At 51.0% G+C, this 57,671-nt stretch carries 56 protein-coding genes and 1 pseudogene (1 of these 57 running past the window's edge); 17 read left to right on the forward strand and 40 right to left on the reverse strand.

The genetic code is table 11. The features are described from left to right. Window positions 1–447: 447 nt before the first annotated feature. The 9 genes and pseudogenes from W822_RS46200 to W822_RS42005 form a co-directional block, all read right to left on the reverse strand. Window positions 448–756 (reverse strand): annotated as a pseudogene (locus W822_RS46200) (IS3 family transposase); the annotation flags it as partial. A 25-nt stretch (window positions 757–781) separates the two neighbouring features. After that, a complete protein-coding gene (locus W822_RS41990) occupies window positions 782–1,789 on the reverse strand; it encodes a relaxase/mobilization nuclease domain-containing protein (protein ID WP_024006778.1) in 1,008 nt (335 codons plus the stop codon). After that, window positions 1,786–2,349: a plasmid mobilization protein gene (locus tag W822_RS46710; protein WP_024006779.1), complete on the reverse strand. Its 564-nt coding sequence runs from the start codon at window positions 2,347–2,349 to the stop codon at window positions 1,786–1,788. The genes W822_RS41990 and W822_RS46710 overlap by 4 nt, the downstream gene beginning before the upstream one ends. After that, window positions 2,346–3,551, reverse strand: coding sequence for an ArdC family protein (locus W822_RS41995; protein WP_024006780.1), 1,206 nt, complete (start codon window positions 3,549–3,551; stop codon window positions 2,346–2,348). Before W822_RS41995 ends, W822_RS46710 begins: the two co-directional genes overlap by 4 nt. 22 nt (window positions 3,552–3,573) lie before the next feature. After that, entirely contained in the window at window positions 3,574–3,738 is a 165-nt protein-coding gene (locus W822_RS46425; protein WP_024006781.1) for a hypothetical protein, read from the reverse strand. Between the two features lie 16 nt (window positions 3,739–3,754). Next, window positions 3,755–4,297, reverse strand: coding sequence for a thermonuclease family protein (locus tag W822_RS0124010; protein ID WP_024006782.1), 543 nt, complete (start codon window positions 4,295–4,297; stop codon window positions 3,755–3,757). A gap of 16 nt (window positions 4,298–4,313) precedes the next feature. After that, complete coding sequence (locus W822_RS45980) at window positions 4,314–6,476, reverse strand: LPD7 domain-containing protein (protein ID WP_051401836.1); 2,163 nt, start codon at window positions 6,474–6,476, stop codon at window positions 4,314–4,316. 84 nt (window positions 6,477–6,560) lie between these two features. Further along, window positions 6,561–8,495, reverse strand: a complete 1,935-nt coding sequence (locus W822_RS42000; RefSeq protein WP_024006784.1) for a type IV secretory system conjugative DNA transfer family protein — start codon at window positions 8,493–8,495, stop codon at window positions 6,561–6,563. A 38-nt stretch (window positions 8,496–8,533) separates the two neighbouring features. Continuing rightward, complete coding sequence (locus tag W822_RS42005) at window positions 8,534–8,980, reverse strand: single-stranded DNA-binding protein (protein ID WP_024006785.1); 447 nt, start codon at window positions 8,978–8,980, stop codon at window positions 8,534–8,536. Between the two features lie 180 nt (window positions 8,981–9,160). Here W822_RS42005 and W822_RS46715 point away from each other — a divergent pair, with 180 nt between their 5' ends. The 3 genes from W822_RS46715 (at window position 9,161) to W822_RS42020 (ending at window position 12,406) form a co-directional block, all read left to right on the forward strand. Next, window positions 9,161–9,403, forward strand: coding sequence for a type II toxin-antitoxin system RelE/ParE family toxin (locus W822_RS46715; RefSeq protein ID WP_253272346.1), 243 nt, complete (start codon window positions 9,161–9,163; stop codon window positions 9,401–9,403). A gap of 279 nt (window positions 9,404–9,682) precedes the next feature. Beyond that, window positions 9,683–10,723 carry a DUF4917 family protein gene (locus W822_RS42015; RefSeq protein WP_024006786.1) on the forward strand — a complete coding sequence of 347 codons (1,041 nt, stop codon included), beginning with the start codon at window positions 9,683–9,685 and terminating at the stop codon, window positions 10,721–10,723. Window positions 10,724–10,816: 93 nt separating this feature from the next. Further along, window positions 10,817–12,406, forward strand: a complete 1,590-nt coding sequence (locus tag W822_RS42020) for an RNA-directed DNA polymerase (protein ID WP_024006787.1) — start codon at window positions 10,817–10,819, stop codon at window positions 12,404–12,406. A gap of 150 nt (window positions 12,407–12,556) precedes the next feature. Here W822_RS42020 and W822_RS42025 read toward each other — a convergent pair whose 3' ends face one another. From W822_RS42025 to W822_RS42095, 18 genes are all read right to left on the reverse strand, one after another. Continuing rightward, entirely contained in the window at window positions 12,557–13,669 is a 1,113-nt protein-coding gene (locus W822_RS42025) for an ATPase, T2SS/T4P/T4SS family (RefSeq protein ID WP_024006788.1), read from the reverse strand. 9 nt (window positions 13,670–13,678) lie between these two features. Further along, window positions 13,679–14,908, reverse strand: a complete 1,230-nt coding sequence (gene virB10, locus W822_RS42030; RefSeq protein ID WP_024006789.1) for a type IV secretion system protein VirB10 — start codon at window positions 14,906–14,908, stop codon at window positions 13,679–13,681. Between the two features lie 10 nt (window positions 14,909–14,918). Continuing rightward, window positions 14,919–15,743 carry a P-type conjugative transfer protein VirB9 gene (gene virB9, locus W822_RS42035; RefSeq protein ID WP_024006790.1) on the reverse strand — a complete coding sequence of 275 codons (825 nt, stop codon included), beginning with the start codon at window positions 15,741–15,743 and terminating at the stop codon, window positions 14,919–14,921. A gap of 15 nt (window positions 15,744–15,758) precedes the next feature. Continuing rightward, window positions 15,759–16,478 (reverse strand): VirB8 family type IV secretion system protein, encoded by a 720-nt coding sequence (locus W822_RS42040; RefSeq protein ID WP_024006791.1) that lies wholly within the window; start codon window positions 16,476–16,478, stop codon window positions 15,759–15,761. Beyond that, window positions 16,468–16,611 carry a hypothetical protein gene (locus W822_RS46560; protein ID WP_024006792.1) on the reverse strand — a complete coding sequence of 48 codons (144 nt, stop codon included), beginning with the start codon at window positions 16,609–16,611 and terminating at the stop codon, window positions 16,468–16,470. Before W822_RS46560 ends, W822_RS42040 begins: the two co-directional genes overlap by 11 nt. A gap of 111 nt (window positions 16,612–16,722) precedes the next feature. Further along, window positions 16,723–17,016, reverse strand: coding sequence for a NadS family protein (gene nadS / locus W822_RS42045; RefSeq protein ID WP_024006793.1), 294 nt, complete (start codon window positions 17,014–17,016; stop codon window positions 16,723–16,725). Window positions 17,017–17,018: 2 nt separating this feature from the next. Then, complete coding sequence (locus tag W822_RS42050) at window positions 17,019–17,339, reverse strand: type II toxin-antitoxin system RelE/ParE family toxin (RefSeq protein ID WP_437177160.1); 321 nt, start codon at window positions 17,337–17,339, stop codon at window positions 17,019–17,021. 470 nt (window positions 17,340–17,809) lie between these two features. Next, window positions 17,810–18,751, reverse strand: coding sequence for a TrbL/VirB6 family protein (locus W822_RS42060; RefSeq protein ID WP_024006796.1), 942 nt, complete (start codon window positions 18,749–18,751; stop codon window positions 17,810–17,812). A 26-nt stretch (window positions 18,752–18,777) separates the two neighbouring features. Continuing rightward, window positions 18,778–19,062, reverse strand: coding sequence for a hypothetical protein (locus tag W822_RS46210; RefSeq protein WP_081724452.1), 285 nt, complete (start codon window positions 19,060–19,062; stop codon window positions 18,778–18,780). A gap of 87 nt (window positions 19,063–19,149) precedes the next feature. Next, complete coding sequence (locus W822_RS42065; RefSeq protein ID WP_051401838.1) at window positions 19,150–19,788, reverse strand: TrbJ/VirB5 family protein; 639 nt, start codon at window positions 19,786–19,788, stop codon at window positions 19,150–19,152. Between the two features lie 36 nt (window positions 19,789–19,824). Next, entirely contained in the window at window positions 19,825–22,239 is a 2,415-nt protein-coding gene (locus tag W822_RS42070) for a VirB4 family type IV secretion/conjugal transfer ATPase (RefSeq protein WP_024006799.1), read from the reverse strand. After that, window positions 22,148–22,579 carry a VirB3 family type IV secretion system protein gene (locus W822_RS0124025; RefSeq protein ID WP_024006800.1) on the reverse strand — a complete coding sequence of 144 codons (432 nt, stop codon included), beginning with the start codon at window positions 22,577–22,579 and terminating at the stop codon, window positions 22,148–22,150. The genes W822_RS42070 and W822_RS0124025 overlap by 92 nt, the downstream gene beginning before the upstream one ends. A gap of 14 nt (window positions 22,580–22,593) precedes the next feature. After that, on the reverse strand, window positions 22,594–22,929 hold the full coding sequence (locus W822_RS0124030; RefSeq protein WP_031243472.1) for a hypothetical protein: 336 nt from the start codon (window positions 22,927–22,929) through the stop codon (window positions 22,594–22,596). Window positions 22,930–23,531: 602 nt separating this feature from the next. After that, a complete protein-coding gene (gene trfA, locus W822_RS42075) occupies window positions 23,532–24,431 on the reverse strand; it encodes a plasmid replication initiator TrfA (RefSeq protein ID WP_024006803.1) in 900 nt (299 codons plus the stop codon). Between the two features lie 27 nt (window positions 24,432–24,458). Beyond that, window positions 24,459–25,214 (reverse strand): lytic transglycosylase domain-containing protein, encoded by a 756-nt coding sequence (locus tag W822_RS42080; protein WP_253272334.1) that lies wholly within the window; start codon window positions 25,212–25,214, stop codon window positions 24,459–24,461. After that, window positions 25,211–25,630, reverse strand: a complete 420-nt coding sequence (locus W822_RS42085) for a hypothetical protein (RefSeq protein WP_024006805.1) — start codon at window positions 25,628–25,630, stop codon at window positions 25,211–25,213. Before W822_RS42085 ends, W822_RS42080 begins: the two co-directional genes overlap by 4 nt. A gap of 43 nt (window positions 25,631–25,673) precedes the next feature. Then, window positions 25,674–26,267: a TrbM/KikA/MpfK family conjugal transfer protein gene (locus tag W822_RS42090; RefSeq protein WP_081724454.1), complete on the reverse strand. Its 594-nt coding sequence runs from the start codon at window positions 26,265–26,267 to the stop codon at window positions 25,674–25,676. Next, the gene (locus W822_RS42095) at window positions 26,230–26,997 is read right to left on the reverse strand and encodes a nucleotide-binding protein (protein ID WP_024006807.1); all 768 of its coding nucleotides are present in this window, start codon (window positions 26,995–26,997) and stop codon (window positions 26,230–26,232) included. Before W822_RS42095 ends, W822_RS42090 begins: the two co-directional genes overlap by 38 nt. 612 nt (window positions 26,998–27,609) lie before the next feature. On the opposite strand from W822_RS42095, the gene W822_RS42100 reads away from it, so the two are divergent. Continuing rightward, the gene (locus tag W822_RS42100; RefSeq protein ID WP_024006808.1) at window positions 27,610–28,059 is read left to right on the forward strand and encodes a tripartite tricarboxylate transporter TctB family protein; all 450 of its coding nucleotides are present in this window, start codon (window positions 27,610–27,612) and stop codon (window positions 28,057–28,059) included. Between the two features lie 12 nt (window positions 28,060–28,071). After that, window positions 28,072–29,589 carry a tripartite tricarboxylate transporter permease gene (locus tag W822_RS42105; protein WP_024006809.1) on the forward strand — a complete coding sequence of 506 codons (1,518 nt, stop codon included), beginning with the start codon at window positions 28,072–28,074 and terminating at the stop codon, window positions 29,587–29,589. Between the two features lie 22 nt (window positions 29,590–29,611). Here W822_RS42105 and W822_RS42110 read toward each other — a convergent pair whose 3' ends face one another. From W822_RS42110 to W822_RS42155, 10 genes are all read right to left on the reverse strand, one after another. Continuing rightward, window positions 29,612–30,982 (reverse strand): sensor histidine kinase, encoded by a 1,371-nt coding sequence (locus W822_RS42110; protein ID WP_024006810.1) that lies wholly within the window; start codon window positions 30,980–30,982, stop codon window positions 29,612–29,614. Beyond that, window positions 30,979–31,689, reverse strand: a complete 711-nt coding sequence (locus tag W822_RS42115) for a response regulator transcription factor (protein ID WP_024006811.1) — start codon at window positions 31,687–31,689, stop codon at window positions 30,979–30,981. Before W822_RS42115 ends, W822_RS42110 begins: the two co-directional genes overlap by 4 nt. A 463-nt stretch (window positions 31,690–32,152) precedes the next feature. Then, complete coding sequence (locus W822_RS42120) at window positions 32,153–33,133, reverse strand: Dyp-type peroxidase (protein ID WP_024006812.1); 981 nt, start codon at window positions 33,131–33,133, stop codon at window positions 32,153–32,155. 196 nt (window positions 33,134–33,329) lie between these two features. Beyond that, a complete protein-coding gene (locus tag W822_RS46435) occupies window positions 33,330–33,560 on the reverse strand; it encodes a hypothetical protein (protein WP_155848204.1) in 231 nt (76 codons plus the stop codon). Between the two features lie 163 nt (window positions 33,561–33,723). After that, window positions 33,724–33,900: a hypothetical protein gene (locus W822_RS42130; RefSeq protein WP_216593324.1), complete on the reverse strand. Its 177-nt coding sequence runs from the start codon at window positions 33,898–33,900 to the stop codon at window positions 33,724–33,726. Window positions 33,901–33,908: 8 nt separating this feature from the next. Next, the gene (locus W822_RS42135; RefSeq protein ID WP_024006815.1) at window positions 33,909–35,042 is read right to left on the reverse strand and encodes a PepSY-associated TM helix domain-containing protein; all 1,134 of its coding nucleotides are present in this window, start codon (window positions 35,040–35,042) and stop codon (window positions 33,909–33,911) included. Between the two features lie 14 nt (window positions 35,043–35,056). Continuing rightward, window positions 35,057–37,510 carry a TonB-dependent siderophore receptor gene (locus tag W822_RS42140; RefSeq protein ID WP_051401840.1) on the reverse strand — a complete coding sequence of 818 codons (2,454 nt, stop codon included), beginning with the start codon at window positions 37,508–37,510 and terminating at the stop codon, window positions 35,057–35,059. 99 nt (window positions 37,511–37,609) lie between these two features. Further along, window positions 37,610–38,587, reverse strand: a complete 978-nt coding sequence (locus tag W822_RS42145) for a FecR domain-containing protein (RefSeq protein WP_172642822.1) — start codon at window positions 38,585–38,587, stop codon at window positions 37,610–37,612. A gap of 25 nt (window positions 38,588–38,612) precedes the next feature. Continuing rightward, on the reverse strand, window positions 38,613–39,128 hold the full coding sequence (locus W822_RS42150) for a sigma-70 family RNA polymerase sigma factor (RefSeq protein ID WP_172642823.1): 516 nt from the start codon (window positions 39,126–39,128) through the stop codon (window positions 38,613–38,615). A gap of 95 nt (window positions 39,129–39,223) precedes the next feature. Next, window positions 39,224–39,862 (reverse strand): GntR family transcriptional regulator, encoded by a 639-nt coding sequence (locus W822_RS42155; RefSeq protein ID WP_024006819.1) that lies wholly within the window; start codon window positions 39,860–39,862, stop codon window positions 39,224–39,226. Window positions 39,863–40,059: 197 nt separating this feature from the next. Between W822_RS42155 and W822_RS42160 the strand changes: the two genes are divergently transcribed. Both W822_RS42160 and W822_RS42165 read left to right on the forward strand, forming a co-directional pair. Beyond that, window positions 40,060–41,100, forward strand: coding sequence for a mandelate racemase/muconate lactonizing enzyme family protein (locus tag W822_RS42160; RefSeq protein WP_301280281.1), 1,041 nt, complete (start codon window positions 40,060–40,062; stop codon window positions 41,098–41,100). Between the two features lie 19 nt (window positions 41,101–41,119). Next, entirely contained in the window at window positions 41,120–42,127 is a 1,008-nt protein-coding gene (locus tag W822_RS42165; RefSeq protein ID WP_051401842.1) for a Bug family tripartite tricarboxylate transporter substrate binding protein, read from the forward strand. Here W822_RS42165 and W822_RS42170 read toward each other — a convergent pair. After that, window positions 42,116–42,559 (reverse strand): amidohydrolase family protein, encoded by a 444-nt coding sequence (locus tag W822_RS42170; protein WP_172642824.1) that lies wholly within the window; start codon window positions 42,557–42,559, stop codon window positions 42,116–42,118. The genes W822_RS42165 and W822_RS42170 overlap by 12 nt on opposite strands. 163 nt (window positions 42,560–42,722) lie before the next feature. Between W822_RS42170 and W822_RS42175 the strand changes: the two genes are divergently transcribed. The 7 genes from W822_RS42175 to W822_RS42205 all read left to right on the forward strand — a co-directional run bounded on the left by W822_RS42175 (window position 42,723) and on the right by W822_RS42205 (window position 50,670). Continuing rightward, window positions 42,723–43,676: a LysR family transcriptional regulator gene (locus tag W822_RS42175; protein ID WP_051401843.1), complete on the forward strand. Its 954-nt coding sequence runs from the start codon at window positions 42,723–42,725 to the stop codon at window positions 43,674–43,676. Window positions 43,677–43,910: 234 nt separating this feature from the next. Continuing rightward, window positions 43,911–45,005 (forward strand): flavin reductase, encoded by a 1,095-nt coding sequence (locus W822_RS42180; RefSeq protein ID WP_024006824.1) that lies wholly within the window; start codon window positions 43,911–43,913, stop codon window positions 45,003–45,005. Window positions 45,006–45,101: 96 nt separating this feature from the next. Then, window positions 45,102–46,094, forward strand: coding sequence for a Bug family tripartite tricarboxylate transporter substrate binding protein (locus W822_RS42185; RefSeq protein ID WP_024006825.1), 993 nt, complete (start codon window positions 45,102–45,104; stop codon window positions 46,092–46,094). 41 nt (window positions 46,095–46,135) lie between these two features. Further along, window positions 46,136–47,509, forward strand: a complete 1,374-nt coding sequence (locus W822_RS42190) for an LLM class flavin-dependent oxidoreductase (RefSeq protein WP_024006826.1) — start codon at window positions 46,136–46,138, stop codon at window positions 47,507–47,509. After that, window positions 47,509–48,870 (forward strand): acyclic terpene utilization AtuA family protein, encoded by a 1,362-nt coding sequence (locus tag W822_RS42195; protein WP_024006827.1) that lies wholly within the window; start codon window positions 47,509–47,511, stop codon window positions 48,868–48,870. Before W822_RS42190 ends, W822_RS42195 begins: the two co-directional genes overlap by 1 nt. A gap of 1 nt (window position 48,871) precedes the next feature. Then, entirely contained in the window at window positions 48,872–49,192 is a 321-nt protein-coding gene (locus tag W822_RS42200) for a DUF4387 domain-containing protein (protein WP_031243495.1), read from the forward strand. 59 nt (window positions 49,193–49,251) lie between these two features. Beyond that, window positions 49,252–50,670, forward strand: coding sequence for an MmgE/PrpD family protein (locus W822_RS42205; protein ID WP_024006829.1), 1,419 nt, complete (start codon window positions 49,252–49,254; stop codon window positions 50,668–50,670). A 91-nt stretch (window positions 50,671–50,761) separates the two neighbouring features. Here the strand turns inward: W822_RS42205 and W822_RS42210 are convergent, their stop codons facing one another. Next, entirely contained in the window at window positions 50,762–51,658 is an 897-nt protein-coding gene (locus W822_RS42210; protein ID WP_024006830.1) for a LysR family transcriptional regulator, read from the reverse strand. Window positions 51,659–51,822: 164 nt separating this feature from the next. On the opposite strand from W822_RS42210, the gene W822_RS42215 reads away from it, so the two are divergent. From W822_RS42215 to W822_RS42225, 3 genes are all read left to right on the forward strand, one after another. Continuing rightward, window positions 51,823–52,800, forward strand: coding sequence for a Bug family tripartite tricarboxylate transporter substrate binding protein (locus W822_RS42215; protein WP_031243501.1), 978 nt, complete (start codon window positions 51,823–51,825; stop codon window positions 52,798–52,800). A gap of 1 nt (window position 52,801) precedes the next feature. Further along, the gene (locus tag W822_RS42220) at window positions 52,802–54,256 is read left to right on the forward strand and encodes a sulfatase family protein (RefSeq protein ID WP_034280894.1); all 1,455 of its coding nucleotides are present in this window, start codon (window positions 52,802–52,804) and stop codon (window positions 54,254–54,256) included. Between the two features lie 279 nt (window positions 54,257–54,535). Beyond that, window positions 54,536–55,183, forward strand: a complete 648-nt coding sequence (locus W822_RS42225) for a glutathione S-transferase family protein (protein WP_024006833.1) — start codon at window positions 54,536–54,538, stop codon at window positions 55,181–55,183. Window positions 55,184–55,237: 54 nt separating this feature from the next. Here the strand turns inward: W822_RS42225 and W822_RS42230 are convergent, their stop codons facing one another. Next, on the reverse strand, window positions 55,238–57,671 hold the 3' portion of the coding sequence (locus W822_RS42230; protein ID WP_024006834.1) for an ABC transporter ATP-binding protein/permease. The gene runs 1,121 nt beyond the window's last position; the window shows 2,434 of its 3,555 coding nt (coding positions 1,122–3,555); its start codon lies off the right edge, out of view — the gene reads right to left on this strand; it ends in the stop codon at window positions 55,238–55,240.

The following is a 57,671-nucleotide window of genomic DNA, read 5'->3' on the forward strand; positions in this document are numbered from 1 at the left end:
CCTTTTTTGTTTGGATACAGATTCGACACCTACATTCAAACGGGTAACTCTCCTTTTTTCAAGGACTTTGTCAGATCAGATCGAGACTAGTTCAGCTAAGCAACCAGATTCTCGATTCAAAGCCGACACCACGCTCATAGTCAACGAACGCACGTTCTTTGACTATGCTTTAAAATTAGAGCCCGCGATATGCGGGCTTTGCCGTACCGATTGAGGACGACCTCTATTAAAATCGCAAAAAAGGATACACCTCACTTGTAGCTCTTTTTCCGTTGGACATAGGAGATTTGCGGTTGTCTTTATAATTTAACGAAACCGTACACATCGTAGTTACAACAAACCCCACTCTGTGGCTGCCCATCTTACCGGAAAATGTTTCGCGTTATGTTATCGGCGAGATCTCGACGCCAGACTTCCTTCCCTCGAGGATTCGAATGGGCCAGATTTTTATAGACAGTTGGTAGCCTCAGAAAAGTATTGCTGTCCGTAGTTTAACGGTGATAGGTTGGCCGCATGACTATGGCGGCGGATAGGATTGTATAACATGTCGATATAGTCAAAGATATCTTGTCGTGCGTGCTCTCTGGTTTTGTATATATTGCATTTGATGCCTTCGCGTTTGTGCAATTGAAAGAAGCTTTCTGCGACAGCATTATCGTGGCGGTTCCCTCGGCGGCTCATGCTCGGTTGCAGATTATGGTTGGCTAGGAATGCCCCGTATTCGTAGCTTGTAAATTGACTGTCCTGATCTGAGTGATGCGATGTCTATGAATCAAACATTTTATATTTTCAAGGTATGAGAGTCGTTTTCAATCTCCGCTTGAATTTTACCCTTGAATTTGTCAAACCTCTGCTGCGCCAGCGTAATTGGTCCGTCATGCATAAGCTCTCTCGCAATGCTCGCAAGTGCGCGCGCTTCAGCCTTCGCCCCGATTTTATAAAGTTCCTTCGCAATCCGGCTATATTTTGTCGAAACAATATTGCGAGTTTCTATCTGTTCACGCAAAAACGGATTAACCGGGCGGGACGAGTTTTTGATTGATTGCATCAATTCGATAGCCTGTTGCCGATAAACATTGGGGACCTCACCTCTTTTTCGCATATGACGAAGCGTCGAACGCTCAGATTTTTGAGTTTTCCCGCGATGCACACGCCGTGTAGCCGCACACTCCACGCCCTGCTCCCGCATTTTCTCTGCAAAACGTAACCGCCATTCAAATAAATCTGCTTTACGGGGATCCATCCGCCGTCCAAACTCATTTTTCATCATTACGCATAAATGCACATGCGGATGCTTTTCGTCCAGGTGCTGCACAAACGCATATTGATGATCACCAAACTGATCACATGCAAATTCCCGTGCTGCCGTTTTTACGGCTGCAGCATTTGTGCCGGGTGGCATTGAGAGAACCAGATTAATGGCTTCTCTTTTTCTACTTTTTTCAGGCACGCCCAGCTCTCTCCAAGCATTGGCAATTCCTTCATGAATCTGTTTCTTTCCTGAATAAATAAAGCCGTCTTGATCCTCAATTGCTAATTTACCATTGCGACTAATATAATCCAAATGGTTACGTACGGCCCGAAGCCCACTAGTTTTCCCTTTACGCGGCGGAATCTTGACCATCACTTCGGGCCTTTTTGATGCTGCAGACTGGATATTTTTCAGACCTGTGCCCACTTTTAAAGGACGATGCGTTGTACCCCTCCCCAGCGTGCTCTTCTTTGATCGAGTAGATCGAGTTTTAAACTCCAGAAACCACTTATCAACCTGTTGGTTCAATTGTTTCATGGCAATTTCTCCTGATTAGCGGTGATCAAATCACGTACCTTTTCAGTGTGATCGTTGATGACGTCCATCACTTGCGTCATTTTCTGGCTGGAGATATTGACCGATTCTTGAGCATTACATGCTCTGGCTATCTGATTCAAATTACGGCCGATTCTTAACAATTGAAAGTTGGACTGATATAACGCCCGCACTTCTTCATTCGTTAGAATAGAGGTTTTGGTCAAATAGCTAAGCAATGTAAGCCGGATGAATGCACTGATAGACATATCGGCATAATCAGCAGCCTCCCGAAGAAATGCCGTTTCGACGGAGTTCAATTTCAACGAGGGCTTGATCCAATGCACCTCCGTCTCATTCTGCTCCTCTTGACTCTTGCTGATTTGGACCGCTGTTTGCACTGGGAGTGCGTCAAATGATGATACTTTAGTGTTCAAGGCTTGGGCTAAAACAAGTTTCGCGTATTCAGACACGCTCTCCAGACCCATATTCTCTGCCTGTGCTTTCAATCGGTCATACTGCTTAGCCGTCAATCCGTAAACTTGAATTCGCTTTGCTGTCATCGCTCAATCTCCACTTCTTCATCATGCTGACCCGCGTGCTCGATAGACTGAATTTGCTCTTGATAAAAAGACGCCAATGCCGTTCCACGGCTATCCGCCGGTAGATGTTTCAAAACATCATGCATCATGCTTTCCATTTTTTTGAATCGATTCTGTTCAGATTCGGGCAACGATGGCAGTTTTTTCTGAAAAATGTCCTGCGCAGTCTCCTGAACTGTCTCAGATCGCCCCGCAGTGACTAAATCCTGCTTCTCCGATGTCTGCTCCAGATACATAGACAAATAGTTATTGATTTTTTCCGCATCCTGACACGCCCTGATAATTTCAGCGGGATCCTCTTTCAGAATCTTCACCCAGGCATCCACATAGGCCATGTGCTGACCTGGGTCATGAGAGATCCCCAGACGCTGGCCGACTAGCATTGAACTGATTTCAGCTCGCAGCTCCTCGCGGGCGTATCCCTCAGATCCGAAAGCATTGACAAAGGGACGATTCAGCCTCGATTCGTGCCCCGTCCAGTGGCCCAGCTCATGCAAGGCAGTGCTGTAATAACGCTCAGGGTCCGAAAACTGTTCCTTTAGCGGCATAACAATCTTGTCAGGCCCCGGACTGTAATACGCCTTATTTCCAGATCGATGCTCGATGTGGGCGCCACTGGCGGCAAGTAGTTTGTCGATCTGCTGAATCCCATCCCATTGATGGGGAGTGAAAACCAGCGGCGGCAGCCCGGTGATTTGTTCTGCATTGAACACAACAAAGTTACGAATAATCGGCCTTGTTAGTTTGATCTGCTCAATAACAGGACTACCCTTCTCGTCCCTCACGAGTTCGCCCTTGAGATCACGCAATTGCTTGTCTTGATGCAAACGGAATGTCTGAATCAGAGCGCCTTTTTCGCCCTTTTTCACCTGATAGCCGCGTTCTTTGGCCTGGTTATAGGTCAGCCAACGCGGATCAGAATAACCAGCCAGCATGAGATTGAGCAAATTACCGCCCCGATAAGGCTTGCCTGTGGACTCATTGTGCGGCAAACTGATTGGCGGCGCATCCCACGGTCGTTGCCACGGCGCGGTCCCCGCTTCCAGCTGAGCAATGATTTTCTCGGCCAGTTGCTCATGAAATGCCGGTTTTTTCTCGGCCATAATATTTTCTCCCAAAACAAAAAGCCCAACCAATTTTTTTTGGCTGGGCTTCGTAAACATGTTTGCAGCAATACGCAAAGGGTTATTTCACAGGTTCCTCGGGACTCTGATAGTGACTTTGGGCCAACATATGGCGTTCTGCATGAGTCAAATGATCCTGTTCATAGCCATAGATTTCCGGCATTTCAAGCATGAAATCCAATAGCTGCTGCCTTGGGTCCAAGGCAATTGTCGATTTTTCATCCATTATGATTACTCCCATATCATTGATTTACTTGTGTTTTGCGCCATTGCCACGGCTCAATCGCATCCGAATCGACCCACAACCCACGCTTTTTCGCCCGAGCGTCGGCTTCCAAATCACCATAAGCGGAATACTGCACCTCGCCCTGATAACGATAGGCCCAGGCACGACCCGTACGAACTAAAAGTGCATTGACCGACATGTCACTTTGTTGATGAGATGTCGGATCCATTGTTGTCACAAAGACCTCTGCCAAGGATCGACCATATTTATCTTCATCCTCCAGAGCAACACGCACCGGTTGTCCTTCAATGAGACTGGCCAGAAACCGCTTTACGTCACGGCCATGAGATTGAGACAGTTCCGGCGCATCGATGCCAATCAGGCGCAGTCGCACCGGTTGATTATTGATCAATACATCAAGGGTATCCCCGTCAATGACGCGCTCGACCACTGCATCGAGCATTGGCGCCGTATTATTCGCACGATCGAGCCACATCGCTCCGATCAATATTGCAACCAGTAACGCGACCGAAACGAACTCGGCAAGACGGTTTTTCATTGTTTCCCCTGTTAAATTAACGCTCTAGCGTTCTATCTTGTTGATATTCTCGTTCCTGCTGCTGTGGCGCTTTCTCACTGGCCTGCTCAGCCCGCTCTCGCATTGGCGCAGGCACATTCAATGCTGACCCATTGATGGCCTTCTCCATATTGTCATTAAAATTGCGCTGCGCATCCTGCCCGCGATCCTGGCGCAGATAACCGATCACCGTATCCGCCATCGATTTCATATAACGAAATTTTCCCTGACTGGAGGGATTTAAACGACTGTAAAAATCGGGTTTGTCAGTCGGTATCGGTCCGGTTGGTCTGGCGGCACGCATTTGATCGGCTGCTATCTTAACCTCAGACGGGATGCTTTGGCTGCCAATATCGCCAATCCGAACATCAGGATCGACATCGGCTTTCGGTGAAGATTCTATTTGGCTCTTGGTTGGTAGCTCATTTTGTGAGGCAAACCGGTCGGCAGCAGACGTCGCTTGCGCGTCCTGTCTCGGGGTTGTTCCTTTATTTTGTCGGCGATTGTCATGCAAATCAGCCTGCACCTGGTTTAAACTGCGTTCCTCCTGACGCTTATTCACCATAGCCAGATCCTCGGCGGCAGGCTGATAACCCCGCGTTTTAATGCCTTGGCTCTCGGCCTCGATATACATCAATCGCTTAAATTCCGGCGTTCCCGATAATTTAAGACGCTCCCACCCCTTGGCCTTAGCAACCTCGACCATGTCATGCACCGTCTGGATATCTTCTTTGGCCGTAGCAAGATACTTGCCCTTGTCCTGGAAAATCGTTGTCACCCCATTACCAGCGTCCACATATTTTCCATCAACAAACAAATACCGAACCTCCAATCCATCAGGCGGCGCTTTATAGGCGAGATTCAAAATGGGCTTTTTTTGAGCGTGCTCCGAAGTATCGACATCCCCAGCCGCCGAAGCGGTCGTGATCGTTGGTTTTCTGCTGGGCTGCATAATGTCCGGATTTGGCCCAGCACTGGTGCGCACTTGATCCGACTTAGAAGGAATTGCCGATGGTTCCTTCTCCATCACCTGATCTAAATCCGGCTCAATCCGATTCTGCTCTTGCGGTCCAAATACAGATGCTGGCACTTCTTGCCTCGTCTGCTCCGCAAACTCGGGACTATTCTGCGAACCCATTGCCTGTGGAGCGACTGACTGCACCACCCCCTGCTTGACTGCGTCCAATCCTCGAACCTGAGCCAAATCATTAAAATCCGACGGTATGGCCTCGGGACCATGTTTTTGCCGAAATGCAGCAAAATCGGCATCCGTAAACTCAGGCATCATAGCTTGTGCCTTATCACCCACGATGCCAGCGGCCTGCTCAGCATATTTTATGCCCACCCCATTGGTATCATTATCGGCACAAAAGGTGACCGGAATATCCGGCATTCGCCCTTTTAATGTTTCTGCAACTGGTTTCATATTGTAGGCATGCACCGCCATCAATACGGGTTGACCCGTTGCCTGATGCAAACTAGCCGCTGTCGCAAACCCCTCTGCCACCAACACACCGCGCTCCGAAGTCGCCTCCTTGGGATGCCCGATCAAAAACGCGGATCCCTGCACTTGGCTACCTTGGGCAAAGGACTTAAAACCATTGGGGCCAATCGACTGCAAGGCCACCAATTCCTTGTTTTGCCGTAAAGGCACTAGAAGCTGATTGCCATCTTGTCGGATAGCACCGATAACAACCATATCCGTTATTCCCTTGGCAACCAAATATGGATGTTTAGGATCGGCCGCACCGGCTTTTTCCCAACGAGACTGCGCATCGGCCTTCGCCTGGGCGGCCTCAACAGCACGTTGCGCAAGGGCTTTTTCTTCAGCAATGCGTCTCTCCTGCTCTCTCGCCGCCTGCTCTTGGGGGCTTGGCGGTGTATAGGGAGATCCCGATACATACCCTGCCCGCTTGGCCTCAAAAAACACCGTACCAATATTGACGCGACCCGGTTTCAGGCTTTTCCAGGCCGATTTTGCCGATTTTGCATTGTAATTGCCTGCCTGCTGTGACCAGGCATCCCAAATCTCGAAACCGCCCTCACCCAGCTCCGATTTGATCCCTGCGCCCAAACGCAGCCACATTTCCCGATCACGAGAATCGACATGATTCAGGGCTTGCCGAATGTCGTGTTCACTTGTCGTATTGCCATTTGCCATCATATATTCCTTATTAAGTAGCCCGTTTCAGTGTTTCAATGAAACGGATCCATCAAGTACTTCCAGGTACAATCAAATGCTTCCTTAAGCGCCTCCCAGTACCCGTTCAAAAGCACGGGTGCCGCTGTCCTGCCACGCTTTGGTGACCGCCTTTTTCAGATCAGCCAGATATTGCGGTGGCGAATCCTGAGCGCATAGTCCTGCAATGACGGTCTGCATCAACTCATCCTTGTTCGCCACGGTCTCCAAAGGCATATCATCCAGGTCTTGCTCAGGAATCATCTCCAAAGACCCACCCTCGGCATTGCCCGATCCGGCCCATTTCGGGTTATTGCGCACAGTGCTGCCAATCCGTGGAATCTGTGGTTGGGCGTAACCAAGCCGAGGTAAAAACACCTTGTCCTTGTAATAAAAGACCTTGTCAGCATGGATGGTTTGCAACCCAGACAAATTAATGATGCACTCTTCGTGAGGCATGGTTTTGACCTCTTGTGGCAACATGACAGGACGGCGCTGATCGCTGTATGATTGGCTGTTGCTACTGCTTTTGCCGCTGCTACGGGAAGTGGAGCGGCTTTTGAAGGTTTCATAGCCGATAATCTCTGAGTACTCCTGTGCATCCTTATTGTCGCGGGGCGTAAAAATGATCTGACATTCAAAGTTCGTGGTAAGTGTTCTCGCCCCATCAACGCCATACAAGCCATTGAGCTGAGCCAGATTTTGAAAAATGGCCAATAGCCGCAGGTTGTAGCCCGCAATGTAAGCCACACCTGATTCGATAATATCCACTCGGCCAAGCGCAGCGAATTCGTCTAGAAGCAACAGACATTGGTATTTCAGAGCTGGATTTTGACTGGGCAACTGATCTGTATTCTCACTAATGAGCTGGCTGAAAAACAGATTGATCAGCCGGGAAAACCGTGAAATATCGTTAGGCAAGATCCCCACATAGATCGTCATGCGCTGGCGACGCACCTGACGCAGGTCAAAATCATCGCCGCTGGTGACTGCCGCGACCATCGGATCAGAAAACACGCTGAGCGGCGCCAAAAAGCTGGATACGATGCCCGAGGCCGTCGCGCCGGTATTGCTCGCATAGCTCAATAGATTGCTTTTACATTCCCGACTCAATGCAGGATCTTTTACTGCTTTCTTTATCCAGTCGGCTAACGGCTCTCCGGTAGCCGGCGTCGATAGCTGCAGCATGGCCGACAATGTTGGCGTAATCCCCGTATCATCCTGGGTCTCGATCAGGTAAAGGCATAGCCCCACGAAGAGCTTTTGCGCCATTTCATTAAAAAAACGGGTATTGCCTTCCATTTTTCCGGACGTCGGGTACAGGATGTTGGCAATGGAAAATGCCCCGCCTGGCGCAAAATGACGATCCCGCTTGATGTAGCTCAGGGGGTTCCACCGATGACTCGTGAAATCCTTAGTACTGGGGTTGAACAAAAATACCTGCTGGCCGTACGCCGCCCGGTATCCCGCCGTGATTTCAAAGTTTTCCAGTTTGGGATCAAACACCACCAGACTATCGCGGTAATGCAGGCAATTGGGAATCACAATACCCACACCCTTGCCCGAGCGCGTGGGGGCCGCCAGAAAGGCAAATTGTTTACCCGCCCAACGTAAATATCGGTTTTTGTATTTGCCGATTATCATATCCGGCTCTGTATGACTATCTTTTAAGAGGCCTGCTCTGGCGATCTCCCCAGCACGGGCAAAGCGAGCCGAACCATGTAATTCGCGCTTCGGACGAGAAAACAGTGTGGCAAAGCCCACTATGACAGGAGCCAGCGTAATCACGCCACTGATGCCGACAGCCACCTTGTACTGCAACAGTGCCCAAATACCACCATCTTGAGACTTGTTATATAGATTCCATAGGACAAAAATACCGGGATCCATCGACACTCTGGTAAAACGAATAAAAACCAGGCTGCCCACAAACTGGCCAATGACGGCAAAAACAAAAAAGCTGACAATGAATATTGCCAGCCAAATCAGGAATTTTTTCATCAAAACGCCTCCAAATCAATGTACTACTGGGCAAGCCATCAGCCGAACTGCTCAAGCGGGTTTGCTTGGACTTGACTGAGTTCGGCGTTTTCCTGAAGTGGTGCTGCCTGTTGCGATTTCTCGTCTGCCTTCTCCTCGTGTCGGATCTTGGTGTGGATCATTTTCATATCGTGAACTTTGACAAAGACTGATAAACGGTTCATGCCGATGCGGTCGTCCTCATAGATTCTGGTTTGCAGCGGGCCTCGGACCCAGATTTTGTCGCCTTTGTTCATGTACTTGGCAACAATCTCGGCTTGTTTACCCACCAAAGAGGCGGTGTGCCATTGCGTGCCTTCTTTAACTTCCCCCGTATCCTGGTCGGTCCATTGCTCTTGCGTCGCAATGGAAATACGCAAACTGGCCGTACCATTGGCAAAATAGCGTAGCTCTGGGTCTTTACCGAGGTTGCCCATGATGGTGATTTCGTTGATATATGCGGACATAGTGAGTTCTTCCCCTATTAAGGTATTAGTGGTATTAGTGGTATTGAATCTTGAGTTGGCTGTTTTCGTTTTTAAACGAAAACAGAAGATTGATATAGGCCACTACATTGACGTAAATGGTCATGACCCTTTTTCGGTGAGTGGCGCAACAAAGTACGAGACATCCAGGCAAGAATTGCCATTGATCGCCGTCTTATGAGAATGGAATTAGGTAACCTGCGGGACCATAAGCCGTCACGGGACAGAGTATGGGAATTGAAAATTGATGTTGGCTCTGAATACCGCGTTCACTACGCTGGAGCAGGTAAGAAAATGATTCTGCTACTTTTTTTACCGGTGATAAGCGCAAATAGGTGCCAATATAAAACTTGCCTGCGATTCTGGCACGACTGGCAATACATCAACAAACAGGAGAATACATAATGAAAGACATATCTCACGGAGATATCATGACAGCCATATTTCGCTAAGTAGATCGCTCCGCGCATTTTCATTTAAGCGTCGTGTAAACCGTTGTGACCCGGTACGATTAGAAAACGCTCTTCCCAGTAGAGGGCTCAAATACTGCAAAAGTAACAAAATTATTCAATTAATTTCTTTTTCAGACTATAATGTTTTTATTCAAAACGTATGATCGGGGTTGCTATATGTTTCTGGAGTTTGGCTCATTTGCCGTCCCTACTAACAGACCTGAGGGATGCAATGCATTACGACAACGTTGACGACGTATTAACTAAATTGGCAAAGCAAAAAAGGAAAGTGCACTTGCTTCTAGGCAACGGCTTCAGTGTTGCCTACGACAGTTCCATCTTCTCATACAACGCGCTCTTTAACTTTGTCGCAAGTCAGAATGATCCCCTACTGACTAAAGTGCTCGGTGCCATGAAAACAAAAAACTTTGAGTTAATGATGGCGCAGTTGGATGCGTTCTCTACTCTCTTGGAGGTTTTCGACGGTGATCAATCCCTAAAAACGAAGGTAACAGCCGCCCACGAGGGCCTGTGCAGAAGTCTGATTGATGCCATCAATTCACTACATCCCGAGCATGTTTTTAAAATGTCGGATGAACAAAGTGCTGCGTGCGCCAAATTCGTGAACCGATTCTTAGAAACTGGAGGATCTGTTTTCACATCCAACTACGACCTTCTCCTATATTGGGTCTTGATGCGTCAGAACATCCCCAACGCTTGCGATGGCTTTGGCCGAGAGCTCCTGAACCCTGTAGAAGTTGAAAATAATGTAGAAGAGACAAATTGGTCCGAGTTGCGATGGGGACCGAACAAATTGACGCAGAACGTGTTTTATGTTCATGGAGCATTACCACTCTTTGACACAGGCACTGAAGTAGAGAAGGAACAGTACGACTCGAACGGATATCTGCTGGAAAACATTAACGCTCGTATCGAGGCTCAACACTATCCAGTATTTGTAACAGCCGGATCTGGAGACGACAAAGTCGCGCAGATCCGTGCCAATCCTTACCTAGCCGATTGCTACGAGCATCTCAGTGGAGTTGATGGCTCTATTGTCACGTTCGGATTTGGATTTGGAGACAGTGATCTACACATTATCGAGGCTTTAAACCGAGCTACGCACTTCCCCTCCAAGAGCACCCCGAAACTCTGGAGCACCTATATCGGTGTTTTCACCGAGGCAGACATCGAGCGTGCCGCAACTCTAGAGAAATTGTTGCATTGTAAAGTCCATACATATGACGCAAAAACCGCAGAAATTTGGGGGTAATGGAAAATGCCCAGCAAGCCGTTAAATGAATTTAATGCATCGAGGCAGGCTATTCCGTGCGGCTCATATATCAAGCAAAGACTAGAGTAGGAAATGACATTAAAACTCTCAGAAGAAGCACTGAATTGGGCACTAAAACACGCAATTAATTATTCTGACACAGACATATTTCCCAAAGCATTTGAGTTCTCTGCAATTGCTGATGGTTGGGCTGATGTGAAAACTACCCTTCAAGAAACCGATATACTTAAATGGACAGTACGTGCGTATCGACGATGCTTAGTGCCCAAGAATAGCTTCGGATTTCGTATCTCTACCCAGCTTGATCCTCTTGATTTTATCGTTTTTACCGCACTTGTATGGGAAGTAGGGGGACGATTAGAGCGACAACGAATTCCAGCTATTGAAAATATTGTTCACGCGTATCGATTCTCGCCAGCAGACGACGGCCGAATGTACTCTACCGAGTACAGCTACCGTAGTTTTCAGGCTTCGACACAAGAGCTCTGTGAACGGGTAAAACCTGAATTTGTGGTTGTAGCAGACATTGCTGATTTTTTTCCTCGTATCTATGGACATAGAGTAGATAATGCCTTAGAAAGTGCATTAGGTGTTGGTCATATGCATGCGAAGGCATTGAAAAACCTCATATCTCATTGGGCCGTAACGTATTCGTATGGAATACCTGTGGGCTCCGCAGCATCTCGTTTAATAGCTGAGTTAACTATAGGTGACGTCGATCAAGTTTTACTTTCAGAAGGGATTCAGTACGTCCGCTACAGTGATGACTTCAGAATTTTTTCTAAGTCAAAAGGAGAAGCGTACCAAGCGTTAACCTTATTGGCACGAACACTTTACGACAACCATGGGCTAACACTTCAACAGAATAAAACAAAAATTCTTCCCGTCGAACATTTCAGGTACATATATCTCCGCGAAAATGAAAAAAAGGAGATTGAAACGCTGTCCGAACAGTTTTATGAGCTCCTCCGTGAAATCGGGATAGAAGATACCTACGATAGTATCGAATTCGACACCCTGACTGCCGAACATCAACAACGACTTTTGGATCTAAATCTCGTCAGTATCCTGACAGAACAGGTAGCACAGGACGAGCCAGACCTCTCGCTACTTAAATTTTTGCTTAGACGTCTTGGGCAAGTTGGCTCAACAGAGCCTATCGACATAATTTTTGACAACCTGGATGCATTTGTTCCCGTCGTTCGAGAAACGGTAGAGTATCTGCTGCGACTAGAAAGTCTATCGGACGAGCGCAAGAGACTACTAGGTTATAAACTTTTATCTAGCTGTAAAGACCCTACCTCAACCGCTTCGAGCCTTGAGTACACCCGCATGTACTTGCTACACCCCTTCGCCGAAGATGGAGGATGGAATTCCGCAGACCAATATGTGCGGGCATACAACGAATCGCCTGACGAATTTGGAAGCAGAGAACTTCTTTTAGCCATGGGGCGCAGTAGCCAGCATTATTGGATAAGATCGCGTAAACAATATTTGAATACTCTGTCCCCGTGGTTGAGGAGAGCTTACATTTATGCCGCCTCTTGTTTACCAACTGACGAGTATAAGCATTGGATTAGAGGTATACAGGCACAACTCGACCCCATTGAACGAGCTGTGGCAGAATGGGCGCGGAAAAACCCGATCAATACCTCGCAATAGAGGCAACAATGGAAGTACTGTTTGTCCTAACTACGTGTCCGCGCAATACAGGTACGCATATCCGTATTCATCAATTTCATCAAAATGCTCTAATCCGCTAACATGCAGCTGTAACTCTAACTAGTCATAAATCACAGTGACTATGAATGTCTATCCTCTCATAGTTTTACGTTTTTGTACCGGATCGTAATACAACTCCGTCATGTAGGTGTCATTAAAAAAGCACACGATATCAATCGTCTTTTTGGCATTGGCCAACAGATATCGATAATCCATCCTTGCCCCGACCGGCGATTGCTTGGCCAGATCGGCGATCCGGTGAAATACGCTACGGGAATCATTCGCGTGTACGGACGTCAACCCTCCAGGATGCCCGGTATTTAGCGCGGTCAAATAATCCCAGGCTTCTCCACCGCGCAACTCCGTCAAAAAGATTCGATCTGGCTTAATCCGCATGCAAGACGCAATCAACGCCTGAGCAGTGACATGTTCTTTAATAAATAAATGAACATGATTCGGGTGATTGGGTAGGTCCAGTTCGTGCGAATCCTCAAGGGTCGCAATACGAACATCGCTTGGGATGAGGTCGGCAATGGCTTTTGAGAACGTGGTTTTGCCGGAGCCTGTACCCCCAACCATACAAATATTGAGCCTGTGCTGCACAGCCAGTTTGAAAAAATTCGCAATATCCCGATTGGCCTTGTAATGCAACAGATCCAACTCAAAGTCCTCTAACCGCACCTCATGCGGAATACGCAATTGATCGGCCACATCCCTGTATTGGCGACCGCTATAGAGCCCTTCCAGAACATTTAGCGCTTCCAAAGCCGTTTCGCTCATGTCCCGGAATCCTGCCAAACGGCCGGTTTTAATATAGTCATCCAGGCTAAATCGATCTTTTGAAGGTTTTCTGAATCCATAGACAACTGTCTGCTCTTCACATGCAGGCGGAATCAGTATATGGCAACGTTCCCCATCAGGCAACGTGACCGAGTGCATGGGCTGAGCCAGACTAATATGCTTTTGGTTAAAGATCGCCAACACATTGGCCAATTCCATCAGACTTTTAAAATCCAACTCTGGATTCTCCTCGCGGATTACCCCACCCGGTTTATCGATAAAGACCTCACCGGGTCGATTAATCATGACATCGGTGACGCCTGGCCGGTTCAAATAGTCCGAAATGCCCAGCCGATCCAGTATGTTACGGGCACTAATGTCCGGGGCATAACCGATATCAGGCCTTTGGCTCACCACATCCATATCTCCTCCCTATTTTGTAGAAGAACTGTAAAAGTATGGTTGCACCAGTTCATAGACAGATCTGAAATCCACGTCCCGAGCGACCATGACATTCACCAAAGTGCCCTGATTAACATAGCCCGTCGGCGGGATATTGATCGTATTTTTTAGCGCCTCAGTGGCCATATCCTCGGCTGAATCCGATGAACTATCAAAAGTGACTCCACCTTGATTACGATTACTACTATCAGCCATTCGAATGCCATCTTTAATGAGACTGAGCATAATCGCCCCGCCAAAGCGCTTCCAGAAATGCGTATCTACCTGAGCCTCTTGACCCGAAGCCCCCAGCGAATCAGCGCTTGCACTGTTGACCGTCACAGACACCCCAGCCGGCGTTTCAATCATGGACCACAGCACATACACCCGCGCTTGGCCCTGCACGAGCGCTGCCGTCTGCTCGCCGACTACCTCGGAGCCCCGCTCAATCAGCAACACCCGGCCATTGGCAGAATACACATCTTTTGAGACCATGCAGCGGGTAATGCCAGGCTGCGTGGTAACAATTTTCGTATTGAGGGTGCAGGCGATATTGGTGCCCTTCTTGAGTAAATATGTCAGATCGGCCCGCCGTTGTGCAATCGTGGGCTCCGTCGTGGTGGGTCGCAGTTTCGACACAAATCCACCTGCGCTGCTACTTTCCGTGCGGCTCACCGGCTGTTTCGACTTGCCGTCCGCTGATTGGCCTGCATTCGCATCGATGGTCACGGGCCCCGTCAAGCGTCGATCGACAGGTGGCTGCTCTTTGCCCTGATTCACGCCTGCCGTTTGCGTCTTAGTAGCTGCGGGATCCGCTGTTGGCTTTTCGGCTGGCGGAATTACCACAGGTGGAGGCTCAGGAGCAGGCGGGGTTAACTCAGCCTGTTCCAAGGCAAAGTTCTTGGGGCGGCTATTTTTCACCATATCCACCTCTTTAGGCGCTGCCTCTTCGCTGGAATCGTCTCGGCCCGACAGGCCCATGGCGGTAATGACAATGAGCGATACGGCCAGGACAATCCCGCCAAAAACAAAAACTTTGCCCACATTGGTCTTCTTCCTGGAAGAAAGATTTTGCGGTATGCCCCGCTCCACCTCATCATCCCCGACCTTTTTCTGAAGCGTCTCGTGTTCTTGACCGTCATCAGGAGCTATTCGGTTGGATTCGTACTCATCCGAGCCACCCTCAGCCGAAAATTGCCGATCTTTATCCTCTTGATTCATCACGTTATCCTTATTTCACGACGCGTACACGACCATCCAAGCCCGCGCCGGTCTGATTAAAACGTCCTTGCTGGCTAAAGCCAAGATTGTCTATACCCAGTACCGTGTCGCCCAGGCGAAGGACAAATTTTTTGCTAAGCTCGTGAATAACGACGGTATTGCCCTCAACGTGTAGATTGACGAGCGATTCCGATCCGTCAGGCATCATCTTGTAAACACTCGGCAGATCCCGGCCATTATCAAACTCAAGGTATGTAAAACGACCATCGTCATACATCGCAGTCGGCGTCAACGCCTTGTCGCCATAGCCCCAGTAGTTCTGATTGGCTCGAACAACGTTAGGCCGCAGTTTCCTGCCCGCTAGAATGTCATGCGCCTGATCGTTCTTGGCTCGCAGCGCTGCACGATGAGCACGCTGGGTATCTGGATATCGAAAGCGCAGCACATAGGTCGTCGCTTGCTTACCGCGGCCATCAATGGAAAGCTGGAACACATACGTGCGCTTATTGGTTGTTACAATCAGGTTGGTTTCAGGATTAGGCGCCGTAGGCTTAAAAATGATATTGTTTCCTTTAACGTTCAGCTTCCAGGCTTCTGAATCTCCCATGCCTAGTGCAGCACTATCGCCCTCGAGACGCTCGTCCTCCTCCAATTGCACCAACACCGCCCGGCCGATCTGAGCCCGAATATGAAATACATTATTGGGGTTGTAGGTCACAGTCTGAATTCTCGGATCCTGGCTAGAACCTTTTGGCACAGACAAGGCATTGGCGTGACTGGACACAAAAAAGACCGCGGTAGCGGCCAATAATGTAAAAACTGATTTTTGTTTCATGGTTCTCCCCTCACCCTAGCTGCCCGATACCGCTTCCGGATCGATCCGATAGCTCATGACCTGGAACCCCAATGGATTCACAAGGCGATCTTTTTCAGTGATCGGTTTATTGACGTACCGGTACGCAATGGTTGCCAGCATGCGCTGCGCAGCAGGCGCTTTAGCCTGATCGTTGCTCAACATCTTGACTTTGCGCTCAAACCGAACCTGAGCCACTTCCCCTACCCAGCTGACGCCAATAACACGAATATCCACCCGAGCCTTGTCTTTAAGCACTCTATAGGGTGCAGCAGGTGATTCAAAGAAACCGGCAATATCGTTCTGGATTCGCGGCGAACTCATCAACATGGAAGCATCGTACCCTGCCTGGACGGTCCACCAATCGTATCCTTCGCGAAAACGGATGTACTGGCCGAGCCAGAACTTATCGATGGCCTCGTCATATTTTATTTTCTTGATGTCTCGAACTGAAGTCACAATGTCTGTGGCGCCGGTATTGTTATCCACCCGCAACACGAAGGGCTCGACTGTTTTCAAGGGGGTCAGGCCAATCACAGCGCCAACCGCCAGCGCCGAAATAAACACCTGGGCCCAAACCACGCGCCAGGCTTTCTTGTTATTGGACTTAATGGCCTCGATCTGCGAACGCTCAAATTCCTGGGCTTTTTGAATAAAGGTAATGGCTTCCTGCCGAGGAGAAACCTCGCGCTTTGAGCTTCTCTTTTTAAAGAACATGACGCTCAGCTCCCTTCACTTTGTAATCCTGATTGATCGGGAAAGGCTTGCCTGTAGGTTTCGGCGCAGGCGTATGACTTGCACACGCTGTCAGGACAACAAGCATCAATACGCTTGAAAACAGCTTTTTCATGAGCTACTCCTATGAGTAAATGGCTTTTTAAAGAACACATTCATCTTCGACAGACGAAAAAAAGCCGCAATGTGAAATGCGGCTTCTGTAAAATGCAGATTAAATTGATGACTATGATGGATGCAAGGTTTTCATTACCACATCAGGCGCGGCTTGCACGATCTTCAGTAATACGGCTGCAGGTCCTGTTGGTGTGCGCCGATTTTGCTCCCAGTTTTGCAGCGTTTTAGGGCTGACTTTGAGCAGACTGGCAAACTCAGTCTGCGAAAGACCCGTTGCTTCTCTAATTCCTTTCACATCAGGAGCCGTGACCACGGTGCGACGAGAGGCAGGCGCTTCCCCTTTAGAGATCGCCTTCGCCTGCTTCAGACTCAAGACCAAATCATCGAATAACGCTTTTTCCATATCTATAACTCCTTAACTAACTCCCTCAACACGGCCACTTCCCTATCTGTCAGCGTATCTTTCTTAGATTTGGGATAAATCACTAACATGTATATCTGATGATTATCCTTCAGCCAATAATAGATAGCGCGGACCCCACCGCTTCTTCCCTTACCCTCTATCGCATATCGAATTTTTCTGATACCGCCGCCGCCTTTGATAATATCGCCACGTTCGGGGTTGTCAACCAGTAAATTCTGTAATCCAGCATATTCATCATCACTTAGCAAATCCATTAGTAGCCGGGTAAATACAGGTGTTTCTATAAATTCCATGATTTCCATTATATACGCCACTGGCGTAGTTTGCAATTTTGTCCAAAAAACAATGAAATGGCTTGCTGCTTTGTGTCCAGGTCGAACGAAGGAAAAAAAGTCTACCTAGCGTATATATCGTTGAGCTCATCCAATCCTCGCCAATGGAGCCAACCGAAAATCACAAATGCAAAGACTGATAGCGTGACAGTGCGTATTGACCACCCATTATCGACGTAAGATAGACCCCAGGTACTAAATACCCAATTTGCTGTGAACAGTACACACATTGTTAGGCAAAATATCGGAAACCTTCTCAGCCACATCATAAGCATAAAAGCCGCTAGAAAAACCAGCCATGATTTGGCAGCAAAGCCAGCCAAACCGGCCAGCCAGGTTAATTCGAAGTTAAAAAGCAATGACATGCCACGGTTTGACCATTCTCGCCGAATAGCCCGACGGTGGGATGACTCCAATGTACTGCTCATTTTTCGTCTCCTTTAATCTTTGCTGGCCCGGTTATAGGCCCGAACAGATCCACCGGCACCTCGATTTGTAATTTTGTCAAAAGTACGACTAACAAAACCACCCATTCGACCAAACGTCCTGCTGTGTGAATCTGCCATAGCACCACCTGTCAAAGCACCAGCAATGCTTGGAATGCTCAAGGCTGCCATCAGAAATATTACTGTCATTATCAATAACTGCGAAATCGCCTTCCATGCCTCAACCAGATCCCAGGAGCCAGATTGATTCGCCCACTTGTCTACGGTACTCTGAACAAAACTACTTTGAATCACGCTAATGAGTGTCAATAATGCAATCGTCACAATATAGTTCAAGCATTGTCCAATCCAATTCATTGCATATTGTCGTGTTCCAGGGAACAATGCGGCACCGAGAAATAGAGGACCAATCATCAATGTCAACGCAAGACACACTTTAGCTATTAAATAAAATGCATAAGCCACCATGAATAATAGGTAGCCTAAAATCATAGTGATCAACTTAGCTCCATATACAGCAAGATGCGTTTGGATCTCGTACCACGCCTTATCCTCTGATATTTTGTCCAAACTATAAATCATAGTATCTATACTTTGCAGGCCCGTTTCGACAGCGCTTGGTCCAGTATTTGTATATCCAAATAGGCCACTTAACTGATCTGGTAGCGCGTAAATAATGCCTGCGATCTTGGCATAATTGCCTGCGTTAAAAGCGAAGGCGATGATAATGAGCCAGACTAATACTCGTTTGGAAATATCTACAACTGATTCATCAAATCCTTTGTTGTAGTAATAAAATGTTAGTAAAACCACATATAAGCTCAGGCCTAGCGAAAAAATTGGGGCAATCCCTTCGATGAGTTGCCCCGTTTTCTCAATTAGATCTGGCCCGAGCTTCGAAGTCATTAACTCCGTTATATCTGCAATAGTGCTCATGCCGTTCCTTAGTTCATACCGTCAGCTCATTCGCAAGCCGCCTTGTTGTAGTATTTTTTACATACTTCTTCACCAAGATTTTTTTTACAATGTTGAGCTTCAGCTTTACTGTCCCTCCCGAACAACTCCGCTCCACGTTTGCAATTTCCTAGCTTGATATCTTTATTAAGAATCTCCCCATCTTTGGGCATCGGTGTTCCTTCAGGAATAGGTTGACCCGGTGGCGTAGGCGGTGATTCAGCTACAGCCTTCTCTCCGCATCCAACCAAAACACTCAAACCAAAAACGCCAGCAATAAAAATATTACGCATGTCATATCCTATTCCAATGAATCAATGCAACAGCAGGCATACCACTCCGACCATCGCCCTCACCCATAAGGATGCAACATTCAAGCGTCAACTACAACCGCCTGCGGTTCTGTTTGCCCAGGCTTTTAGTGAACAATTGTTATATTCTGACAACTTACGACTCTCTATTTCCTTTTGATTTTCGTGCAGGCGGGCCATCATATCCAACTTGACTTGTGTGTTCGTAATGGCCGCATTCTCTGTGGCAATGCGGTTTTGCAAGTCAGTGGCGCCCTTCAGATCCTGAGTCAAATCAATCTGTTCCATCAGACCTTCGATGTTATCCAGTCGTGCCTTTGTATCCTCAAAGGCCCGCTCAGAGAACTCTTGAATCGAGGCCAGATTCTTCAAACCCGCTTGTGGATCAAAGCCCTTGATATCCGTGATGTGCGAGACGTCCACATGGGCCGCTTTGTAAATGTCAGCCCACTCAGAAGGAATGACATCTTTAACCTGATCTCTGAGTAGATTCCCCATATTGCGAGATCCCGTCACTGCCTTGACCTGATTTTTCAGTTGCGTAATCTGCGAGATCTGGTTTTGGATCTGCGTCTGCATATGCCTGACCTGCTCGGCCATTTGCGCCACCGCAGCAACATCAATGGTTGGAACTCCTGCGTGCACATGATTAGACAAAACAATGGCCGCAATGAGCGTTGCCTGCTTTATGAATGTAAGCATCTTCATTTTGATTTTCCTGGAAAAATAAACAGAGATTAGCAACTATGCTGCTTTCTTTCTCTTGGCTTGCCGCGCGTCACGCACCCGCTCCTTAAAAACCGGATACCAGAGATCGGCCGGCACATCGCCCAGTTCACGTTGAACATCATCAAAAATAGCCACATTGTCAGACGATCCAGACAACACAGCGATCTCATCCTCAAATCCGTACAGGTTCAATTTGGCAAATGCTGATTGACGGGACTGTCTAATCAGGAAAGTACGTGACTCCAAAGTGAGCTTGACCAATTCATCGAACTCCTTATTCGTAATCCCGCATCGAGCGTAGCTTGCCTCGAACTCGGCATCGGGGTTGGGCAAAAATATCTTGGTAGGTGTCTGCTGAACAATCGCGGCAAAGATCGAGCTATTGATCGCATCTTCTGGGCTTTGGCTCGTCAGTACCACCCAGCCTCCCAATTTACGATCCGTTTTCAGGCTTTTAAGCATAAACTCCTGAGTCATCTCGAATCGGGCGGGATACCAGAATTCTTCAATAACGGTGGCCAGAATTCCACCTGAGGCGGCGACCCGGTCCATCATTTGCGAGCGTAAATAAAACAAGTAAGCCAGAACGGGCTCAGTCGGCAGGTAATCGTCCTTGAGAATATCTGTAAGATCAAAGCCAATCCGGTAAAATTTATCCGGGTCAAAATCATTTGACGGATTATCCAAGCACCATGCGTAACGCCCACCTTCACTGCGACACCAGCGAGATAACCGCGTTCTGAGGCTATCCGCATTGCCCGGATCGTGCGGGATCGATTGCAGAAGAACACTAAAGTTGCGATTCTCAAAATCAATGGTGTTCATCAGAGTATCGACTGCAAGCTGGATCTGCTTTTCCTCGGCAGCAGTCACTTTACCCTCTGCGGTTTTTCCGCAAATTCCAACGAGTTTGTATAGAAACTCCCGGATTTTAGGACTATCCGGCATCTGAAATGGATTGCAGCCCGTCGGCCGACCATCTTTCAGGGAGTAATAGGTGCCCCCTGTCGCTCGAAGGAAGATTTTCATGCCTTCGTCCAGATCCATCACAAATAAATAGGGGTCAAACCGATCTGCAAAGGCTAACAGTGCCGTTTGCAGCGTTGTTTTACCCGTCCCCGTCGCGCCCAATATCAGGGTATGGCCTGCGATTTTGTCGCCAATATTGTCCTCTTTGGGATTGGAAAAGTGAAAATTAAAGTCGTAGATCGTATTCGAGACGGTTTGAAGCGGCATAATGGCAGAACCATCGCCAATGGGATTGCCCTGACTCTTGCCATGCGAGTAATTGTGCATGCCGAACGTTGTGGCCAGATTGATCGTCGACTTTGGAAAACAACGTGGTTTGTGTTTGGATCCCGGTACTTGACTAAAATACGTCGCCGGTGCAGACAGGCCCGCTTTCACAAACCGATACCCCCCCGAATTTTGAAACCGGGTATAGACCTTGGCACCATTCTGAGAAGCTTGTTTGGCCGTCTCCCCATATACCACCAGGACACTGTGATATTCGCCAAACATTAATTCCCCTGACGCCAGACCTCCCTGCCCGGCTCTGAGTTCTTCTTGCTGCATAAGCGCTTGATCGCCCACTGAGCGCAAGTTATTCAACTGCTTTTTAATGGTCTCCTGCATCGTGGGGGAGTCCACGTATACAAAGGATTGGGTCAACGTGAATTCACAAGGCAGATCCAGAATGCCACTGAGCACCTTGACCTGGGAAACCCCAAAATCCTTTAAGTCAAACGACGCTGCAAATCGAGTGCCGGTTTGACTCCGGATCTCGCAAACATCGGTCCCAAAATGCAAATCCGAACTCGCCAGTGTCTGAAAGGCATCGACATTCGATAGAGGTATATCCTCCTGAACGCCGTTGACCAGAAATCCAAAGAACGAAAAAATTTCAGAGAATAAAATGCCCTCTTGGTTCTGCCAGGCAGTCAGCGCCACCGGGTCATATGGTTGCAACCCCTGCATTAATACCGTGAGTAGATCCTGAGCCTCTTTGATGCCATCGTCAAAATCTTCGTACTTAATCAACCCAGTCAGATAAAAGACATTCTCGAAATACGCTCCAGTCTCAAACTTAGCCAGATACTTCGCCGCAAATTCGCGGCAAAACGGATTATCAAAAGCATATTGACGGTCAAACACCTTTTTTCGTCGCTGCAAGGTTGTCCACAAACCAAGCCGGCCGCCGAGCGTCTTACCTGCCCCAGACAGTAGACGCGCCAACTGAGAAAAATGAGCGCTAAGATGGGTTTCATTCGCGCTCTCAAAGGGCAAACCTTCTAGCCGAATCACAAACCCGATATGTCCGGTCTTAATATGAAACAGCTCAGCGGTGATATGTTGGGATATCTTGGGCAGCAACATATCGCTGGAGGTCTGTTTTTTCAGTATGTTGTTCAACAAATCGCTGATAATCATTCAAATTTCTCCCGAAATGGGTCGCCACAAGCGTGGTTGTACCGTTAAAAAAAGCCGCATTACGTCGATAGAACCAACATCTGAGCTCATAGCCGATGATTTTTAATGCCTGGTCGTCATTGCGTGAGACGGTTTTCATAAAAATCACAACCGGGATGGGAATCAACATCAGAAGCAAAGCTTTACCCTTGAGAATGGTCAGCAGCAACATGGTGGCGGCGAGACTCCCACCCGCCACCATTGCCAGCGGAACCACCGGAATGCCAAACACGAGTGCTGCTCGACCCAGTGCGTTAAACGTGGGAAACCCACTTTTCTCATCATTTTCGATTTCTCGCATGACTATCCTTGTGCTTAAACGCTGATAGAGCCACCTTCACTGAATATCCACGTGGTCACGACAATTGCGGCACCAGCAGCAAAAACCCATAGACCGATATGCAACAAGTCCAGCCAAGTCTTACGGCCGCCCGCCCCTTCGAAAATGCACCATAGCACTGTGATGCCGCACATCGTTCCGACAAAGATATAAATCCCGTCTCGGATGTTTTCACCTATGCTGTTGATTTCACTGGCAAAACCTTGTGCCAGTGCCAGGGGCGAAATCAGCAACAGTGCCACCGTCAAAGTGGCTTCAGCGACGCAACGGGATCTCGTCTTGTGAGCAGTGTGGTTGGATACATAAGTCATCGATATTTCCTTAAAAATCAAACATGAAGAACAAAAAAACACTCCGCAGAGTGTCATCAGGCACAACAAAGAACGAGAAGTGCTAGGAACCGTAATGATCTGGCTCTCTTGCCACAGTCCGGCTAGATTTGTGATTCCAAAAAGCCACTGTCAAATACCAGCGGTCAAAGATCGCGACAGGGTCCGATCCCTATGGTTATATAGGTTATAAAAGGTTAAGGGCCACCTAACGCACTGATAGAATTAGAGAAATTCGGTGTATTTGACGGTCAAAAGTCGCAAAATTGACGCTCAAAGATCGCGGTTTCAGCGCTCAGAAGTCGCAGCATATGTGGATAAGTCAGCGGTCAAAGATCGCAAAGTAACGGTCAAAAGTCGCATATCGGTGAAAAATCACGACTTATGCACATGCTTTTGATGAGAAAACGGTCATTTCCCGATAAAAAACGTTGGCAAATTGGACCGAAATACCTGCAATTGAGATTTTTGACCGCTGATTCTGATTTTTGCTGACGGTCAAAGATCGCAACAGCATCTCTGGCAGAACGATTTATCCACAGCGTTGACGGTCAAAAGTCGCAGTTTTCAATGCGTCGTGCCAATCACGCCGGCAAGCAGTTGCGATCTTTGACCGCTGCTTTTAAGCAATGGATTCGATCATTTTCTACAAAAATATCCGCCACCCAGCCGTTATTTTTTAATTCTTGGCACTTGGCCTTGGCAAATGAACGTGCTCTAGCGGCAGAATCCATGTCAACGCCACACAAATTAACAAAGTTCTCGACACTCAGGGGCAGCGGTGTTTTATGTGAACTCACATAATCAACCAGTCGGCGAGCAGCGGGTGACAGTGTTTTATAGGCATCCCAGTTATGAGAGGTGAAAAGATTCCCGGCAAATAAAAGCATTATTTTGGGGTTCATCCGCACATAATAAGTATGCTGATCGCCCTTCTCATCGTTCAGGCTGTCATACTCCAGCATGCTAAATGAACCACTCACCCCATAGGCTTTTTTATTGGTAACAAGTACTTCAGTGGCCCGTAAGCGACTAATACACTCTCGCAGCCGTAAATATGCTGAACCACTGCGAGGCCAATTCAGATCGTGAAGTAACTGCGTCAAATTAAATTCAAAGGTCGATCCCAGATCGACATCTTTGGCGTAATGTACCAACTGCATCCAGACCAGTTCATCATCGACCGCTCTAAGTTCAAAGCCGGTATACAGTATTTCGACATCATGCAAATGAAACAATTTGGTGCGCAGCATATTTTTACGAGGCTGCTTATTATTGCGTGCTGTAAACAAAGAGCTTCGACAATAGTCGTTGGGCATATGGCGTAAATCTTCACGCCGTCCGATTGCTGCCGGAAACTGAAAGGCCAATTGGCTGCTGGTCTGCAGGTCAATCCCTTTTGACAAGAGATAGTTCTTTCTGTGTAACGCTTCTGCCTTGTCCTGCAGCTTTTGAACCTGCGCAGGGAGTGTGTCGGTATACATATTCAAAATTACCTCATTTCTTTTGAATTACCAGTCTGAGAATGCATCCCAGCTGGCCGTTTCGCGTTTATCCTCAACCTTATTGGCCACAACCTTGTCAGATTCGCTGCGCTCTCGTTTCTTCTGGGCAGAGCGGCTTTTCACCGTGGCCTTGGCGGGTGCCAACACAGGCATGTCGGTCTGGATAGCGGGAATTTTGAGTTTTTGATGATCAGAATTGAGTGCTGCCGCCAACTGGATCCGTTTCACATAAGAGGGCTGTCCCTTAAAGTCTTGCGTGAACCCGGTACGGAAATTGCCGCTGTAATAGCAAGACAAGGCTTTCTGCAGGGCGACTTGGGGGTCTGCAGAGCCTGCACGGTCAAAACAATCACCCAGTATCTGCGCGCCCGTCTGCAGGTTTCGGCACGGGTCAAATACGGTTTCATATGTCAGGCCGAACCGGGAAAGATTATGTTTATTAATCTGAGCCAAGCCCAAGCTGAAGTTCTTGCCTGCCTTATGCAACGCCTTAGCAGTCGCGATAGCATCCTTTAGCGTTTCAGGCTGTGCGACAGCTCCGTCCACAACGCCAATAGCATAGGGGTTGAAATGACTCTCCGTTCGGGCCAGAGCCTGAAGCGTACTCATATGCACCGTGGGTGCGCACTTGGCAGCCAACTGATTAAATGTCAGAGCTTCGGCGGCTTTTGGCCTAACGCCCACATCTTTTGCTGCCCAAGCAGGATGCCATATACCTATTCCGGCCAACAGAGCCACAATCATGGTATTTATTCCGTTCATTGCCATCCTCTTATTTGTAGAAACACCCAACTGAGATAGAGTGCCAATAGCACAGCCAACACCAGGAAAAGAGCGATTTGCCGTTTCAGCCGCGTTAAGCTACCCGAAACCTTCCGCTGCACCCGATTCTCGGTGTGGATAGCGATCTGTTGGTTTTTTGCTAAAAGCTCCGCAACCACCCTCTCCCGGTACTGGATCAGCTCGGAATACATAGCGTCGATCTTGACCTGTCGCGCATCTAACTGGGTCAAAAAGGCTTTATCCTGTTCGATGCGATCAGCATTTTGTTGCTGCAACGTCTCTTTGAATTTCTCTTCCTGCAACAAGATCACAGCTAACAAGGGATCATCGGGTGATAGTTTTATTTTTGTCAGAGAAAATACGTCATTAACCAGCTCATCTGTTCTCGTCGGCATCGTGATTTTTCTCCAACAATAAGCCGATTACTCAGCCATCAGACTATGGAATGGGAGGATCAACAAAATGCCCATCCTCTTTTTCTATCCCGATATAAGTAGGGACAACCCCTTGGGTGTACTCATTTTCTTCATACACTTTGCAATAGGCCGGCAATTCGTTCCTGACATATTCCACCCGTTCGATACGGACCGTATCGTCTTCGCTTGACCACTTACTCCAACCCTTATCGACAATAGTTTTCTCGTAATAGGCTTTGTTCAGATTATTCAAATAGGCAGCATCACAATTGCCAGCACCCCTGGCGATGGCGTCAACCAAAGCAGGCATATTGTTTTTGGAATCATGAGAATCGGGACACAAATTGAGAAAATCTCTGCGAGCCTCGAAAGTTTTATCTGGGCGGGTAAACTTGATGGAAAAGTATTTATTCAAATATCCACTGCATTCGCTTTCTCCACGACCAGCACCGCTCGCCAGGCATAGTACGGCACCGCAGGCCATGCGCTCATCGCCTTGCAATTCTGCGTCTTGCGCATAAACCGGGCATAAAAAAGCCGCCCAATTGGCGGCGATCACTGCAATAAGCGTCGGCACACTATGCCTGACGCTCTTTCTCCACTGTTCGGGACTCATGTGTTTCTCCTAGGTTAAGAGCGTCCAATTGCTCGTATATGCCGCGCTTAAACATCAAAATGCGCTGTTTACTCATTACGAAAAAACTGTCGGATTGTGCAACCTCATCAAAGGTTAGATTTTGAGCAGTCATGCTACGGATATCAACGCCAAAAGTATCGTTGGAACGATCTGGTATATCAACTATTCCGCAAATTAGGGCCTTGTTGCTTTTATAGACACCCATATCATGAAATTCCTGTACATTTTCGACCACTTGGCCTTGAAAATTGTTTAACCATACAACCGTTGAAGTTTTTAGCGATTTCAGTACTTTAGCAAGCGCGAGAATAGTATCGCCAAATGCTTGACCACCTTGTAGAGGAACATGGCAATAAACGGATATGCCCGTTTCTCGCAAAAATTCGACAACGCCGTTCTCGTTCAAGTAAGCAAGCAATGGAATGAAAGACGTTGATCCATTATCGACAATACCGATTCCTTCAGCAGAAATGAGCTTTTCTATTAAGGAATCAAACTGGCGGACATCAATTTCGCTTTTCTTATTCAGGATATTAACAAGATCCACATTCAAACTGGCAATCTGCTTGAAACTCCTATTGACGGGGTCAGTATCAAAGCAGTGCACCGAATCAGCATCTTTTTCTAAATAGTACTGAGCAAGAATGGAGGAAATAAAAGTCTTACCAACCCCGCCCTTACCTTGAATAACGATATGTACGGTTTTCATATAGTTCCTTGAAATGTTAGCGAATTTTTGTCGGAAAAGCTTATCGATAGGCACTATCCCGACTTAATGCACTGACGCCAGATGTCATCGAGAACTGTACTATTGCGAAAAGTTGTTCCTAAGAAAATCAATACCTTACAGCCATTGCTTTTTAAAATTTATAGTACAAATGAGATCCCTTAACTATTTGATTTTATTGATCAAATATACATTAGAAGAACTTGGCTACGAACCAAGGGGTCGTGGGTTCAAATCCTGCCGGGCGCGCCATTTTACTTAAGGTCTCCAAGCGGAGGCCTTTTGTTTTTGTGCGATAGAAATACAGCCGTTCAATACAATTAGAAAAATCTCGGGCTCTACGGCATAAATCAGTGGCTTCCGAGCACTCGTACATCCCCGGCATGTAAATATTCCATTGTCAAAAGCAAGAAAACGGCTTGGTTTAACAGTGCATCCTACTTGGACCCGCGATTCATCCCAAAAACCACCACATGACCAAATAGTAAGAAAAAGCTAAGTTGCCGCATAGGTTGCCCAAAGACATAATTGTCGATTCGAAGCTTCGCGCATAGCACCGGAGCTGTATTTGACAATTTACAAGGAGACAACTTCATGCTTCGAGTCGACTACCGAGACTTGATCGGTGGCGTATTGATCACGCTTGCCGGGGCAGGCGCCATGTACCACTCATTAACCACATTCTCCGTTGGCACGGCCGCCCGAATGGGACCCGGTTACTTCCCCGCCCTCGTCGGCGGTCTGTTGATGCTGTGCGGGCTCATGATACTGATCCCTGCCCTGCTGCGCGCGGGGCCTGTCCCAGCATTAGAATTAAGACCACTGCTCTGGATCAGCCTTTCGATGCTCGCATTCGCACTGCTGGTCCTTCCGTTTGGCCTTGTACCCGCAATTATTGCGCTGACCGTCCTTGCGGGCGTCTCGGATTGCAAACTCTCCTGGAAGGGCTCGCTGATTCTCGCCGGGGTGCTCTCCTTCGGCGCGACCCTGGTCTTCAAAGTCGGTCTGGGAGTCATCCTGCCGACCTTCGCATGGCCGTGGTAGGAGAAGATAAAGATGGAACTGTTTGACAATATCGTGCTCGGTCTGTCGACCGCGCTCGCCTGGAACAATCTTCTCTGGTGCATCATCGGCGTCTCGCTCGGCACGCTGATCGGCGTCATTCCGGGTGTCGGCACCCTGGCGACAATGTCGCTCCTGTTTCCGATTACCTACGTCCTGGAACCGACCGCTGCGCTGATCATGCTGGCCGGCATATGGTATGGCAGTACCTACGGCGGGTCAACAGCCTCGATCCTGTTGAATCTTCCGGGAACGCCGGCCAATGCCGTAACGTGTCTTGACGGTTTTCCGATGGCCAAACAGGGACGGGCTGGTGTCGCGCTGCTTATGACCACCGTCGCCTCATTCTTCGGGGCCACCGTTGGCATCCTCATGATGATGCTGTTCTCTCCGCTCGTCGCTGAAGTCGCGTTCAAGTTCGGTCCCGCAGAGTACTTTTCAATGATGGTACTGGGCCTGGTGGCGGCTTCTGTGGTGTCGTCCGGTTCGGCGATTAAAGGCATCACCATGGTCGTGGGCGGCGTGCTGCTGGGCATGGTCGGTACCGACGTCAATTCCGGCGTGGCACGCTTCGATTTGGGATTCCCCGAGCTACAGGATGGTGTACAGATCGTCGCCATTGCCATGGGCCTGTTCGGTGTCACCGAGATTATTGCCAGCATCAACCATGTGAAGGCGGCCGACCGTAAAATCGACGTATCGATGAAGGCCATGCTGCCAACCCGTGACGAGATGAAGCGTTCCTGGGGCCCAATGGCCCGCGGATCAGGCCTGGGCTCGTTCTTCGGCATATTGCCTGGCGTGGGCCCTACCGTAGCCGCCTTCATGGCGTATGCGCTCGAGAAACGTTCGTCGAAGACGCCCGAGCGCTTCGGCAAGGGTGCGATCGAGGGCATCATGGCGCCGGAATCGGCCAACAACGCCTCAGATCAGGCCTCCTTCATCCCGACAATGACACTTGGCATTCCCGGCAGCGTGACGATGGCATTGATCATCGGCGCACTGATGATCCACGGAATCCAGCCCGGACCTCAAATGCTGACCGAGCAGCCTGACATGTTCTGGGGCCTGGTGATGAGCTTCTGGATTGGCAATATCGTTCTGGTGATTCTGAACGTGCCGATGATTGGTCTGTGGATCCGTGTGCTGACGATTCCGTATCACATCCTGTACCCGGCAATCATTATGTTCATCTGCATTGGCACCTATTCGGTCAACAACAACGTCTTCGATGTGTATACAGTCCTCGTGTTCGGCGTTGGTGGCTATGTGCTGCGAGTACTCGACTTCCAGCCCGCTCCACTGCTGCTCGGCTATGTATTGGGCCCGATGCTCGAGGAAAATTTCCGGCGCGCCATGCTGCTCTCACGCGGCAGCATCCAGACTTTTATCGAGCGGCCGATCAGTATGTGGGTGCTGATTCTGACAGCAACTTTGCTTGTATGGGGTGTGTGGAGCAGCCTGCGCCATCGGTCGGTCGTGACTGCGGATCCATCCCCGGAGTCGGTTTGATCCACACCGAACAACCAGCGCGTTAATTGGGTGTTGAATCAATAGGCAGCGATACAATTACCCGCAATCCAGGGTGAGCATTAGAAAAAGAGAGCGATCCACCATGCAAGCTCACAATGCTCATTACGCTGGTTAAACCCAAACCATGCCCCTCCGAAGACGGGTCCGATCGATAAAAGTGCTTACCCAGATGTTCATACTCAGCGGCGGGCAAGCCAGGCCCGTCGTCCTCAATAGTAATGCGTCCAGTACGGCCATGCCTGACTACACTAACAACAACTTGATGGGTGGCATACTTAACCGCGTTGTCGAGCAGATTGGCAAGCGCGCTGGCCAGCAGATTCACATCGCCATAAACCGTAACGTTATCCAGGTTTGCACGGTATAACGAAATGCCTTTCTCATCCGCGAACGCCTCATGTATCTCCACCACATCGGAAACGATCACGTCCAGCTCGCAGGGCTTGAACGAACGACGCTGTATGCCTGCCTCCATCTCGGCAATTTGCAAGAGTTTTTCCAGCAACACGTTGAGGCCTTCGATGCTCTCGATTGCGTTATGGTTGGCCTGCTGCACTTCGGTCATGGATACGCCCGGCCGTTGCGCCGCTCGCAATGCACCCATTATGCGCGTCAGCGGCGTGCGAAGATTATGTGCAATCGTATCCGAAATGTGCCTGGCGCTTTTCATCAACAGTTCAATTCTGTCTAACATCGTGTTGATGTCACGATTGAGCAGTGTGAACTCGTCTTCACCCGTGGGTGCCGAGATGCGTTTGGACAGTTTGCCTGCCCCGATTTGCTGCGTGGTTCTTCGAATATGGCTCACGCGGTACGCCAATTCCCTTCTGAATATATATGTTCCAAGAAGTACCAGGAGCACAGACAAAACAATGGCTGCCGCCGTCGCACGCCCAATTAATGAGGTGATCTCGCCTATCTCACTTGAGTCTTGCCCGACAACTAATAGTCCGCCGTCGGACAGGGTTTGGATTTGAAGCTGGCCACGCGTTGGAGTGCCATCTTGAATAACCTGAGCGTCAAACATTTGCGTATTGTTTGAATTGAATTTCGAGGATATGGCAAGATTTCCGGCCAGCTTTTGACCATCCTTATCCAAAAGCAGGTAGATCTCCCGGTCAGAGTCGATGCGATCCGAAAGCGTCAGTTCAATAGCAGAGATAAGCGCATCACGGCCGCCATCCTCAAAAGTCGCTGCCAACCGTTGTGCCGTCGCTGTTATTTGTCTTGTGTACCCGGTTCGCAGGGCTCCGCTGAATTGAACGTATATGAATACGATCAATATCGACGTTGAAAAAAAGGCTAACAAGCCGTAATTCAACGTCAGCCGAAAAGAAATGGAAGTCCACAGGCGCCTGAAAAAATGCGTCATTCTTCTGCGGACTCCGAAGTGGATTCCTGACGATCAGAGAGGGTATATCCCACACCGCGTATAGTGTGGATCAACGGCGTTGTGGAAATGAAATCAATTTTACGGCGCAGCCTGCTAACCTGCACATCAATCACATTCGATTGAGGGTCAAAGCTGTATCCCCAAATTGTCTCAAGTAACATTGTTCGTGTCACGATTCTGTGAGCGTTAAGCATCAGATACATCAATAAACGGAATTCTTGCGGCTGTAATGAAATCGTTCGTTCAGCTCGTTGTACTTTCTGCGTAGCGACATTAATGGTCAAATCCGCAATGCGAAGTTGTTTAACGTCCAGATCGGGCCGCGTTCGTCTGATTAACGCATCCAGTCGGGCGACCAGTTCAGAAAACGAAAATGGTTTGACCAGATAGTCATCACCACCGGCCCTTAAACCATCAACCCGATCGTCGACGGCCGACAGCGCACTCAGTACCAGGACCGGCGTCTTTTTTCCCACTACCCGCAGGGCAGACAGTATGGCAAGGCCATCGACATGATTGGGCAATATGCGGTCCAAAATGATAATGTCCCATTTGTCCTTCATCGCATTTTCAAGCCCACTGGCTCCATCCCCGCAAACACTGACCAGATGCCCAAGCTCCGTCAGGCCATTGGCAAGATAACGAGCGTTATCCCGATCATCCTCTATAATAAGACACTGCCACATATCTGTTTCCACGCGAAATGAGTATGAGGCGAGCGCCTCCTGATTGATTATTAGCAGGCGTGCTTCCTGGACATCATGCCCTGTTCATGCTGCTTTCAAAAACCATATCACCAAGTATCGATCGACTCAAGACGTGAGTGCTGCGGCGATCATGTTTGCCTGTTGTACTTTTTTTGATCACGTGCCTGCCGGATTCTCCGGTATCGAATCATTATGTATGAGTAATCCAGTAATGTATGCTGCCTCATCGGGCAGTACCGGCCGCCTCTTCGGACCGGGGCAAGCCATAGCCAGGCCAGACTTTGTGGCATCTATCCACCCGTATCATGACCAAATGGTAAGGCTATCGTAATACGTTCTGGCGGCGGACGGCGCAAACAATCTGGCGCCCCCATGTCAAGATCTTTTGAGCGAAACGCCGTCGACAGCCATAACCGATGGGCATTTTATTCCTGCCCAATCATTAACCGGCTGTACGGTCGGACCCGTCAGCCATAGCCCTGTCTGCCTGAACATCATCCAGAAACGTGGCGGTCGGAATAAAAAACAGCGTGCCCGTGATCGCGCGGCTGAAATCCAGCAATCTGTCGTAATTGCCGGGTGGGTTGCCGATAAACATATTTTCCAGCATCCGCTCTATACGGCGAGGCGAGCGTGCGTAGCCGATAAAGTACGTCCCGAACTCGCCCTTGCCGACCTGGCCGAATGGCATATTGTCGCGAACGATTTCAAGCTGTTCGCCATTTTCCTCAATGTTTGTCAGTACATTGTGGGCGTATGTACGTTTGGCCGAGTCTTGCAGTTCGATATCCGATAGTTTTTTCCGGCCGATGATATTTTCCTGTTCTTCGACAGGCACCTGGTTCCACGCTTTGAGATCATGAAGGTACTTTTGTATGACGACGTAACTGCCGCCGGCAAACGTCACGTCTTCCTGCCCAATAATCGTGGCGTCTATCGCTCCCTGGTCTACCGGGTTTTCGGTGCCATCGACGAAACCGATCAGATCGCGATTATCGAAATATTTGAATCCATGCACCTCGTCGACAACGACAATATGACCATCGAGCCGTGACATAATATGGGTGGCCAGTTCAAAGCACTGATCCATGCCTGCTGCACGAATATGAAAAACAATATCCCCTGGCGTCGACACCGCATGGTGGCGGCCCCGTATTTCACGAAAGGGATGCAAATCCAGGGGCCGGGGTGATCCGAAAAGGCGATCCCAGGCATCGGAGCCGAATCCGGTGACACAGGACAACTCGCCCTCCAGATCCCGGAAGGCAACCGCCTTGACGATACCCGACAGATCGGCACATAGGGATTTGACGGCGCTTTCGCTCCCGGCTCCTGCATTGATAGTCGCCACGATAAATATCGCTGCGCGTGAGAGCCTTGCTACAACAGGCTGGGAAATATCTGAAGGTACACCTGTGTCCATGAAAAATCCGTTCGCCGTGCTTTAGTTGAATGTGAAAATATACTTCATCGTAATGTCGCTTAGAGCGAAATTGCCATCCACCCCAAAAATTGGTGCCGGAATCCGTCGAAAGACGCATTGTTTCCATAAGCTCACAAAGCACTACCCTGCCAGCTTCGGTCGCTCGCGTTACAGGGTAAGCGGTAAGCATCGCTGTTCATATCGCCATACGTGGGTGAATCGACGGAGAATCGCCAAAATCGTCGTAACATACATATTTTGGCGTGATTTCGCCGATGGAGTATTGAATGACAAGTTTGGCCAGTGGCATCATACTGGTGATCGCATTTGTGATAGCGTTGATTCTTTCCCGCCTTGTTGTAAAAAAGCGTGCTGCCAATACCGCCCGGCAGAAACAATTGCGTGATGAACAAATAAGGCGAGACATGCCGCCCCCTGTCCCATCACTGAATAAAAGCAAACGGCGGCGACAAGAGCGCGCGAAGCGCTGATGCTTCGCTAGTCTGTCGAATGTCTCCCCTATCGTATATGTCGAAGCGCCTCACGATGTTTACTTATACAAAAAAAAATTGGCACTGGCAGTGCTCATATCAAAACCGCCGCCGAATGTAGTACCCCACGACGCCAATCGGCACGACCAGCAGAATCCACGCCAGCACGCGCCAGACTATCCGGTCTCCCAGCAGCGCGCATGCCAGACCGATGCCCAGCAGCACGTTCAGAAAGAGTGGCGCACCCCACCGCGACGGCTGGCTCTTTTTACTCATTGGCATCATTAACCTCCCGTGGACTCCGCATTCTCGCGCAACACCCACAAATGCGCACGCATTGCACCCCGGCGCGCCCACCACAAATACAGGCCGCTGAGCAGCACCACAATACAAATCAGATCCAGAACGATCCAGATCAGCTTCATGGGCATGCCACCATAATCTCCAAAGTGTAAAGGCTGGGACACCAGTAGCGTACTCAGATACCAGGGTAGCGGCTGTGCCGCCACCAGTTTCGCACTTTGTGCGTCGACCATGACCGGCTCAAGTAATCGTGACGTCAAGTTGGTATCGCCGTGCATGAACACCATGAAATGCTGAGGCGTACTGAAACGGCTGCCCGGAAAGCCGAGAAACGATACCTTCATGTCAGGTGCGGCACGCTGTGCAGTCTCCAACGCTTGTTGTGCCGAGCCGCGAGCCGGCGCTGCGTCGCGCCAGTGCGCAATCATGGTCGAGAGTTCGGTTTTCTGCCAATGCTCCAGCATGGGCAGAGCCAGTGTATTGACCACGCCGGTAGCGCCCACGACCAGCAACCAGCACGTGATTGCAATACCCAGCAAGTTGTGCAAGTCCAGCCATTTTATGCGCCTCGCCTTGCCCTTGCGGATCATGCCAAATGATTTACCCCGCATGAAGATCCCGTAGACGACAACACCCGAGATGACGGACAGGACAAAAAGCAGCCCCATGAAACCGACGAAGAGCGTACCCGGCAGTCCCGCAAACAACTCGACGTGCAGCTTGCGGATCAGCAGCATCAATCCGTTTTCCTGGTCAATGTCATGAATCATTTTTCCTGTACGTGCATCATATTTATAAACCGCCGTGGCCTGCGCCGAATCCGGCGTTTTACCCAGCGAGACGAACCAGGCCGGAGAATCGTCACTTGCAGAAATAAAACGTATGGCTTCACCGGGTCTGCGGGCAAGTGCATCGGCAGCAAGCTGATCAATGCCGACATGCCGGGTGACGCCTGGCAAATCCGATGGTTCGACAGTCGTGCCTGACCATACGCCGATTTCCTCTTTCAGGACCAGTGGCAGGCCGCTCAGACATAATATCAGCAGGAACACGGTACAGACCAGGCTGGTCCAGCGGTGAATGCGGTACCAGAAAACGAAGTGATGTGAGCGCATCCCGAAATTCTCCGTCACCAATCGTAGCGCAACGTTGCCATGGCGACGCGGCCCGACCCGAGATAGCACGCAGCCAGACTGGTGCAGGTCGCGACATAGCGCCGGTTGAATACGTTATTCACGGAAAGGGACACACGCAGACCCTTGAGACGAGAATTGACCGCACTCATATCGTACCCCAGCCCTACATCCACCAGAGTATTGGACGGAATGCGTACCGTGTTCGCCGCGTTACCGTAAGTCTTTCCAAAATAGCGCACGCCGGCGCCGGCAGTCAGCTTGTTCAGCGCCCCCCCCGCAAAGGTATAGTCGGCCCAGGCGGAGGCCTGGTGCCGTGGCGTCACAATTACGCGCTTGCCCTCATCTGTACCGTTACTTTCGGTCACCCGGGCATCTGTATAGGTATAGGCAGCCGATACGTTCAGATTGTCTGTCACGCGCCCGATCGCTTCCAGCTCCAGTCCGCGGGAACGCAACCTGCCGCTTTGCGTCTGAAACTGCGGATGTTCTGCATCCACCGTCAGCGAGTTCTTCTGTTCCAGGCTGAATAAGGCTGCGTTCAGTGCCAGATCGCCGTCATCAGTCTGATACTTCACCCCGACTTCATATTGATTGCCGGTGGTTGGCTTGAACGGCGTACCGTCAACATCTGTTCCAATCGTCGGCTGAAACGAATGGGCCCAGGCCACGTACGGCGATATGCCCGAATCGAACACAAAATTCAGGCCGGCGCGACCAGAGAATGCGTGCTCATGCTGGCGCGAAGTGGTATCGGCAATACGGTTCAATGTCGAAGTCCGCACCCAGTCGTGCCGCGCCCCCAGGGTCAATCGCCATTTGTTCCAGGCAATCTGATCCTGGGCATAGAGACCCAGTTGTGTCTGGTATTGCGTTGTGCGCACGGCGACGGCTGGATCGACAATCTCTGCGCCATATTGCGGATCGTACAGATCAATGGGGGGCGCACTGCCAAAGCCCAGGTCAATTCGGCTGGAACCCCAGCGAAAATCCAGGCCCGTCAGCAAGGTGTGCTTTAATGCGCCTGTCTGAAATTTTGTTTCCAGCTGATTGTCCATGGTGACGTTCTGGGCGCGTTCCGGTGCCGACAGGGTCTGTCGGTTAAGCGTATGCAAATCCGGCTGCAACCCTGCACCGGCGACGGCGAAAAGATTTGTGTCGAGCCAGGCGTAACGCAGTTTCTGCCGTACCGTCACCGCATCGCTGAAGCGATGCTCAAACTCGTACCCCAGCCACGCCTGAGTTCTTGAATAATGGTCGATATCTGGCTCACCCACGTTTTTACCGTAACGGATGTCGCCATTGGGGTTATGCGTCAACGTTCCCTGGGCGGGAAGAAACTGAATCTGAATACCACCATTGTCACGCTGGTATTGTGCCATCAGGGTCAATGTCGTATCAGGATCAGCGCGCAAGGTAAGAGAAGGGGCAATCATGAAGCGGCTTTCATCGGCATGATCAATCTGCGTGCCGCCCGCAAACCCCAGACCGGTCACGCGGTATAGAACGCTGGCGTCATCATTGACCGGACCGCCCAGATCAAAGGCAACTTCACCCCTGCCCCAGCTATTGGCCTTCAGCTGAACGGAACGAACCGGCTCTTCGGGTGGGCGCGTACTGACAAAATTCACCAGCCCGCCCGGTGCGATCGAACCATAGAGCGACGATGAGGGGCCACGCAGCACCTCAATGCGCTCGGTCATGTACGGATCAACCTTTGGCCGACCGTAAAGACTGGCTCCATAAGGCAACTGCATGCCATCCAGGAACAAGGTCGGTTCAAAACCGCGGATGCGCAGAGAATCAAAGCGATTATCGACGGGATTGGTTCCGGCCTGGACTCCGGGGGTGTATTTGACCGCCTCCACCAGCGTTTGCGCGCCCTGCGCCTGGACTTGCTTTCGTCCGATAATGGAAATCGCCTGCGGCGTTTCCAGCAAAGGCGTGTCTGTTTTTGTCGCCGTCGCGCTCTGCCGGGCAGCATAGCCCGTCAGGAGGCCCGTCGGCGATTCGGTGAAGCCGGTCGCAAAAACCGGGGACAGCGTGACGACGGATGAGCCAGGAGATGAAATAGCGCGGATCACATAAGCGCCGTCGGCCTGACGCTGTGCCTGCAGTCCGGTATCGTGCAACAGGGAAACGAGTGCCCCCGGTGTCGAATAGCTGCCATTCAATCCACGCGTGGTCCTGCCGGAAACAAGAGCGCCATCGTAGGAAATGCTGATTCCGGTGCTGCTTGCCAGCGAGTCAAGAGCCGGCCCCAACGGGCCGGCCTGTATTCGCAATGCGCCGGAAGCAGCCAACGGTACCAAGCAAGCCAGCACGGTCATGATACTCAGCGTCGTACGCGTCAGTATGCCGGGGTCGGCGGAAAGCGCAACAGCGCGCACAGACAGGACAGGCTTGATCAACCTGAGAGTTTGCACAAGAGGGGTAAAGCGAAGCACCACTGCAGTCACCTTCGTCGGGTAGGAAAATAGGACGCGACATCACGTCTTCTATTTCCCATGCCGAACAAGAAGGCCAAAACCCTCAGTTTTCACGAATGATTATGTCATTTTTTTATACGCCGAACGGTCTTCTTTGCTGACGACAACCCAGAAACGCGTACGATAGCCCAGGCTGAGGCCCTGGCTGGCCGCCACCAAAGCCAGAACCTTGTCAGGATCCTTCGTCTGATAAGCGCCCGAAACCGGCAGACGGGCAATCGCATCGTCGCAGGTCACAAACCCGCGACGGTACCGTGACAGTTCGGCCAGAAACTGTGAAAGGGGCATATTATGCACAATCAGCATCCCCTTCAGCCACGCCGACGGCAGCAGATCAGTCTGCTGCCGACGCACGCCCTCTCGATCAAAACGCATCGTATCGCCCGCCTGTGCAGTGGCACGCATGCCTACTGCTGCAGTGACTTCAACAGCACCTTGCTCTACGTTCAGCCAACCCTGCTCAGGGTCCAGCCGGACCAGGAATCGCGTGCCAAGCGCCCGCAAGATGCCAAATTCTGTACGAACCCGAAACGGGCGTCCGCGCGTTGCTGCCGTATCCTTACCCGTGGTGATGCATACCTCGCCACTCACTAAATCCACCCATCGATTCAGCCCGTCAAAGCGGACATTGAAGGCAGAGTCGGTGTTCATGACGATTTCAGTGCCGTCATCCAACGTCACGGTACGCCGCTCGCCCACGGCAGTTACGTAATCCGCCGTTGCGGCCTGCCAGGTCTGTGTACGGGTTGCCAGCCAGGTAGCGGCGCTGCCGCCTACAAGTACCACGCCCAGGGTCTTGAGCGCCGAGCGACGGGCCTGCTTGCGATCACGTGCCCGCTCAAGGGTTTTGAGGCCGATATCTGGCTGAACGTCATCAATTCGCCCGCCAAGTGACTGGATACGACGCCATGCCACTTGATGCATGGGGCTGGCGGCGAGCCAGGTGTTGAAATCGCGGCGATCCTGCGACTGGGCGCTGCTGCCTTGCAGGCGGATAAACCACGAAATGGCGGTATCGACCACGGTGCCGTCGGGCATGATGTCGGAGTCTGCTGACCCTATTTCAAACCGCGGCATAAACCTGCTCGTAACAACGGCGCAAGGCCTTGGCAAGATAACGCTCCGCAGTCGCCACAGAGACATTCAGTCTTGTCGCCACCTCTGCCACCGTAATACCCTCCAGGCGCGTCCAGAGCAAAGCACAACGCCAGGCGGGTTTCAAGTCATCCAGAAGTGCGTCCAGCCTGATCAGCGTTTCAAGGGCAATCTGCCGGGCTTCCGGAGAAGGCGCATGGGCCGGAGGCAGTGCTGCGAGGGTCTCAAGATAAGCACGCTCGATGTCCTGGCGACGCCAATGATCTATGACCAGCCCTTTGCCAATGGTGGTCAGCATGGCACGCGGCTCTCGCAATAACATCAGGTCGTCGGTCTGGCGCCCCATGACACGCAGAAAAGTGTCTTGCGCCAGATCGGCTGCGTCCGCGGTATTTTGCACTCTCCGCAGCAGCCAATGGACCAGCCATGCGTGATGCTCGCGATAGAGGCCAGTCACAACAGAGTCGGGGGAGGAAATGGACATGGCGCAAGTCGTGAATGATAATCATTGTTATTCTACTCACATGTCATCATGGCTGCAACTTCGACGCAAATTGGCAACTGGCCATTCAACGGCTATTAGCTTCCGCTTAACGCTCTGCGCATAGCCGTTGTCAAATGGATCTCCAGCCCTGCGGCCGCTCTATCCTTATCTCTGTCAAGCGCTGCATTGAGGATGTTCAAGTGCTCATCTAAAGCCGCAACAATCCGATCAGAATCCAGCCGATTGCTAACCCGCATCAACCTAATCCTGCCTGCATTAATCTGATAATCACGTGTGACAACATCATTGCCCAGGCTAGCTATAATCTCGTCATGTAAACGCCAGTCGATCTCCACTGCTTGTTCCTGCAAATCTTTATTAAACCCGGAAGATTGCAGTGCGGCCAGCACCTGCCTGGTATCCTCTGCCAGCTTCAATATGCTTTCCTGCGCCGCATTTTCAACATAATGCTCTATTGCGTGCAGCTCCAGAATCTTCCGATAATTGAACGCATCGTTTAACGCTTTGATCGTGCAATCAGCGATTTGAATGCCCCTCTGGGGATAAACCCGCAACAGCCGCTCGTGTTCGAGTTGCATAATTGCTTCTCTGGCGGCCCCCAAGGGAACCCCCGCAAGTTCTGCGAACTCTCTCTGAGTAATAAACTGACCTGGCTCAAGATCGCCACTCATCAATCTATATTTCAATCTTTCGTATGCATCTAGTCGGCTCATAGCGTCGAATCATATCATATGTTGACAATGGTTTGAGAGTAATCTATATTAGATTAACCACTGATTAATCACTAATATATCAGACGATCTGAATGAGCCATTTTAATCCTCAAACGTTGCCTGTAAAGGTGGCGCAAGTTACCGCATATCCGTTAAGAGCCCATGTCAGGCAAGGCCCAGAATCCTCCCTGGGATCCATGCCTGTAAGACAAGGGTGTCTGGTCCGAATGGAAGATTGCGACGGGGCTTACGGTTGGGGCGAAATTTGGTGCAATTTCCCTCCCCACGCTGCAGAATCACGCGCATGGCTTGTTCGAGACATTATCGCGCCTTGTCTGCAAGGCCAGATTTTCCAGGATTGGAGGGAACTGCGCCCCGCTCTTGAACAAAAATTGTTGCGCATGATGATTCATACAGGAGAGTCGGGGGCTTTCGCCCAATGCTTCGCCGGAATTGACATGGCAGTAGCCGATTTGTGCGCACGCAGGGTCAACATGGGCATGTCTCAGTTTTTGGGAGGATCCGGCACTACTGCTGTCGGCACCTACGCCAGTACGCCTTCGAGCGGCAATCTTGAGCTTCAGTGTGGAGAAATCAAAAATGCCGGGCACACCGCGATCAAATTAAAAATAGGATACGAGCCTGCCAGAGACATAGCAGCAATAAAAACCGCCCGCGAGTCCTTGGGAACCGAATTCTCAATAATGGTTGATGCCAACCAAGCGTGGAATTATTCACTTGCAAAGACGCAAATCTCCGCACTCGAGCCGTTTCGGATCGATTTTATCGAAGAACCGCTACTTGCCAATGAAGACCTCAGTATTTGGAAGCGTTTGTCCGAGCACAGCTCAATTCCTCTGGCGGCAGGAGAAAACATTTCGTCTCAAGCAAGATTTGAGAATCATATTAACGATCACTCTTTGCATGTTGTGCAACCCGATGTGGCCAAATGGGGAGGTATCAGTGGTGCGCTAAACGTAGCTCGATATGCGCATGCCCGCGAAGCACAATGTTATTTGCATTTCATGGGAACCGGACTAGGCATGGCCGCAAGTTTGCATGTTCTTGCAGGGCTGGGCGGTGACGGTCGTGTGGAATTGGACGTCAATGAAAATCCGCTACGAACAGGTTTGGGTGAAATCAATCTTGCAGTTTCGAACGGACGGCTTTCGGTCCCTGGCGGAACGGGATTCGGATTCGAACCTGATTCTTCAGAACTCGTTCGCTTTTCGATTTAGAACAAACAGGAGGCTTATCGTGAGAACCTTAAATCAATTATCGATTCTTAGTAAATTAACTATCATTAAATTTACGACTCTCATCTTGCTCTGCATGGCGACAATGGGGCCGCCCGCGCACGCCTCAGAGCATTGGCCTCAACGACCGATCACATTCGTCGTACCCTACCCTCCTGGAGGTACTTCAGATATTGTTGCCCGAATTGTGGCAAATCGACTATCCGAAACCATCAAGCAGTCTGTCGTTGTTGAAAATCGCCCAGGGGCAAATGGCAATATCGGAGCAAATATTGTAGCCAAGAGCAAGCCGGACGGATATACTTTTCTGCTTTGCGACGTATCCGCACTTGCAGTGAGCCCAACAGTATACAAGTCACTCACATTCAATCCTGAAACGGATCTCACTTCTGTCGCAATGTTAAGTTTCTCGCCTTTCCTATTAGTAACCAATCCAGCTCTACATGTAAGTACGCTGCGGGCTTTAGTTGAGAAAAGTAAAGGCACAAATGCGGACTTCAATTTTGCAGCTACTTCCATAGGAAGCATATCCCATCTGACTGGCCTTGAAATAAAACAAAAAACAGGAGCGATCTGGCAGGATGTTTTCTATAAGGGCGGCTCTGAAGCCATTTCCGACACTATAGCGGGACACACTCAATTGCTTATCGCAGGTATACCCGTTCTTGCCCCGCATATCCAATCCGGCAAATTAACTGCATTGGGCGTGACCAGCGCCTCACGCATCGAACTCATGCCAAATGTGCCCAGTCTTGAAGAAAGTGGAATAAAAGGCTTGGAAGTTGGTGCATGGCAAGGGATATTTGGCCCCAGGCAAACTCCCAATGAGGTAGTTTCAAAACTGAACTCCGAAATTAATAATATATTGCAGCTTCCGGATGTTCAAAACAAGTTTAAAGAATTAGGTGCAGACACGAAGCCGATGTCTGTCGAACAAGTCAATACTCTATTCAGAGATGAAGCCAAAAGATGGTCCTCCGTAATTAAAAACGCTAATTTAAAGTTTTAGTGCCAAGGTGCATCTTGTCAATAGCGTAAATAGCGCAAGGCTCCTTTTGACAAGACCGCAACGCACCTCAGGTTTACCAGCGTGGCAAAATCGCTGCAGCATTGTGCCGGCAATTTTAGTGCGCAAGTCATCAGGTATATCCAGGGCCTTGAACTGCCCCACTGCATGTGATACGTTGAAGTAGCTATAGTCTGTGCCAAACAGTATATGATCGGGCTTCACCACCTTACGAACCAGGGAAAATGCCTCGGGCGCGTAAGCTTGTGCGCATTCGAAATACAGTTTCGAGAATTCCGAATACACGCCGTTGGGAAACATGGCCTTCATTCGTTCTGGCCCGACGCCTCTCCAACCCGAAAATCCTTGCATTCGTCCCAGAAGTATGGGCATCACGCCGCCGCCATGACAAAATATGAATTTGATATCAGGCATACGCGTTGTCTTCCATTGCAGCACCCACGGCTGATACATGACCGTTGAAAAACAAGCGTATAATTTTCCTCTTGATGGAGTCGCGCTGATGCCCTTCAGTGGAATCGAAAAACTTAAGATGAAGCTGCGACTATAAATTTCGAACTCACGACAGGACCGGGTAATGAAAAACAAGACACATAGTGCAGAGGCTCGCCCGGTCCCCGTCAATCTGCGCTTTGATCTCTCTCATCTTGAGACGTTCATTGCCGTCGCCCAGTTGGGCAGCTTCAGCCTGGCTGCTCAGCAGTTGCATATCACTCAACCATCAGTCACAAGCCGAATCCAGCGGCTCGAGGATATGCTGGGAGTAAAGCTGCTTATTCGAACTACGCGCAGCATCAAGGTTACGCCACAAGGAGCCCAATTACTTGATGAAGCGACGGCCACCCTCCAGGGGTTGCGCGACCTGGTGGAAAAATTTCGCCAACAGGCCGAATCGGCCCGTCAGCGGGTTGTCGTCGCTGCGACCCCCATGCTCGCAGCGATGACATTACCTCCGATCATTCATTCCTATTCAGAACATTTCCCCGGAGTCCAGATTGACCTGCGCGATTTACGCTACGAAGATGCTCTGAATTCATTAATGACTGGTGAAGCGGACATCGCCGTACTGGCATTGGAGGAAAACGATCAGCGTTTCGATTTCCAACCCATACGGGAGGACGACATGGTCCTGGTCGTACCGTCCGAACATCAGCTCGCCAGCAGGTGCGAGGTTTCGCTTGACGAAATCTCGGCGTTCCCGATATTAATGCTCGAACAATACGAACCGATGCTGGTGCGTATCAGTGAAGCGCTCAATCGACACGAACTGAAGCTCAAACGCGCTTTGTCCGCCGGCAATCTGGCTACCTTGCTTGGGATGCTCGACGCGAAAATGGGCATTACGCTTTTAACTCGCTCCATGGCGCGCCGGAGCCAGCAAGCCGGACATGTGGTTATTGAGCTCAGCGGCATCAGACTGACAAGGGCGTTCGGTATCGTGACGCGTCGCAACGCCAAACCCGGTACGACCGTACAGAGTTTTTGCCGGCATCTGAAACAGGCAATGGCGACCCCCCCAGCCATTATTTAATTCTGTCCATGCGTATTGCCCCAAACATAGATGGGCAGCCCGTTTGACAACTGCTCGCGTAGATACATTCCTTGCGGCCAACGACGGGATATGGCCCGTCTCGCATGGCCGATTTATAGAACAAACCTATAAATTGATTCGCATCCGCAATTTCTCTTTCAACAAGTCAAAGCCTACACTGCTCTCCATTGGCGCAATTGAAGCGTCGTACTGCACATACAACGGAGAACTCGCATGTCTGATACCGCTACTTTCGACCAGAGAACTTTGCGTAACGTGTTAGGCACATTCGTAACAGGAGTCACGGTGGTCACTACCCAGGATGCCGAGGGCAGACATTACGGGGTAACGGCAAACTCCTTCAGCTCTGTCTCGATTGACCCGCCGCTCATCCTATGGAGCCAGTCCAGAAGCTCCAGCAGTCATCCCGCCTTTCGCGATAGCGACCATTTTGTTATTAATATTCTCGCTGACAATCAGGTGGCCGTTTCGAATCATTTTGCGAAAAGTCGCGACGACAAGTTCGAAAATATCGCATTTGTAAATGGATTGGGTGGAGCACCCATCCTTGACGGATGCGCCGCGCATCTCGAATGCCGCAAAGTAGCCGCCTATCCTGGCGGCGACCATGTTGTTTTCCTCGGTCAGGTAGAAAGGATTTCTTCTCGCGGACAATGCAAGCCATTGGCATTCGGGGGTGGCCGGTACATGGTTGCCTATGCCCATGACTTAGGGCCGGTATCGCTGGATCTGGGAGGATCAGGCCTGGCTGATGTAGAGGCAATTCGCCTCGTTTCGGCTGCGCTGCCGGAAATCTGCGAACAGCTTGGGCAATATACCCTGTGCCTTGCAGTATGGGGAAACAGAGGCCCGACAGCCATCAGGTGGGAGCCCTCGCAGAACCCGGTAAGCCACAATTTACGCACCGGCCTGGTCATGAGCATAACAAGATCGGCTACAGGGCGCGCTTTTGCCGCTTTTCAGCCGGAAGAGATTATGGCCACGCTGATTGAAGAGGATCTGGCTGCGAGTTGCTGTGACACCAGCGAAGCACGCAAGCAGCGGCAACAATTCGAAGCTGAGGTTGAACAGGCACGCGCACATGGATTCGCACGCGCTGCCGCGGAGCGCACATCCCCCTTTCACGAAGTGGCCGTCAATGCTTTTAGCGCCCCGATTTTCAACGCTCAGGGACGCATGGTAATGGCCCTTTCGCTGACTTCACCGGCTGATCGGCTGCCGGCAGCAAGAGACGGCATCGTCCCGATCACGCTTGCCAAGGAGGCCACGACTTTATCGCAGAGACTTGGATGGCGCGTCGCTGCCTGATAGAGACACCATTTCACAAGGCGTCGCCCTGCCCGTGTTGTGCGGCGCAATACCATATCAACAGACATCCCACAATGAACATACCAAGGAGACAATATGATCACAAGACGAGGCTTTGCACAGGCGCTTGCAGCAAGCCCACTGGCACTGATGGCGGTGAAGCCGGCCAGCGCCAAAGAAGCGGCATCGGGCTACCCGTCCCGCGCAATTCGATTCGTGGTGGGATTTCCGCCAGGACAGGCTTCCGACGTAGGGGCCAGATTAGTCGCTGATGCGACCAGTGCGGTGCTTAAGCAAACGATATATGTTGATAACCGGGTGGGCGCTGCGGGCATTATTTCACACCAGTACGTTAAAAACGAGCCCGCAGATGGCTACACACTTTTGTACGGCTCGACGGGGACGCTTGCCATTAACCCGGAACTGTACAAGAAGCTTTCATACGACCCGTTAAAGGACTTCGAACCCGTCATTCTGCTGAATGTCAGCCCCATGTTCCTTGTGACGAATATTGACACACCCGTCCATAACCTCCAGGAGATGATCGCATACGTCAAAAGCAAACCTGGCGAACTCTCATACGGGTCCAGCGGCTATGGCGTCACGCAGCATATTGCAATGGAAATGCTGAAACGCCAGACGGGTCTGGACATGCTCCACGTTCCTTACAAAGGGTCGTCACCCATGATGACCGACCTCATTGGAGGGCGCGTGCAGTTTGCATTTGATACATCAACAGCGATCCTGCCCCATATTCGATCAGGACGAGTCAGGGCATTAGGGATCAGTGTCAGCGAGCGCCTGCCCCAGGCAAAGCAGATCCCTACTCTGCAGGAACAGGGTCTGACAAACTTTGAGGCTTCCACCTGGGCGGGTGTACTGGCACCGAAATCCACGCCCAAACAAATCATAGACAAATTAAACACCGCGCTGAACCAGGCGCTGAAATCGCGCGAAGCGATAGCCCACTATGAAACAGCGGGGTCGACAGTGCGCGGTGGAAGCGCAGAGGAATTCTCACAGTTTCTTGTCAGCGAGATCCACCGGTGGGGCGAGGCTGTCAAAGCGTCTGGTGCCCATATCGACTGACACGACGCTTGCGAAAATCTACTTAATTACCAGGAAAGAAAATGACAAAACCCAAACGCCAAATGAGCCTGATTGCATTCATGCAAGCTCAGAACTGCTCGAACTACGTGGGCTCGTGGCGCCATCCTTCATCAATGACCGACTTTACCTCGCCGGCTTACTATCAACGAATAGCGAGAACGCTGGAAGACGCGAAGTTCGATATGGCCTTCTTTGACGATCGATTGGCAATGCCTGATATCTATGGAGAAAATCACAGTGAAACGGTCGCCAACGGAGTGCGGGCAGTCAAGCTTGACCCCACGACTGTGCTGATGACGATGGCCGCAGTGACTTCCCGGCTGGGTCTGGGAGCGACATATTCAACCACCTATTATGAGCCATATCACGTTGCCCGCCTGTTTGCAACGCTCGACCTGATGACGGGTGGCAGGGTGGCCTGGAATGTCGTTACCTCACTCAATGATTCGGAAGCCGAGAACTTCGGTTACGAAGAACATTTGGAACATGACCTGCGTTACGACCGAGCCGACGAGTTTCTCGAGATCGTCACCGGGCACTGGGACAGCTGGGACGATGACGCACTGGAACTGGATAAACAGCAAGGGCGTTTTGCAGACCCGTCCAAGGTACGCCGCCTGGATTACAGAGGCAAATTCCTGCGCTCAAAGGGCCCCTTGACCGTGCCCCGTTCCGCGCAGGGTCATCCGGTTCTTCTGCAGGCAGGACAGAGCGGCCGAGGCATGGCATTTGCGTCCCGCTGGGCCGAACTCGTGTTTGCCTCCTACCCTTCGCTGGAAGCCGGACGCAAGCAATACGAATTTCTCAAGTCTGCCATAGAGAATGCAGGCCGGGACCCCGGCCAGGTCAAGATTGCACCGGCGGTCAAGATTATCGCAGCCGAAACCGCATCGCAGGCGCAGGAGCAATATGAATTGACCAAATCACTTGCGCGACCGATAGATTCCCTGGCGTTGCTATGTGAGGTTTTGAACGTCGACTTTTCGAAGCGGCCATATGAGCAACCTTTCTCCGATGAAGAACTCGCTGCAGTCTCATGGCACAGCCTTCGTGACAAGGTCATTGCAAAAAGCGGCAAGAAAAACCCCTCGGTGCGCGATTTTGTAGAGTATTCGGGCCGCGGTACATTGAACGAAGGCCCGACCTTTGTCGGCACTGCTACCCAGGTCGCCGACCAGATGCAGGAATGGTTCGAAACCGCATGCGATGGGTTTGTATTCTCTGCGACACACGTACCGGGTTCCTACGAAGATTTTGCGCGTCTGGTAGTGCCGGAACTGCAGCGTCGCGGCTTGTTCCGCACTGAGTATACAGGTACCACGCTACGCGACACCCTGGGTATAGAACGGCCCAAAGTGCATACGTGGGATCGTGCCAAGCAAGAGGTTGCGTGATGAAAAACGAGCTCAAAATCCTGACACCCCAGGGCATGCTTGGCTACGGCATTCCCGAAGAGCACTTCTGGCGTGGAATCGACGGTGGTGTAGACGCCATGATTGTGGATTCCGGCTCGACCGATCCTGGCCCTTACCAACTGGGACTGAGCCGCATGCTGGTTACGCGTGAGGCCTATATCCGCGATCTTTCCATCCTGCTCAAGGCATGCGCCGAACGCGGAATTCGACTATTCATCAGTTCGGCAGGCGGGCCCGGCATCGGCCAGCACGTTGACGAGATGATTGACATCATCCGGGACCTGGCACAGGACAAAGGTTATCATTTCAAACTTGCTGCCATTTATTCTGACGTGGACAAAACATGGCTTCGAGAACGCCTGAGCAATAATCAGGTACAGCCTTGTGGTCCACACAAACAGCTTACACTTGAGTCTATCGACTCGGCCGTCAATTTGGTCGCCCAAATGGGTGCCGAACCATACATTAAAGCCCTTAATGCGCATCCCGATGTGGATATCGTCATTAGTGGCAGGTCTTATGATCCGTCCCCTTATGCTGCCTTATGTCAGATGCACGATATCGATCCCGGGGTCTATTGGCATATGGGAAAAATCGTTGAGTGCGGGGCGAACTGCGCCGAACCAAAAGGCCGGGTGATCGTTGCCACTGTGCGGAAAGACAGCTTTGACCTCGAACCCATGAATCCGGCGGAACGCTGCACGCCGAGTTCCGTCGCTGCACATACGCTATACGAGAAATCACGCCCTGACCTGTTGCCCGGTCCCGGTGGGGAGCTCGACCTGACCGGTGCGCGCTACGAAGCCCTCAGTGATCGTAGCGTGCGCATCAGCGGCAGCGTATTCGAGCCGTCGTCGACATATCGCATTAAGATTGAAGGTGCGTCGATCATCGGGCATCGCACGATATTTATCGGCGGGATACGGGATCCGATTCTGATCGGTCAGTTGGACGATTTCCTGGACCGTGTGCGCGAGCGCACCGAAGCCACTTATCCTGAACTCAAATCCGGATTGGCCAACCTGTCCTTCCATGTCTATGGCAAGAATGGTGTGATGGGAGACCAAGAACCTCTGGTCAATGTGATTCCCCACGAAGTGGGTCTGCTCGGCGAAGTGACCGCGCCGACTCAGGAGCTCGCAAATGCAATATGCAGCAGTGCCCGTATCTCGGTCCTTCATATGCCTTACCCGGGACAGTTGGCGACTGCGGGAAACTTTGCGATTCCCCTCAATCCGCCGGAAAATCCAATTGGGCCTGTCTGTGAATTCTCGGTCTATCACTTGGCTGAAATCGACGACCCCGCCGACTTTTTTCCAATACGCTATAAGGAAATCTGACATGCCACACACGACTCTGAGAAAAATTGCTAAAGTTGTCCGCAGCAAAAATGCAGGTCCGTTCGAAATCACGTTTGATGTCATTTTCGATAATCAGGAAAAGTACGAACACGTAAAGCATAGTGATGCGCTGACGCCTGAAAAAATGGCGCTGCTATATGGCGTAACTGACGAGGATGTTCTCGTTTGCATGTTCTTTGATCCGGCGATGGCTTTCAAGTTGACATTGCGGCGCAGTTGGGGGCAAGGCACTGTCGGGGAACGGGACACGTTCGGAGCCCAGCAGCATGCCCCTCTTCTGGATATTCAGATTCCGGTCTGATTGGCAATCCACACCTTTTGATATTTTTCGTTTACCCATTTTGACTGGATATATTCAACATGACAGACACTGCCACAGCGATTCAGGCCACTTCAGCCCCGATCACCACTACCCAATCCCGGGAACTTGCCCGATTCATTCTCGATTTTTCCTGGAACGATGCACCGGCTGAGGTGTCAGACCTGGCGAAGGAGCATTTGCTGGACGCACTGGGCATCGCGCTGGCCTCGTCACGCTTCGATTTTGGCAAGGCGATTTTGCGCGGCGCACAAGATCTGGGCGACGGGACTGCTGCTACCGCCATTGGCAGTGGCGTGCGACTGCCTGCCGCATCGGCGGCCCTGGTCAATGGTGTACTTGCACACGGACTGGATTTCGACGACACGCATATCGGTGCAATCTACCATGCAACGGCGCCAGCGCTTGCCGCGGTTATGGCTGCAGGACAGGCCCATCACGCCAGCGGCGCCGACGTGCTGGCGGCCTTTATCGGCGCTCTGGAAATCGGCTGCCGTCTGGCAACCGTCGGCGCCGGCGACTTTCATGACCGCGGATTTCACCCCACGTCTTTATGTGGTACCTTTGCAGCCGCCGCGGCAGCCGGACGTTTAGCCAGCACAGACGAAGAAACCCTGGTGTGGGCACTCGGAATATGCGGCAGCCAGGCTGCCGGTGTCCTGGAACGGGGCACGTCGTGGCTCAAACGCCTGCATCCGGGCTGGGCAGCCCATTGCGGACTCTCTGCGATAGCGATGGCGAGAGCTGGATTCAGCGGACCCGACACCATGCTTGAAGGTCGTCGTGGTTTCTACTCCGCCCATATCGAGCGAATTCCTGAAGGCGACGACTTGCCCGCCCATCGCCTGGGCGAGCAATGGCAGACCCTGGGCATTGCCCTCAAACCTTACCCATGCTGCCACTTTCTTCACGCATTCATAGACGCTGCGCTGGCGCTACGCGGGCAATTTTCTGTCGATGATGTGATACGGATAGATTGCCCCCTTACACCCGCCCTGCACAAAATGGTTGCCGAACCTCGGTCCCGTTGCATTCACCCCGCCACCTCCTATCAGGCAATGTTCAGTGTGCAATATGCTGTCGCCGCCGCCCTGGCGCGGGGGCGAGTAGACCTGTCAACTTTCTATGACGAACCGCTGGACGCACCAGATGTATTGAATATAGCGGCTAAAACATATTGCGTGGCGGATCCCGCCAGCGATTACCCCATTCATTTCCCGGGCGAGGTGATCGTGCACTTGAAGGATGGACGCACGCTTCGCTGCCGAAAACCGGCAAGCCTGGGTACGCCTGATGTTCCGATGGACCGTGCTGCGATCAAAGCGAAGTTCCTCAAGAACGCGACCAGGGCAATCTCGCAGTCCGCAGCAGAGCAGTTGGCCGCTTGTGTTCTGGAACTTGAAAAACTCGATTCTCTGGAACCGATCATGTCGCTATGCGTGAGTGAAAGTGGGGATTGATTTTCTAAAAGCGCCGCCCCCCGGTTCCGCATGGCACTGAGCAGGGGCACCAGCGTTTCGTCTGCCGGAGCATACAAGTGTTCTTCCGAGTCTAAGTCATTTTTGCCATAAGCTCACAAAGCACTGCCCGGGCAGCTTCGGTTGCTCGCGTTACAGGGTAAGCGGTACTCCACACGATATTGATACTGCGACTCACTTGAGGCGAAGCAAGGGGAATATAAGCAATGCCATTGATCACGGCAGGAGCGGCCCCCAGATAAGGTCGAATCGAATAAACCTTATTTTGATGCATCAGCATGGTAATCAAATGCGCAGAATTGGTATTGAGAACTGGCCGCACCTCACTTCCGATACTGGCGGCGGCATGGTCGATCATTTGTCGCATCCTGTTAGGACGTAGCGTCAACGCAAGGGGATAGGCTAATGCCTGCTTGAGGGCGATCGTTTCCGGCAGCGTACCCAACGCCTCTGCTGCGCCGCATAAGCATAATATTTGCCGGCCACATTCTACCGTCTGCAAACTCGTGTCGTTCTGTCCTTCCGGTAAAAGACCTATCTGCGCGGTACCATCGTTGATCCATTGCTGAACGGAATGACTGTCCCCTTCCAGGACAGTGAGCCGGATGAGTGGATATTGGTCTCTGATCGCCGCAAAAAGAACAGGACCTAATTGCTCGACCAGGGCGTTCGGGACAGCGACCACCAGATCCCCTGAGGGGTCGGCTCCCACTCGAGCCATTGCCGCCTCGGCATCGGCAACGTTCTGGAAAATCCGGCGCGCGAATTCGATGAGCTCGCCTCCGGCCTGCATGAGAGTGACGCCGCTTGCCGTACGTTCGAACAGCACAACTCCCATAGCCTCTTCCAGCAACCTGATCTGTCGGCCTATCGCGGTTTGTGCACGAAGCAGCCTTGCGGCCGCCCGATTGATGCTGCCCTCCTCGGAGACAACCAGAAAGGCATGCAGGTGATCCAGATTGAGCGCCAATTGTAGTCTCCTGTGCGTCTGTATATTCGTTTGCAGAAAAGTAAGCGATTTTTTCGACATGGGTCCTGCGTCGATTGTTCTACCGCCCCCTCATATTACTCATTAGACTAATACTTTAGCTCATGTAAGGATTCATGGGTACGACAATAAAGGAGACTGTCATTATGAAAATGAGCCGTCGTCGCCTGCTCACGACCGTCATTGGGAGCGCCGCTTTCTATGCAATACCACGGATCGCCACTGCCAAAGACTACCCCAGCAGAGCTATCAAATTTCTCGTTCCCGTCAGTCCAGGCGCAGGGACGGACAGCGTTGCCAGGGTTATGGCCGATTATCTGTCCCGCAAGATGAAAAGCACATGGGTCGTGGAAAACCAGGGCGGCGCAAGTGGCCAAATCGCGACCCAGGCAACTGCGCGCTCACCCGCAGATGGCTACAACCTGATGCTGGGATATGTCAGCACTCATGGCACGCTTCCTGCCTATCGTAAAGTACCGTACGATCCAATAAACGATTTTACGCATATCGCAATGATCGGCGGTGCGCCAAATGTACTGGTCACCAATATGTCGGGGCCTGAAACTTTTGAAGAATTTCTAGAGCAGACCAAAAAGAACCCAGGTAAATACACTTACGCCTCTGCAGGCGTCGGGTCCATTACCCATCTCGTGTTTGAAGGGTTAAAACTGGGTACCGGAATTAATGTACTGCATGTACCTTACCGCGGCCTGGGGCCGGGCTTCAATAACATGGTGGCAGGACAAGTGCAGTTTGCCATGCCTGGCCTGGCAGGCGCCCTGCCATATGTGAATTCAGGCAGACTTCGTGCATTGGCAGTAAGCGGCTCACAGCGCGCTCCCCTCTTGCCGGAGGTAAGAACCCTCAAGGAAATAGGTATTTCTGACTTTGAAACCGTTCAATGGCTCGGCATCATGGGCCCGAAACGCATTCCTGGGGAGATCACACAGGCACTATGGTCTGCCGTCGATCAAGTCCTTGGTGAAAAGGAAGTCAAAGACCGCCTGGCAAATGAAGGGATAGCAACAATGCCAATGACGCAACGGTCTTTTTCCGGTTACGTGTCGGCCGATTTGGCACATTGGACGAAAATTGTAAACAGCCAAGGCTTGAGAGAAGCATAAAATGAAGTCATCGAATCCACATAAACGTCGAATCGCCATCATTGTGATGTCCGACGAACATTCCGGTCTTGCCTTATCCTCGGGCGGACATCCCTGGATCAAAACGCCATTCATGGACGACTTTGGGGCCAACAATACAAAATTTGCATCGGCCTACACAAACTCCCCCATCTGTATCCCGGCCAGAGCATCGTTTACAACGGGCCTCTATGCGCATGAAAGCCGGAACTGGGACAATGCGCTACCATACAATGGCACTCCCAAAGGATGGACTCATGCCCTCAGAGATCACGGCATCGACGTCACCTCAATCGGCAAGCTGCATTATCGCAGCGAAACTGAAGACACCGGCTTTACCCGGCAGATATTGCCCATGCACGTAGTCAATGGAGTTGGAGATTTATTGGGAGCGGTCCGGGACCCCTTGCCCGTTCGCCATAAATCGCGTTCCATGGCAGATGAGGTTGGCATCGGAGAAAGCAACTATACACGGTACGACAGAAATATTGCCGCAGCGTCAATTGACTGGATCAAAGATCATTCCGACCAGGATAACTGGGTCCTCTTTTCTTCTTTTGTCGCCCCGCACTTTCCATTGATTGCGCCAGAGCAATTTGCTTCCCTGTACCACTTGGAAGATATTCCCCTGCCAAAGCTGTCTCGCGCGGCAGATCGTCATGACCATCCCTGGATCGACAGCTTGCGAAAATGTTTCATTCACGACCAGTTTTTTGATGATCAACGCCGTCGGGAAGCACTGCTCAGCTATGGCGCCCTGTGCAGCTTCATGGACGATCATTTCAGGCAAATCTGTCACACCATCGAGACATGTGGACTGGCTGACGAGGCACTTGTCATTTACACATCCGATCATGGCGACAACATGGGCTCCAGGGGCTTGTGGGGAAAATCCACGCTTTACGAAGAAGCAGCCCGGATTCCAATGCTGATGCGTGCGCCGGGCAGTACATCGCCCAAAGTGGTCAACACTCATGTCTCGCTAGTGGACGTGGCGCCGACAATACTCGAGTGGATGGGCTTACCTATACCCGCTTCCCTGCCCGGTAAGTCGCTTTTGAGCGTTGCCTCGCAGCCAGACGATCTGGACCGCGCAGTTTTCTCTGAATATCATGCAGCCGGCGCAGAAACCGGCGCATATATGGTCAGGCAAGGCAAATGGAAACTGATCTATTACGTGAAGATGGAGCCAGAGCTATTTGACCTGGACAATGATCCTGAAGAGCTGAACAACCTGGCTCAGGACGGAAACCATGACAATATTGTGGCGCGACTGACTATGGAATTAAAAGGCATTGTGGACCCTGAAGCACAGGACGCCATTGCCAAGGCCGATCAGCGAGCGCTGCTTGATGAACACGGAGGCAGAGAAGCAGTCATTGCCCGGGGCGGTTTCGGCGCGACTCCGGCACCCGGTGCAAAAGCGCAGTTTCGTTAAATGTTTGCTAGCCTGACGAGCAACTCCAATGGTTTTAACGCATTGCCTATCGAAGTGCTCTGCCATGCACCTCATCGAGGTGAAAGATTACGCTAAATCCATACAACCTCGTCAATAAAGTGGCCTTTAAAGCCATGTACCGCAGCACAGGTACAATATTTTGCTGGCAGTGCAATAGCTGAGCAGGAAACTCATCTCGTGTATATCAAATCAATCGGTTTCTTGAAGTCATTTCACTGATACAGATTTTATTTCACTTGTACTTCAGGATTATTTTCAATGAAACTTAACCTATACGCCACCCCCGGTGCCTGTTCGCTCTCCTGCCATATTGTCCTGGAATGGATCGGTGCGCCATACAAAATCACTTATATTTCAGGCTCCGAGCGCAAAGAATCCGCGTTTCGCAAGATCAATCCCTCCGGTGCAGTACCCGTACTCGAAGCAGATGATTGGGTGCTGACCCAGAATATAGCGATTCTGAATTTCCTCGCGGACAGCTTTCCGGACACAAAACTTCATGGCGATAGCAGCGCCAAAAGTCGTGCAGAAGTCAACCGCGCGTTGGCGTTCGCATCCTCTGATTTGCATCCGGCTTTCAAACCTTTGTTTGGTACGACCGCTTATCTTGATGACGAAACTTCAATTGAAAAAACCAAGACCAATGCGCGCACCCAACTGCGTCATCTATTCGAAATAGTCGACGCAAGTTTGGCTGGTAAGGACTGGATAACCGGAGCGCGCTCGATTGCTGATCCGCTCCTCTATGCTATTGCACGCTGGACAAAAAACAAAGGCGTGGACGTGAATATCAGCGATCTGTCCAATCTCAACCGCTTCATGACCAATATGGACTCGGATGCGGGGGTGCAGAAAGCCATGCAAAACGAGGGTCTGGAGAAGTTTCATCGGCCAGACGCAGAATAGAATTACGGAGTACAGATCGGCATCAAGCCACGCACCAGGGCGGGGCAACCCGCATCAACCAGCGATACCCTGCTCCTGATGCCGGATCAGTCGTGCATAAGGGCCATATCGGGTAAGCAATGCATCGTGCGTGCCTTGTTCAACCAGTTTTCCGTCATCCAGAACCAGGATCTGGTCAGCTTCTCGAATTGTCGACAACCGGTGTGCAATAATCAGGGTAGTACGCTCACGCATCAGCAAAGTGAGCGCTTCCCGTACCTGCATTTCACTCAGACTATCCAAATGCGACGTTGCCTCATCCAGGATCAAAATGGGCGCGTTCTTCAAAAAGGCACGTGCGATGGCAATACGTTGTCGTTGCCCTCCCGATAGCTGCGTACCCCGCTCACCGACAAGCGTGTCCAGCCCTTGCGGCAGCGAGGCAACGAACGCGGATAGCGCTGCGGATTCCAGCGCCTTGCGTACCTCTGCTTCACTTGCATCAGGACGGGCGAGTCTGATGTTTGCTGCTAGCGTGTCGTTAAACAAATAGGTGTCCTGCGTGACCAGGGCAACGTGGTCTCTCAGGTTATCCAGTTCGAGTTGGCGGATGTCGGTGCCGCCGATACGAATTGCTCCCGCACTAACGTCCCAGAATCGCAGCAGCAAGTTGGCAATTGTGCTTTTGCCGGCTCCGGAAGCGCCTACCAGTGCGGTAGTCGTACCGGACGGGAGCGAAAAGGAAAGTGCATCCAGAGTAAGGCGCGAGACCGGCGTATACCGAAAGTCTACTTTATCAAAGTCGATTGATAGCCCTTGCGGCGCTGGGACGAGCCGTTGCGGTCCGTCCCTGACCGGAACGGGCTCTTTGTGCACCACATGTAGCCGCCGGCTGGCGGCTACAGTATCAGCCAATTGGCGGCTTACCTGTGAGATTTCGGATACCGGCAGAAAGGTGGCGACCGCCACGAGCACCAGCAATGGCACCATGGTCGGGTCAAGCGCACCGGCATTGGCGAGCAAGGCACCGGTAACGGCAACCGCCAATCCGCCCAGACCCATCGCCAGCTCGAAGCAGGCACTCTGGGCAGATAAATCATTCAATATCGCTTGCCTTTGGCGGCTGTATGATTGGGCAATATCCAAAAACTGTCTGCGCCGACGAGCGGTAGCCTGAAAGGCGGTCAGATCGGCCATCCCCTGGATGGTATCGGTAAGATGCGCACTCATTTGGCCAAGGGACTGACGGGCCTGTTCCCCCAGCGCATCAATCCGTCGTCTGCTGCGCACCGGAGACAACAACGCATAGGCAAGAAAAGGCAGCAACGCGAGCGCGATCGGCCAGCTATAGATTGCCAGAAATCCTAGTACGGTAGCTGGTACAAGGACCGATACAATCGCTGGCGCAATGGTATGGGCATAAAAGTACTCGATCATTTCCACGTCCTGCGTGGCCAGTGATACCAGGTCCCCTGAGCGACGCTCCAGCAGATATGCTGGCGCAAGCCGTTCGAGTTTTTCATACAAATCGATCCGCATGTTGGCCAGCAGTTTATAAGCCATTGCATGCGCGAGCCAGGATTCGAGCCAATGAAATAACGCGGCCAGCGGCGCAACAACCAGCAACGCAATAATCAACATCTGCGTTGGCTGGCCATTGCGCAGAGCAGCGACAACAAGCGCACTCAGCACGCCCACGCCGATGAAAGCGGCAACCCGTGCCACGCCGAGCAAGATGGTTGCAACCAGTGTCAGGCGCCAGGGTCTGACGACCGACAGGAGCGTAGCCAATACGTCCGGCCACCCCACCCTGGCGGCATCTTCCTCCAGTGGTCGTGGTTTGGAGCCGCTGTCGCGGTTTGGCGGCGCTGCAGGGTCAGTCTGCGTATCGGCCTTCCCCGAGATCTGGCTGACACTGGTCTGCTCTCGCATCAAACGATAGTACAGCCCCTTTTGCTGCATCAATGTCTTGTGGGATCCAGACTCAACAATCCGCCCCTGTTCCAGCACCAGGATTCTATCGGCATTAATCACACTGGCCAGGCGATGCGCCAGGATTAGCGTGGTTCTTCCCGCCATAAGCCGGTCCAGCGCCTCCTGGATCAGAAATTCATTCTGTGAGTCTACCGATGACAGCGCCTCGTCCAGTATAAGAATCGGCGCGTCCCGCAACAGCGCCCGGGCGATACCGACACGCTGCCGCTGTCCTCCAGACAGTTGGAGTCCACGATCACCCACCTGCGTCTTGTAACCATCAGGCAAAGTCATAATAAAAGCGTCGATATTGGCTGACCGGGCGGCCGCGCGAACCTGTTCAGGCGTCGCATCCGGGCGGCCCAAGCGTATATTTTCGTCCAGCGTGCCATGAAACAGAGTGATATCCTGACTGACCAGTGCAATGCGCGATAGCAATGTCTCTTCGGAGAGATCACGGATATCATATCCACCCAGGTATATATGGCCACTTTGTGGCGTCACCTCGCGCAAAAGCAATCGAACAATGGTAGAC

The sequence above is a fragment of the Advenella kashmirensis W13003 genome, from assembly GCF_000506985.1.
GTDB lineage: Bacteria > Pseudomonadota > Gammaproteobacteria > Burkholderiales > Burkholderiaceae_B > Advenella > Advenella kashmirensis_A.

Bases quoted from the DNA above. Each gene is read 5' to 3' on its own strand.
- W822_RS41990 (WP_024006778.1), bottom strand. From the start codon at position 1,789: ATGAAACAATTGAACCAACAGGTTGATAAGTGGTTTCTGGAGTTTAAA.
- W822_RS46710 (WP_024006779.1), bottom strand. From the start codon at position 2,349: ATGACAGCAAAGCGAATTCAAGTTTACGGATTGACGGCTAAGCAGTAT.
- W822_RS41995 (WP_024006780.1), bottom strand. From the start codon at position 3,551: ATGTTTACGAAGCCCAGCCAAAAAAAATTGGTTGGGCTTTTTGTTTTG.
- W822_RS46425 (WP_024006781.1), bottom strand. From the start codon at position 3,738: ATGGATGAAAAATCGACAATTGCCTTGGACCCAAGGCAGCAGCTATTG.
- W822_RS0124010 (WP_024006782.1), bottom strand. From the start codon at position 4,297: ATGAAAAACCGTCTTGCCGAGTTCGTTTCGGTCGCGTTACTGGTTGCA.
- W822_RS45980 (WP_051401836.1), bottom strand. From the start codon at position 6,476: ATGGCAAATGGCAATACGACAAGTGAACACGACATTCGGCAAGCCCTG.
- W822_RS42000 (WP_024006784.1), bottom strand. From the start codon at position 8,495: ATGAAAAAATTCCTGATTTGGCTGGCAATATTCATTGTCAGCTTTTTT.
- W822_RS42005 (WP_024006785.1), bottom strand. From the start codon at position 8,980: ATGTCCGCATATATCAACGAAATCACCATCATGGGCAACCTCGGTAAA.
- W822_RS42015 (WP_024006786.1), top strand. From the start codon at position 9,683: ATGCATTACGACAACGTTGACGACGTATTAACTAAATTGGCAAAGCAA.
- W822_RS42020 (WP_024006787.1), top strand. From the start codon at position 10,817: ATGACATTAAAACTCTCAGAAGAAGCACTGAATTGGGCACTAAAACAC.
- W822_RS42025 (WP_024006788.1), bottom strand. From the start codon at position 13,669: ATGGATGTGGTGAGCCAAAGGCCTGATATCGGTTATGCCCCGGACATT.
- virB10 (WP_024006789.1), bottom strand. From the start codon at position 14,908: ATGAATCAAGAGGATAAAGATCGGCAATTTTCGGCTGAGGGTGGCTCG.
- virB9 (WP_024006790.1), bottom strand. From the start codon at position 15,743: ATGAAACAAAAATCAGTTTTTACATTATTGGCCGCTACCGCGGTCTTT.
- W822_RS42040 (WP_024006791.1), bottom strand. From the start codon at position 16,478: ATGTTCTTTAAAAAGAGAAGCTCAAAGCGCGAGGTTTCTCCTCGGCAG.
- W822_RS46560 (WP_024006792.1), bottom strand. From the start codon at position 16,611: ATGAAAAAGCTGTTTTCAAGCGTATTGATGCTTGTTGTCCTGACAGCG.
- nadS (WP_024006793.1), bottom strand. From the start codon at position 17,016: ATGGAAAAAGCGTTATTCGATGATTTGGTCTTGAGTCTGAAGCAGGCG.
- W822_RS42050 (WP_437177160.1), bottom strand. From the start codon at position 17,339: ATGGAAATCATGGAATTTATAGAAACACCTGTATTTACCCGGCTACTA.
- W822_RS42060 (WP_024006796.1), bottom strand. From the start codon at position 18,751: ATGAGCACTATTGCAGATATAACGGAGTTAATGACTTCGAAGCTCGGG.
- W822_RS46210 (WP_081724452.1), bottom strand. From the start codon at position 19,062: ATGCGTAATATTTTTATTGCTGGCGTTTTTGGTTTGAGTGTTTTGGTT.
- W822_RS42065 (WP_051401838.1), bottom strand. From the start codon at position 19,788: ATGAAGATGCTTACATTCATAAAGCAGGCAACGCTCATTGCGGCCATT.
- W822_RS42070 (WP_024006799.1), bottom strand. From the start codon at position 22,239: ATGATTATCAGCGATTTGTTGAACAACATACTGAAAAAACAGACCTCC.
- W822_RS0124025 (WP_024006800.1), bottom strand. From the start codon at position 22,579: ATGCGAGAAATCGAAAATGATGAGAAAAGTGGGTTTCCCACGTTTAAC.
- W822_RS0124030 (WP_031243472.1), bottom strand. From the start codon at position 22,929: ATGACTTATGTATCCAACCACACTGCTCACAAGACGAGATCCCGTTGC.
- trfA (WP_024006803.1), bottom strand. From the start codon at position 24,431: ATGTATACCGACACACTCCCTGCGCAGGTTCAAAAGCTGCAGGACAAG.
- W822_RS42080 (WP_253272334.1), bottom strand. From the start codon at position 25,214: ATGAACGGAATAAATACCATGATTGTGGCTCTGTTGGCCGGAATAGGT.
- W822_RS42085 (WP_024006805.1), bottom strand. From the start codon at position 25,630: ATGCCGACGAGAACAGATGAGCTGGTTAATGACGTATTTTCTCTGACA.
- W822_RS42090 (WP_081724454.1), bottom strand. From the start codon at position 26,267: ATGAGTCCCGAACAGTGGAGAAAGAGCGTCAGGCATAGTGTGCCGACG.
- W822_RS42095 (WP_024006807.1), bottom strand. From the start codon at position 26,997: ATGAAAACCGTACATATCGTTATTCAAGGTAAGGGCGGGGTTGGTAAG.
- W822_RS42100 (WP_024006808.1), top strand. From the start codon at position 27,610: ATGCTTCGAGTCGACTACCGAGACTTGATCGGTGGCGTATTGATCACG.
- W822_RS42105 (WP_024006809.1), top strand. From the start codon at position 28,072: ATGGAACTGTTTGACAATATCGTGCTCGGTCTGTCGACCGCGCTCGCC.
- W822_RS42110 (WP_024006810.1), bottom strand. From the start codon at position 30,982: ATGACGCATTTTTTCAGGCGCCTGTGGACTTCCATTTCTTTTCGGCTG.
- W822_RS42115 (WP_024006811.1), bottom strand. From the start codon at position 31,689: ATGTGGCAGTGTCTTATTATAGAGGATGATCGGGATAACGCTCGTTAT.
- W822_RS42120 (WP_024006812.1), bottom strand. From the start codon at position 33,133: ATGGACACAGGTGTACCTTCAGATATTTCCCAGCCTGTTGTAGCAAGG.
- W822_RS46435 (WP_155848204.1), bottom strand. From the start codon at position 33,560: ATGTCTCGCCTTATTTGTTCATCACGCAATTGTTTCTGCCGGGCGGTA.
- W822_RS42130 (WP_216593324.1), bottom strand. From the start codon at position 33,900: ATGAGTAAAAAGAGCCAGCCGTCGCGGTGGGGTGCGCCACTCTTTCTG.
- W822_RS42135 (WP_024006815.1), bottom strand. From the start codon at position 35,042: ATGCGCTCACATCACTTCGTTTTCTGGTACCGCATTCACCGCTGGACC.
- W822_RS42145 (WP_172642822.1), bottom strand. From the start codon at position 38,587: ATGCCCGACGGCACCGTGGTCGATACCGCCATTTCGTGGTTTATCCGC.
- W822_RS42150 (WP_172642823.1), bottom strand. From the start codon at position 39,128: ATGTCCATTTCCTCCCCCGACTCTGTTGTGACTGGCCTCTATCGCGAG.
- W822_RS42155 (WP_024006819.1), bottom strand. From the start codon at position 39,862: ATGAGCCGACTAGATGCATACGAAAGATTGAAATATAGATTGATGAGT.
- W822_RS42160 (WP_301280281.1), top strand. From the start codon at position 40,060: ATGCCTGTAAGACAAGGGTGTCTGGTCCGAATGGAAGATTGCGACGGG.
- W822_RS42170 (WP_172642824.1), bottom strand. From the start codon at position 42,559: ATGCCTGATATCAAATTCATATTTTGTCATGGCGGCGGCGTGATGCCC.
- W822_RS42175 (WP_051401843.1), top strand. From the start codon at position 42,723: ATGAAAAACAAGACACATAGTGCAGAGGCTCGCCCGGTCCCCGTCAAT.
- W822_RS42180 (WP_024006824.1), top strand. From the start codon at position 43,911: ATGTCTGATACCGCTACTTTCGACCAGAGAACTTTGCGTAACGTGTTA.
- W822_RS42185 (WP_024006825.1), top strand. From the start codon at position 45,102: ATGATCACAAGACGAGGCTTTGCACAGGCGCTTGCAGCAAGCCCACTG.
- W822_RS42190 (WP_024006826.1), top strand. From the start codon at position 46,136: ATGACAAAACCCAAACGCCAAATGAGCCTGATTGCATTCATGCAAGCT.
- W822_RS42195 (WP_024006827.1), top strand. From the start codon at position 47,509: ATGAAAAACGAGCTCAAAATCCTGACACCCCAGGGCATGCTTGGCTAC.
- W822_RS42200 (WP_031243495.1), top strand. From the start codon at position 48,872: ATGCCACACACGACTCTGAGAAAAATTGCTAAAGTTGTCCGCAGCAAA.
- W822_RS42205 (WP_024006829.1), top strand. From the start codon at position 49,252: ATGACAGACACTGCCACAGCGATTCAGGCCACTTCAGCCCCGATCACC.
- W822_RS42215 (WP_031243501.1), top strand. From the start codon at position 51,823: ATGAAAATGAGCCGTCGTCGCCTGCTCACGACCGTCATTGGGAGCGCC.
- W822_RS42220 (WP_034280894.1), top strand. From the start codon at position 52,802: ATGAAGTCATCGAATCCACATAAACGTCGAATCGCCATCATTGTGATG.
- W822_RS42225 (WP_024006833.1), top strand. From the start codon at position 54,536: ATGAAACTTAACCTATACGCCACCCCCGGTGCCTGTTCGCTCTCCTGC.